Consider the following 43295-nt stretch of genomic DNA (forward strand, 5'->3'; position numbering starts at 1 on the left):
TCCCGGCCGAAGGCCGCAGCGGCGGGGCGCGCGGCGGCGAGGCAATGGGCAACAGCTCGGGGCCGAAGGCCGGGGCGAATACAGGGCCGCGCCCGAACCCCTCCCGGCCGAAGGCCGCAGCGGCGGGGCGCGCGGCGGCGAGGCAATGGGCAACAGCTCGGGGCCGAAGGCCGGGGCGAATACAGGGCCGCGCCCGGACGCCTCCCGGCCGAAGGCCCCCGCGGCGGCGGGCAACAGCTCGGGGCCCAAGGCCGGGGCGAATACAGGGCCGCGCCCGGACGCTTCCGGGCCGAAGGCCCCCGCGGCGGCGGGCAACAGCTCGGGGCCCAAGGCCGGGGGCGGGCCCGGGCCGGCTCGCTCCGAGCGGCGGCGGCATGGTGCGGAGCCGCGCGGTGGGGCTCAGGCAGGCAAGGTGACCAGGCGTAGCGGGATCTCGCCACAGGGGTGCACGTCCAGGCCGTCCAGGCTGCGGACGAGGTCTCCGGCGAGCCGGGTGGCGGTCGTGGAGGCGACCACGCGGCCGCGCGGGTTGACCAGGTAGGCGGGGCGCGCGAGCGCACGCAGCGCGGGGAGCGCCACGGCCTCGAAGTGCCGGAGGTAGACGTCCGCCGCCGCGACACCCGCGAACGTCCCGTCGGGGCTGTGAACCGGGGCGGCCAGCGTGAGGCTGTACTCGTCCGTACACAGGTAGTCGACGTAGGGACCGGAGATCTCCCGCCGCCCGGAGTGGCGCGGCAGCGCGTACCAGTCCCAGTGGGTGTAGTCGCTGTAGGCGGACGTCGCCGGGTCGAGGTCCAGCAACAGTGGCTGGACGCCACCGTCCGGGCGCAGCTGCCACCACTCCAGCCAGGCGGGCACGTCCGTCAACCGTCCGGGCGCCGCCACGAAGCCGAGGCCCACGACGAGACCGCCGAGCTCGGCCTGGAAGCCGCGCCGCAACCGAGCCAGGTCGGCGGTGACGGGCTCCGGTCGGGTCGCCAGCAGAGCCGTGACCGCGAGGCGGGCGCGTTCCACTGCGGCGAAGACCGTCTCCAGCAGACCTCCGACCGCCTGCGCGACCTCCAGTGCCTGCCCCGCGGCTTCCCCGGCCGGGCCGTCGTCCGGCCGCGTCACGGCGGGGGTGCCGACTCCGACTGCTGCTGCCATGACCCGTCCAGTCGACGCTCGATGAGGCGGCGCAGCCCGAAGTGGACGTGCTGCTCGGCGAGGTCGCGCGCCCGCGACGCGTCGCCGGACGCCACGGCGTCCACCAGCGCGCGGTGCTGGGCGTCCGCCTCGCGGTGGGCCTCGGGTTGGTTGAACGCGAGACAGAGTAGCGGGCCGATCTCCGTCTGGAAACGGATCTCCTCGCGGGTCAGCCGAGCGGACTGCGCGGCGGCCGCGATCTCGACGTGGAAGCGCCCGTCGAGGCGGCCGCGCGCCGCCGGATCCTCGGCGTCGGCGAACTCCCGCAGCGAACGCCGGGGGGCGTCGAGGTCGTGCGCGTCCGCGCGTTCCGCGGCCAGCCGCGCGGTGGCGCCGGCCAGTGCGGCCCAGTGGTCGGCCAGGTCGCGCAGCTCCTCGGTGGGGTGCGCGAGCAGGCGGGCCCGCAGGCGGTCGTCGAGGGTGTCCGCGGGTGCGCAGACGAAGGTGCCGCCGCCCCGCCCCCGACGCGTCGTCACCAGCCCTTGCTGGCGCAGCACGACGAGTGCCTCGCGCAACGTCACCGTGGCGACGCCGAGCCGCGCGGAGAGCTCGCTCTCGCCGGGCAGCTGCTCGCCGTCCCCGAGCAGGCCGAGGGTGATCGCGTCGCCGATCCGCCGGACCACGGCGTCCACGCGCGGTTCCGCCGCCAGCGACGAGAAGACCGCCCGGCGGACGGCGCTCGACAGCGGCGGGGAGGAGGACTTCACAGCGTCATCCCATCACACCTGATCACGAATCGAACGCGAAGCGGGGTTCACAGGTGGCCACCCATTGCCATATGAACTCTGGATTCATATGTTTCCACCACCCACAGCTCCCCCGAAAGGTTCCCGTCATGAGTGACACGTCGCTCACCGACGCGCAGGATGCCGCGGACGCCGCCCAGTTGGCGGCGCTCGGCTACAAGCCGCGGCTCACCCGGGCGCTCGGCCTCTGGTCCAACTTCGCTGTCGGCTTCACTTATCTCTCCCCGCTGGTCGGCGTCTACTCCGTCTTCGACTACGGCCTGGCCACCGGCGGGCCGGCGTTCTTCTGGACCATCCCGGTCGTCCTGCTCGGACAGGGTCTGGTGCTGCTCACCTTCGCCGAGGTGGCCTCGCAGTACCCGATCGCGGGCGGCATCTACCAGTGGGCCAAGCGCCTGGTCGGGCCGAAGTACGCCTGGCTCTCCGGCTGGATGTACACCTGGGCCCTGCTGGTGACCATCGCCTCGGTGGCCTACCCGATCGCCAACTACGCCGGACCGCTCTTCGGCTACCGGCCCACCCACTGGACCACGGTGATCACCTGTGTGGTCGTCATCCTGCTGTCGGCCGTGGTCAACCTGCTCGGCGTCAAGCGGCTCGCCTTCGTCGCCAACATCGGCGTCTTCGCCGAGGTGGCGGGCACCGTGGTGCTCGGGGGCTACCTGCTCCTCTTCCACCACAGGCAGCCGGTGAGCGTCGTCGTGCACACCTTCGGTGCGGGCGGCAGCGGCGGCTATCTGGGGGCCTTCCTGGCGTCCTGCCTCTTCGCAGTGTGGATCTTCTACGGCTTCGAGGCCTGCGGCGACATCGCCGAGGAGGTCAAGGACCCGTCCCGCAAGGTGCCGCGCGCGATGGGCATGACGCTGGGTGTCGGCGCCGTCGCCACCGTCGTGCTAACCCTCGGCCTGATCCTGGCCGTGCCGAACTTCGGCGCCGTGATCAGCGGCAAGTCCCCGACGCCGCTGGAGGACGTGCTGGCGGCCTCGCTCGGAGGCTTCGGCAGCAAGGTCGCCCTCGCGCTGATCGTCGTCGGCTACGTCTCCTGCACGCTCGCGATCCAGGCCGCGGCCACCCGGCTCGTCTACTCCTACGCCCGCGACGGCGTCATCGTCGGGGCGCGGTGGCTCGCCAAGCTGCACCCGACCTTCCACATGCCGCCCGCGGCGACGGCCGTCACGGCCGTGATCCCCGCCGCCTTCGCCTTCCTGCCCTCGGCGACGGTCACCCGGATCATCACCTTCTCGGTCGTCGGCATCTACATCGGCTTCCAGTCGGTGGTGCTGGCCTCGATCATCGGCCGTTCACGCGGCTGGAAGCCGGCCGGGTCGTTCACACTCGGCCGCTGGGGCTGGGCTGTGAACATCGCCGCCCTCGTCTACGGCGTGACCTCGATCGTCGTCCTGTCGATCAAGACCCCGCCGAACGGCACCGGCTTCTTCGACCGGTGGCTGGTCCCGATCTCGGTGGGCATCGTCGCCGCCCTCGGCGCGGTCTACCTGCTGGTGGCCCGCCCCAAGGAGCGGATCGCCGACGAGGACCGCGCCGAGACGCCCGGGACCGAAGCGGGCGCCCCGGCGCCCGTGCTCACGACGGACTGACCGCCCTGACCGCCGCGGCCAGGGCCTGTGCGCCCTGGTCCGGCGTCGGCAGCAGCGCCGGGACCGGAACCGTCACGCCGTTCTCCGCATAGGCGGCGATCCGCTCCCGGCAGTACTCCGGCGAGCCGTGGACCAGCAGCGCGTCCACCACCTCGTCGGGGATGGAGGCCGCGGCGGTCTTCCGGTCGCCCGCCGCCCAGTTCTTCCACAGCGGCTCCAGCGACTCCCCTCGCCCGAGCCAGCGGTGGAACTCCGCGTAGGCCGGAACGGTGAGGTAGGCCGCGATCAGTCGGCGGCCCAGCGCCCGGGCGTAGTCCAGGTCCTCGGTCGGGCAGACGAAGATCCGCGCCACGACGTCCTTGCCGTGGTCCGGCCCGGCCTCCGCGTCGAAGACCGCCCGGGCTGTCGGCACGTCCTCGGGCGCCAGCCAGTTGAGGATGGTGCCGTCCGCCTCACGGGCCGCCAGCTTCAGCATCCCCGGCCGCAGCGCGGCCAGCAGCACCGGCGGGGTGTGGGCCGGCACGCGGTCCAGCCGGAACCGGCGCACCGAGAAGGTCGAGAACTCCTCCGTCACCGGTTCACCGGTGAACGCCGCCCGCAGGAAGCGCAGCACGTCCCGGCTGCGCCGGAACGGCTCCTCGAACGGGATCGCGTTCCAGTCGCGAACGATGACCGGCGACGAGGAACCGATGCCGAGCTGGAAGCGACCCGGCGCGGCCTCCGCCAACGCCGCGGCCTGCATCGCGAGCAGCGCCGGACCGCGCGTGTACACCGGCACGATCGCGGTCCCCAGCCGCAGCTGCGGAGCCCAGACGGAAGCCAGGGCCAACGGGGTGAACGCGTCCGCACCCGCGGTCTCCATCGACCACAGGTCCGTGAAACCGAGATCCGGCAACGACTCCACCAAGGCGCGCTGCGCGGCCAGCGGGATGCCGTCGAGAGGGAAGGTGAGGCCCCAGCGGGCGGGGGCGGTGGGGGTGGAGGTCATGGGGCGATGCCACCATGGGCTCGACGCGGCGACAAGGGGGGCGCACTGTGACGAACACCCGACCGGGTGAGCTGGACACGGCCGGGGAGACGACACAGCGTCAACCGTCGGACGCCGCACCGCCTTCCCGTCGGGCGGCGGTCGGCGCGATCGCGCTGGCGCTGCTGTCCTTCGCGGTGGCCGCCACGGCGATCGTCGCCTGGCCGGGCGCCCGCGCCGCCTACGACTCCGGCCTGGCCGGGCATCCCGGCGCCTTCGTGGCCACCCGGTGCTGGGCCACCCCCGAGGGCAGGTCCGTCGAGCACCGCTGCACCGGGACCTTCACCGCCAGGCTCGGCGGCATCGTGCTGCATGACCAGACGCTGTGGAACACCCCTGCCCGGGCAGGGCACTCGCTCGACGTCACCCTGGAACCCGGGGGCGGCTACGCAGTCGAGCGGCCCTCCCACGTGATGTTCGACCTGGCCCTGTGCCTGCTCCTGCTCGGCATGGCGGTCGGCACGCTGATCCTGATCGGCGACGCACCGCGCAAACGGGCGGGCAGCAGGCGGCTCTACGGGCACCAGCCGTGGCTCGGCCTCGCCTGCACCGGCATGCTGGGGTTCCCGCTGCTGATGCTGCTGGCGGCCCTCACCGCGGTGGCGGCGGTGGTCACGGTCCTGTCGGGGAACTGACGGGCACACCCCGCGCCACGGACGCGCCCTGCGCCACGTCCCGGCACAGCCGGTCGGCCAGGCGGGTCGTCTCGGGGAGCCGGTAGCGCCGGGCGGCGCCCAGCACCACGGCAGTGGCGTCGTCGAGATCGATCAGGTGTCCGACCGAGACCGTCACCGGCTTCACCCCCGTCTGCGTCCGCACCACCCGGGCGACGATCTCCCCGCGGTCGTGGACGTCCGCCGTGGCACCGCGCCCGGGCCCCGGTTCGGTCCACTCCCCCAGCAGCGGGGTCTTCGCCACGCCGAGCGTCGGCACCCCGGTCAGCACGCCCAGATGGCAGGCGAGGCCGAAACGGCGCGGATGCGCCAGGCCCTGCCCGTCGCAGAGCAGCACGTCCGGGTCCACGGTCAGCCGCTCCAGCGCCCGCACCAGCACCGGGAGCTCACGGAACGCGAACAGCCCCGGCACATAGGGGAATCCTGCTGTTCCGACGGCCGTGGCCCGATCGACCGGCTCCAAGGTCGTCGCGTCCAGCACCACGACGGCCGCGGCGACGCGGTCCTCCGCCGCGCCGTGCGCGCCCACATAGGCCACGTCGAGTCCGGCGATCAACCGTGGCGGTCCTGCCAGCGGCACCGTCCGTACCAGCGGGCGCAGTTCCTCCTGGACGGCCAGCGCCTCGGCCTCCGTCCGCGGCCAGGGGTGCTCGCGCCGAAGCCGCATCAGCTCGCCCCCGTGCCGTTCTCGCCGCGCTCCTCGGCGGTCTCCGGCGCGGTCCCGGCCGCGGACTCGGCCCTGCGGATCGCGTCACGGTAGGCGCGGGCGGCCTCGCGCAGCGCCGCCTCCGGGTCCACCCCCGCGTCCTGGGCCTCGACGGCGATCCGCAGCAGCCGCGTGCCGAAGTCCTGTCCGGCACCGTCCGACGCCGCCTCCTCCTGCGGCAGCGCGACCCGCACCCCCGCCTTGCCCGCCCTGGAGTGCAGCTTCGCCGCCAGCGCCAGCGCGGGCTGCGCCATCGGCACGCCGTCGGTCGCGGACTCGCGCTGCTTCTCCGCGGCCTTCAGCTCCTCCCAGTTCGCCTCGACCTGCTCGGCCGTCCCGGCGTCCCGGCCGGCGAACACGTGGGGGTGACGGTAGATCAGCTTGTCGACGATGTCCCCCGCCACCTCGTCGACGGAGAACGGATCGGTGGGGTGCTCCTGGGCGATCCGGGCGTGGAAGAAGACCTGGAGCAGCACGTCGCCGAGCTCCTCCCGGAGCATGGCCCGGTCGCCCTCCTCGATCGCCTCGACGAGCTCGAAGCTCTCCTCCACCAGGTACTTCACCAGCGACTCGTGGGTCTGCCCGGCGTCCCAGGGGCAGCCACCGGGCGAGCGGAGCCGGTCCATCACACCGACCAGGTCCAGCAGCCGCGCGCCGGGCAGGTCGTAGGAGCCCGGCAGCAGCTCCAGCTCCGGCACGACCACGCCCGGGGTCTCCGCGCCCTCGACGGCGAACCGCGCCAGCGCGTCGGTGAGTCCCGGGTCGCCGTCGGGGCCGACCAGCCAGACGACCAGCGCGTCGGCCGCCGCCTCGGCGAGCGTCCGGGCGCGCGCGTACGACGGGACGTCCAGCACCTCCACCGTGACGTCGCTCCGCTCCAGCGGCCCGAGCAGCGGGTGCGCCGGATCCCCGGCCAGGACCCGGTCGGCCGCGTGCAGGACCTGCCAGGCCGGACCGGAGAGCAGCCCGGGGGCGACCCGGTGCGTCGTGCTCAGCAGGACAAGGCGCCCGGGGCCCGTCGTCGTGTTCGGCTGTGAATCGCTGTGGGAATCGCTGTGGGACACACCACGCAACCTACCCCGCGTTGTCCTGCGACACCTGCTTGATCCACGGCTGTGAACTGTTCCCGAGGCTCAGGTTGGTCGCGTCCCAGCTGCCGTAGCGCGGGTTGACCGAGATGCCGAGGCCCGAGGCCACCGGCTGAAGCAGCGCGTTCAGCTTGGCGGTGGCGTTCGAGTCGGTCGGGCTCACCCCGGCCTGACGCAGCAGCGCGAGCACGCCCGCGCGCCAGCGGAAGAAGGGCTCGAGGTCCTGCGGCGGCAGGCCGACCTGGTTCACGAACTGGGCGGTCAGCTTGGCCTGGCTGCCGGCCTGGCTCAGGAACGGGGCCTCGACACCGGACACGTCGATGGCGGAGACGCTCACGCCCTTCTGGTCCAGGGCCGTCTGCACCAGCTGCTCCTGGATCAGGAAGCCGAGCACGTTCGACGGCTCCCCCGCCGAGTCCTGGCCGTAGGTCCTGGACGCCCCGGTGCCGCTGCCCTGCGCGGGCGCGGCCTCGCGGAACGCGCTGACCTGGTCCTCGACGGTGGCGATGCTGATCCGTTGCCCACCCAGGACGGCGGCCGCGCCGGTGTGCACCGTGCCCCCACCGCTGCCGCCCGAACATGCGGCCAGCCCGGGTACGGCGACCGCGGCGAGCAACGCGAACAGGGCGGTACGGGTGCGCTTCACGGGGCCTCCTGCGACTGACGGTCCGTCCGATGCCTGTGCCGCAGATCACCGTCCCACGTGGGCGCCGCCCGCACCAGAGGGTGATCGGAAGACCACCGGGTTGCCGCAGTCGCGGGTGACGGTCAGTGCCGCTGACGCTCCCGCTCGGCCACGGCGGCCGCCCCCGGCGCTCCCGGCGCCGCCGGGATCTCCTGGCCGTCCGGCGTCTGCTCGGCGCCGTGTCCCTCCACCGGGGCGACCTCGCCGAACCGGGCCAGCGCGAGTGCACCGGCGACCGCGATCGCGAAGCCCAGCAGGGCCAGCCAGAGCAGCCCCGGACGGGTGCGGTCACCGAGCAGGATCACGCCCAGCAGCGCGGGCAGCGCTGTCTCGCCGAGCACCATGGCCGCCGTCGCGGTGGTCACCTTGCCGCCGCGGACGCCCTCGGTCATGAACACGAAGGCGACCGCGCCACCGCCGAGCAGCGCGTAGGTGGCCGGATCCTGGAGCAGCGGCACCAGATCCATGCCGTGCACGGACGGCACGAGCCGCACCGAGAGCCCGACGACGCCGAAGCCCAGACCGCACAGGGTGCCCATGGCGGCGGCCCGGACCGGCTCCTTCAGCCGCCAGGCCGCGGCCCCGGCGACGGCGATCACCGCGACGGCCACCAGCATGATCCAGTGCAGCGGCATGCCGGGCTGCTTGGTCCCCTCCTTGCCCGCGGTCGCCCCGAGCGTCGCGAGTCCCACGCAGACACCGGCGACCCCGGCCCATTCGGCCCGGCCGAGGCGCAGCTTCAGCACGGCCGCACCGAGCACGGCGGTGACCGCGAGCGCACCGGCGAGCGCGGCCTGCACGACGTACAAGGGCAGCGACCGCAGCGCGACCAGCTGGGCGGCGAAGCCGAACAGGTCCAGCACCAGCCCGCAGACGAACGGCACGTTCACCATCGCCCGGACGGTCCCCACGAGCCCGCCGCCGGCCCCGGACGGCGAGTGCGCCTGCGCTCCGAGGGCCTGGAGGACCATGGCCGAACCGAAACAGAGCGCGGCCAGCAGGGCCATGAGGAGTCCGAGCAACATACTTCGAGCCTATCTGTACGGCGACTGTGTACGGCGACGCGACCTGGGACGTCGTGTTCCGTGAACCACCGGCCCGGCGGGCCGGTAGGTGCGCCGCGTTCACAGGCGGGCGAGCGTCCCGCGGATCTCCTCTGTGAACGGATGGCCCCGGCCCTGGGCCCGTTCCGCGTCCGGCAGGAGGGCGGCGAGCGCGTGGCGAGCACCCGCACGGTCCCCGAGGGCGAGACGCATCTGGGCCTCGCGGCGGCGGATCTCCAGGCCCTGGCGCGGATCCACCCCCGTGTAGGGGTTCTCCGTATGGCCGAGCAGCGACCGGTACTCCGCGAGCGCCGCCGCGTACTCACCCAGCTGTTCCAGGCACTGTGCCGCCTCGTAGCGGTACTGCAGGGCCTGCGGGTCCGCCGGGCCCGCCTCCTGGGCGCGTTCCTGCGCCAGGCGCCGCAGCTCGGGCAGGGCGCGGGCGTACTCGCCGACGCCGAGCAGCGTCTGGGCGTACTGCTTCCGCAGCACCCGGGCGACCGGCGAGGCCTCGCCCTGCTCCGCCGTGACGGCCGGGAGGAGCCCCCCGAGCACGTCGACGGCCTGGGTGGCCCGGCCCGCGTCGAGCAGCCCCTTCACCCGCTCGACCGCCTCGGCCAGATCCACGCCCGGTCCGGGGGCCGGGGCGGACCACGGCTCCCTCGCGTCGCCCGGCCGGGCGTCCGGCCGGGCGTCCAGGGCGGCATCCAGGGAGGCATCCGGGGCGGTGTCCGGCCAGGGCGCGCACGGGCGCAGGAACGGACGCGTCGGATCGAACTGGGCGCGAGGTGTCGTGCCCGCGGTCCGCTGCGGGAGCAGGGCGACCAGCTCACCGTGCACCTGGGCCGCGCCGGAGGGCCGCTCGGCCTGGTCCTTGGCGAGCAGCCGCAGGACGAGGGCCTCCAGCTGCGGCGGCACCTCGGGGCGCAGCTGCCGCAGTGGCTGCGGCGGGTCGTAGAGGTGGCGGTGCAGCACGCCCACGTCCGTGGGCGCGGAGAAGGGGACGCTGCCGCTCAGCAGCTCGTGCAGCACGACGCCGAGGGCGTACAGGTCGGTGCGCGGGCCGACCCCGCCGCCGAGCGCCTGCTCGGGGGCCATGTAGGCGGGGCTGCCGACGGCGGCGCCGGTGCGGGTGAGCCGGGTGGTGTCGGAGTTGAGCACGGCGGCGATGCCGAGGTCGAGCACGGTGACGGCACCGTCGGGCCGGACGACGATGTTGCGCGGCTTGAGGTCGCGGTGCACGACAGGGACCGCGTGCACGGCCGCGAGGATCGCGCACAGCTGCGCGCCGACGGCGACGGCCCAGGGCCACGGGTACGGGTCGTGCTCGGCGAGGTGGTCGGCGAGGTCGGCGCCGTCCAGGTACTGCATGACGAGGTAGAGGTCCTCGCCGTCGCTGCCGAGGTCGTGGACGGTGACCAGGCCGGGGTGGTCCACCCGGGCGGTCACCTGCGCCTCGCGCAGGAAGCGGCGGCGCAGCTCCTCGGCTCCGTCGCCGTGGAGGCGGTCGGGGCGCAGCAGCTTGACCGCGACGGCGCGGCCGAGGCGTTCGTCGTAGGCCTTCCAGACCTGCCCCATGCCGCCCTGGCTGATCAGCGAGGCGATCGTGTAGCGCCCCGCGATGACCCGGCCGTTCAACGCCCCTGCTCTCTGCGGAGGTAGTCGCTCAGTTCGTCCAGCTCGGCCCGCACCTGCCCGAGCCGGTCGGGCTGCGGCGGCAGCGGCGCGAACGGGAGCGCGACCGTCGGCAGGACCGCCGTCGGGCCGATCGCGTCGCGCGGGCCGGTCGCGTCACGCGGGCCCATCGGACCGGTGGGGAGCGTCGGAGCCCCGGGCACCCAGTGCGCCGGCGGCCGCACGCCCGACGACACCTGCCGCTGCCGCAACCACCGCCGGTCGCAGCGGATGAACCAGGCCGTCGTCGCGACCCCCTGCCCGAGCATGGCGAACGCCAGAACGCCGTACCACCAGGGCTCGTGGGCCGAGTCCTGGTGCTGCGGGGAGACGGCGACCGCGACGACCATGAGGACGAACGACGCGAGGGCCAGCGCGGCGTTCCGCGCGGCCGTCCGCTGGTCGGCCCGGCTCCGCACGGCCAGGACCGTCAGCGGGATGAAGGCGAAGAACCCCACCCCGCCGATGAGCACCACACCGACGAGCACCCACAGCCCGTTCCGCGACGCGCTCGCCCGCCCGGCGGGCGGCACGGGACTCATGACGGGCGGCGGGCCGTACATGTGTGCTCCTGGTGACCGTGCTGTGTCGACGGTCAGAGCGTAGCGACCCGCACGGACAGCCGTGTTCGATTCGGATCAGTCGCCGGGTGCCCGGGGCGGCAACGCGCCGTCCGTGTAGGCGTCGTGCAGTCCGCGCACGAGCGCGTCACCGAGACGGCCCGCACGGCGCAGGGCCTCCTCGAACGCGGCCAGGTCGCGGAACGACGCCCCGTAGCGGTGCTGTTCGGACAGCGGGAGACGGGGCAGCTGCAGCCGTCGCACGTCCAGCCGCGCCGCCGTGGAGGCGTAACTGCTGGCCTGCCGGGCGTTGGCGCTGCCCCGCAGGAAGCCGGCCAGGAACCACGGGTCCAGCGCGGCTGGTTCGGCGCGCAGCAACTGCAGGTTGCGGCCGAGAGCCGCGCCCACGTCGTCGGGGCCGACGACCCGGGCGACGCTGCCGCCACCGAGCACCGGGACCACGACGTCCCCCTCGCGCAGCAGCACCGGCTCCTCCTCGGGATCGCCGGAGAGCAGTCCGGCGGCTCCGGTGGGGCTGGTGCCCGCCAGCACGTCCTGGTCGGTGAGGACCCGCACCTGCTCGGCGACCACCCCGACGCCGCCGGACCGCAGCACCAGCGCACCGGTGCGCGCGAGTTCGCCGACGGTCGTGGTGGTCCACCGGGGAGCGGGGACCGGGGCGGGCGACCGGGCGGGAGGCGCGGGGGGAGTCAGCTCCGAGGTGCGGACCAGGGTTTCGGACAGGCGGTGGTGGATCTCGCCCAGCTCCGCGAGCCCGCCGGGGGCCGCCGCCCCGGAGGGCAGGTGCCGGGCAGGGGTCAGATCCACGTCGTCGTCGAGCAGTTCCAGCACCGGAACGGCGCGGAGGACGCCCTCGTGGACGGTCGTCTCGGCGAGGCGACCGTGTTCGAACCTCTCCCACGCGTCCAGCACGGCGCCGCGCAGCAGTTGCCAGTCCACCCGGTCCCCCGAGCCGACAGCGGGCAGCGCGGACGCGTCCACCAGCAGCAGTTCCGGCCCGGCGCCGCCCGCTCCCGGGGCCTCGGCGCCCGGTCGGCGCAGCACCCACAGGTGCAGCGGCACGCTCTGCGGCGGGGCGACGCCGGACGGCAGGGCGACGACGGCCCGCAGCGCACCGCGTCGCAGCAACTCGGCGCGGACCCGGCGGCCCGAACGCCGGGAGGCGACGGCGGGCGGGAGCAGCAACACGGCGGTGCCGCCGTCACGCAGCCTGGACAGGGCGTACTGAACCCACGCGAGTTCGGACTCGACGCGCGGTGGCAGCCCGTACTCCCAGCGGGCGTCGTAGGAGAGCTCGTCGTAGCCCCAGTCGCGCTCGTTGAACGGCGGGTGACACAGCACGGCGTCGGCGCGCAGCTCCGGAAAGGGGTCGGTGCGCAGTGCGTCGGCCGCGGCCGCGCGGACCTCGGCCTCGGACTCCAGGGCGAGACGGAGTGCGGCGAGGGCGACCTGGCCCTGGTCGGTGTCGACGGCGTGCAGCGCGCCGGGCCGCGCCGGCGGGAAGCCCGCCGCCCGGAGCAGACCTCCGGTGCCGACAGCCGGGTCGAACACGGTCGCCGCGTGTGAACCCGCGCCGTGTGAACCCATGCCGTGTGAACCCACGCTGTGTGAACCGGCCACCTGTGAACCGAAGCCCAGGCCCGCCAGGCTCGTCATCAGCTCGGCCAGCGCGGGCGGGGTGAGTGTGAACAGGCGGGGGTTGGCGTCGAGGTAGCGGCCGAGCAGGAACTCGTAGGTCTGGCGGGCTCCGAGCTCGCCGGCGAGCTCGACGGCCGCCCGCAGGACGGGCAGCAACGGGAGCAGTTCACCCCCGACCGGCATGTGAACCGGCCGGTCACGGCCGAGCCGGTGGTCCAGCGCGTGGTCGAGCAGCCCCGGCAGCAGTTCCGCGAGCCGCTCGTCGGACTCCTCGGTCAGTCCGGCCCCCAGATCGGGGTGGTCCCGGACGAGCAGAAGGGCGGCACCGATCCCGGCCAGGGTCGGCACGACCCCCTCCGGCCGCGCGGACACCTGTTGCCAGAGCCGTTCACGCAGAGGAAGTTCGTTGAGTTTCCCCTGCCTGCGCAGCCACAGCTCGACCTCCGCGAGGGCGAAAGCGGGGCTGGTCTCCGTGCCGCCGACCGGCTTGGGGAAGTCGGCGTGCCGCCTGCGCCAGTTGCTCACGGCAGCCCGCCCGACACCCGCGAGTCGGGCGATCTCAGCGGCGTTGATCTGGTTCGACTGCTCGGTCATCGGTTGCTCCCCTTCCGGTGCCGGCCACCCGGGGCGCCACTGCGCTCGGGCCGTGAACAGGAGCATACCTGTGGCGTATGACATGTCGATTCACAGTGTGAACATCTGATTTTCGATGCCTTGTGTTGACTCGGTTCACAGCTTCATGCTTCTGTGTACTCATCAGCCCGGCGGCTCGCCGGACGGATCGACTCACAGGGGGTTCCGCCATGTCGCACACCACCAACCGCTCGCGTCGCGCCGCTCTCGCCGTCGCCGTTGGCGCGCTCCTCATCGCCGGCACCGCGGCCTGCAACCCGACGACCGGCAGCTCCGTCTCGACCGACGCGAAGCCCACGACCGCCTCCTCCGGCGCGAAGTCCACCTCCGGCGGCGGTCAGAGCTCCGCCTCGAAGGCGGCGAAGGTCGGCGACACCATCGCGCTCAAGGGAATGGACACCTCGGCGGACATCACCGTCGTGAAGATCGTCGACAACCCGGCCGGCGCGGACGACTACACGACGCCGGACGCCGGCAAGCGCTTCGTCGCGGTGCAGTTCCGGATCAAGGTCACCGGCGGCAAGGCCTACAGTGACTCCCCGTCCAACGGCGCCAAGCTGGTCGACAGCCAGGGCCAGTCCTACGACGCGGACATCGCCAGCGACACGAAGGCCGGAACCAGCTTCCCGGCCATCGAGAACCTCGCCCTCGGGGCGACGGGCCTGGGCTTCATCACCTTCCAGGTCCCGACCGGCGCGAAGATCACCCAGATCCAGTTCGGCCTGGACAGCGGCATGGCCGACCAGACCGGCCAGTGGTCCGTGAACTGACCTGTCGTTGCCCTGCCCAGGGGCGCGAGGCCCTGCTCAGTGAACTGCGTGCGCGACAAGCCACCGAAGTGGTGGGTCGCCGGACGAGCAGGGCCATCCGCACGCCGGTGGTTACTCGCGCACGCAGTCGACTGAGCAGGGCCTCGCACCCCTGGGGTTCCGCCTAGCTGAACATCGCCGACAGGAACTCCACGCACCAGCTCAGCAGTTCCCGCCCGACCACCGGCTTGCCGCCGATCCGCGCGGTCGCTGGCCGCGGGACCAGCACCAGCCTCGTCGCCGCCTTCACCTGGCTGCGCGGGTACAGCCGCGAGAGCCGCAGCTCCTGCGACTCCCTCAGCTCCATCGGGCCGAAGCGGATGAACTGCCCCTGCAAGGTGATGTCGGAGATCCCGCAGCGCCGCGCGTACAGCCGGAGCCCGGCGACCAGCAGCAGGTTCTCCACCGGCTCCGGCAGCTTGCCGTAACGGTCGGTCAGCTCGGCGCGGACGTGGGCGATGTCCTCCTCGGAGTTCACCGCCGCGATCGAACGGTAGGCCTGGAGGCGCAGTCGCTCGCCCGGCGCGTAGTCGTGCGGGACGTGCGCGTCGACCGGCAGCTCGATCTTGACCTCGAGCGGCGCCTCCTCCGGAGCGGCACCGCCGCTCTCCAGCATCTCGCGGAACTCCGCGACCGCCTCGCCGACCATGCGCATGTAGAGGTCGAAGCCGACGCCCGCGATGTGGCCGGACTGCTCGCCGCCGAGCAGGTTGCCCGCGCCGCGGATCTCCAGGTCCTTCATCGCCACGTACATACCGGCGCCCATCTCGGTGTGCTGCGCGATGGTCGCGAGCCGCTCGTGCGCGGTCTCGGTCAGCGGCTTCTCCGGGGGGTAGAGCATGTACGCGTAGCCGCGTTCCCGCCCACGGCCGACACGACCGCGCAGCTGGTGCAGCTGCGAGAGGCCGAAGGTGTCGCCACGCTCGACGATGAGTGTGTTGGCGTTGGAGATGTCGATGCCCGACTCCACGATCGTGGTGGAGACCAGGACGTCGAACTCCTTCTCCCAGAAGTCGACGACGACCTTCTCCAGCTGCTGCTCGCCCATCTGCCCGTGGGCGGTGGCGACCCGCGCCTCCGGAACGAGCTCCTTCAGCCTCGCCGCCGCCTTGTCGATCGACTCGACCCGGTTGTGGATGTAGAAGACCTGGCCCTCGCGCAACAGCTCGCGCCGGATCGCGGCGGCGATCTGCTTCTCCTCGTAGGGGCCGACGAAGGTCAGCACCGGGTGACGCTCCTCCGGCGGGGTGGTGATCGTCGACATCTCGCGGATGCCCGTCACCGCCATCTCCAGGGTGCGCGGGATCGGCGTGGCGGACATGGTCAGCACGTCCACGTTGGCGCGCAGCTTCTTCAGCTGCTCCTTGTGCTCGACGCCGAAGCGCTGCTCCTCGTCGACGATGACGAGCCCGAGGTCCTTGAACCTGGTCTCGCTGGAGAAGAGCCGGTGGGTGCCGATGACGACGTCGACGCCGCCCTCGCGCAGGCCCTCCAGCACCGCCTTGGCCTCGGAGTCGGTCTGGAACCGCGACAGCGGCTTCACGACGACGGGGAAGTTGGCGTAGCGCTCGGCGAAGGTGGAGAAGTGCTGCTGGACCAGCAGCGTCGTCGGCACCAGCACGGCGACCTGCTTGCCGTCCTGCACCGCCTTGAACGCGGCGCGCACCGCGATCTCGGTCTTGCCGTAGCCGACGTCGCCACAGATCAGACGGTCCATCGGGACCGTCTTCTCCATGTCCTCCTTGACCTCGGCGATGGTCGAGAGCTGGTCGGGCGTCTCCGCGTAGGGGAAGGCGTCCTCCAGCTCGCGCTGCCACGGGGTGTCCTGGCCGAAGGCGTGGCCGGGCGAGGCCATGCGGGCCGAGTAGAGCTTGATCAGGTCGGCGGCGATCTCCTTGACCGCCTTCTTGGCGCGCGCCTTGGTCTTGGTCCAGTCCGCGCCGCCGAGCCGGTGCAGGGTCGGGGCCTCGCCACCGACGTACTTGGTGACCTGCTCCAGCTGGTCGGTCGGCACGAAGAGGCGGTCGCCGGGCTGGCCGCGCTTGGCGGGCGCGTACTCCAGCACCAGGTACTCGCGCGTGGCGCCCTGGACGGTGCGCTGCACCATCTCGATGTAACGGCCGACACCGTGGGCCTCATGGACGACGAAGTCGCCGGCCTTGAGAGCGAGCGGGTCGATGGCGTTGCGGCGGCGCGAGGGCATCCGGCGCATGTCCTTGGTGGAGGACTTCTGACCGGACAGGTCGGTCTCGGTGATGACGCAGAGCTTGAGGCCCTCGTGCACCAGCCCGTTCTCGATCGCACCGCAGGCGACGTGGATGACGTCCGCGTCGGGCACGGTCGTCAGGTCCGGGGTGAGCCTGGCGCCGATGCCCTCGCTGCCGAACATCTCGGCGATGCGCGAGGCCGGGCCCTGCCCCTCCGTCACCAGCACGACACGCCAGCCTTCGGCGAGGCGGCCCTTGCAGTCGGCGATGGCGCGGGCGGTGTCGCCGCGGTAGGCCTCGACCGGGTGCATGCCCAGGTGCAGCACGTCAGGACCGGTCGCCTCCTCCTCGTCGGCGGCGAACGGGCTGACGGACCACCAGGGCAGGCTGATCTCGACGGCGTGCTCGCGGACGTCGGCCAGCGACCAGAGCGAGGCCGCGCCCACGTCCAGCGGCGCCTTGCCGCCCGAGGCGGCCGCGACCCAGGAGGCCTGGAGGAACTCGGCGCTGGTGGCGACCAGGTCGGCGGCGCGGGTGCGGACACGCTCCGGGTCGCAGACGACGGCGACGCTGCCCAGCGGCAGCACGTCCATCAGCAGTTCCATGTCGTCGACGAGGACCGGGGCCAGCGACTCCATGCCCTCGACGGCGATGCCCTGGGCGATCTTGTCCAGGATCTCGGCGAGCTCGGGGTGCTCCTGCGCCAGCTCGGCGGCACGGGCCCGCACCTCGTCGGTCAGCAGCAGCTCGCGGCAGGGCGGCGCCCACAGGCCGTGCGGCGCGATCTCCAGTGAACGCTGGTCGGCGACCTTGAAGTAGCGGATCTCCTCGACCTCGTCGCCCCAGAACTCCACGCGCAGCGGGTGTTCCTCGGTGGGCGGGAAGACGTCGAGGATGCCGCCGCGCACAGCGAACTCCCCACGCTTCTCCACCAGCTCGACGCGCTGGTAGGCGGCGGCGGCGAGGCGCTCGACGATGTCGTCGAGATCCACCTCCTGGCGTTGCCCAAGGCTCACCGGCTCCAGCTCGGCCAGGCCCTTGACCTGCGGCTGAAGCACGCTGCGCACCGGCGCGACGACCACCTGCAGCGGACCCGCCGCCGGGTCGTCGGCCAACGGGTGCGCGATGCGGCGCAGCACGGCGATGCGGCGGCCCACGGTGTCGGAGCGCGGCGAGAGCCGCTCGTGCGGGAGCGTCTCCCAGGCCGGGAACTCCGCGACGCTCTCGGGCGGCAGCAGGGACGCGAGCGCGGTGGCCAGATCCTCGGCCTCGCGGCCGGTGGCCGTGACCGCGAGGACAGGGCGACCGCGCTCCCCCTTCGCCTTCTGGGCGAGGGCGCGCGCGAGCGCGGCGATCGCGAACGGCCGGGCGGCCGGCGGACCCACCAGGTCCAGGTGCCGCCGATCCCCGGCGAGTGCGGCTTCCCCGGCCTCGGCGAGCGCCGGGTCGGAGGCGACGATGTCGAGCAGGCCGGTCAGGCTCATCTACTTCTCTCAGCCAGAGGCAACGCGAAACACCCGGACTGCGAGGCAACCCGGGGGTCTCCAGCGTACGCCGCGGGACGGCGAACCGCGCGGTCCCTCCACCGGCACGCGAGGCCGGCCGGACCGGTCGCACTCCCACGGGCGCGCGAGAAACCACCCTGTGCGGATGGCCCTGCGCCGCGAGGACCCTCTGCTCACCGGTGGCTCGTCACGCCCACGCAGGGGACACCTCGCGGCCGAGGCTGGGGAGGAGCACAGATCAGGAGAGCCCCGCGCCCCCTGGAGCGTGCGACTGACGGTCGGGATTGTTGTCCACAGGCTGGGGAAGAGTCGGGAGCTCCGAGGTCTTCGCCTCGCTGTCGATCTTGTTGTCGGCCTCGTCCTCCGGCTCGTCCGCGGCCTGCGACACCGTTTCCGTTTCCGTTTCCGTGTCCGTATCCGTGTCCGCGGACGGCAGCTCCGGCGCCGCCGACACCGAGCCGGTCAGCGCGGCGAGAGTCTCACGGATGTGTTCCAGCTGGGCCTGGACGTGCTCCCGCCGCTCCGCGGAGGTCCGCTGCTCGCGCGCGGACTGCTCCGCGATCCGCGTCGCCTCGCGCTGGGCGGCCTCCACACGGCGCTCCGCCTGGGTCGCCGCGTCCGCGTCGATCTCCTCGGACTTGGCCCGCATGGCCTTGAGATGCCGCTCGCTCTCGGAGAGCTTGCGCTCGCCGATCGCCATGACCTCCGCCTCCCAGGCCACCACCTTCGCGTCGTGCGCTGTGAACTCCTGTTCAGCCGTCCGCTGCTGACCGGTCAGCCACGCGTGCGCCTCCCGTGAAGCCTGTTCCGCCCGAGTGCGCACGTCCTCCGCGTACACACCCGCCTCCTCGCGGAGGGTGCGGCTCTCCCGATCGGCTTCGCCGCGCTGCGCCTCCGCCTGGTTCCGCGCACGGTCGAGTTCGCGGCGGTGGGTCTCGTCCGCCGCCGCGCGCAGTTGGTCGGCGTACTGACCGGCCGCGGTGCGCCCTCGGCGGGCCTGCGTGCGGGCCTCGTTGTCGATCCGGTTGGACTCCGCCGCCGCCTGCGTGCGAACCGCCTCGGCCTCGTCCTGGGCGGTCACCAGCAGCCCGGCGGCACGTCCGCTCAGCACCTCGAAGTCCGGCACAGTGGCCTCGGCCGCCGCCCGGGTCTCCTGGAGATCCATCAGCACGCGCTCGAGCCCGCGCATCTCGTCACCGAGGGCGGCCAGGCGCTGCCACGCCTCGTCCCGCTCGACGGTGAGCCGGGCCAGGGCCTGGTCGACCTGGTCGACCTCGTAGCCCTTGCGGGTGAGGGGAAAGTCCGCGGGATTGGGAGTGGTCGGGTCGCTCATCGTCTGCTGCCGCTCCTCCGCTTGCCGGACACGATTGATACTCGTCCTATTTTGAGCAGATTAGTGCTTCTTAGGACGGTACCGACACAGAAGGAGGGGACCGGCCCTCGGCCGGTCCCCTCCTTCTGTGTCCGCGCGGCGCGCTACAGCAGGCCGTCCCAGAACTGCTCCAGGATCACGGCCCACCAGTTCTCCGGGGACGCGAGCGCCGCCGGATCGATCGCGTTGAGCTCGTTCTGGAAGTCGGTGGTCCACCGACCGGCCTGTTCCTGGGTCAGCCCGAAACGGAACCGCCACAGTCGGCCCAGCACCGCGAGACACCGCACGAACTGCGGCAGCCCCGAGTTCACGAAGCGCGGCTGCGTCGCCTCCGGCCCGGCCGGCTGGCCCGGCGTCCCGAGGTCGACCGCGACGATGGCGTTCGTGCCGTACTGCACGCAGAGCTGTCGCCCGTAGTCGTTGCCGACCACGAGGTAGGTGCCCGCGTCCGGACCGGCGCCGAGGCCCCGCTCCGCGGCGAGCTCGGCCAGTGTCGGGATCGGCCGCCCGGGCTGGGCCTGCGCCCAGAAGAACGGTCCGAACTCGCGCGGCAGCCCCGCCCAGGTCAGCGTGGACTGGACCTCCGGCGGCACCCCCGCCCGCGAGACCGCCTGCGGGTCGAAGCGGAACAGGTTCTGGTCACCGAACGCCGCCTGCAGCTCTTGCGCGAGCGCCTGCGGCTGCGGCTGCGCCGCCGGTGCGGCGGCGGGCGCGAGCGGGGCCCGCGACGACGGGACCGGCGCCGGGCCGGCGGCGTGCGTGTGCAGCTCGCGCAGGTGCGCCAGCAGGTGGTCGGCGCCCCGCCGACGCGCGGCGGCCTCCCGGCCGTACGGCGCGGTGTGCGTGATCCGCACGTTCGGCCAGGCCTCCTTGACCATCCGCGCGCAGTAGCCGGCGGGCAGGTCGCAGCACTCCAGCTCGGTGTGCAGCTCCAGCACCTGCTCCGGCGGCACGTTCAGGCGGCGCACCTCCTGCAGGATCTGCCACTCCGGGTGCGGCAGGCCCAGCGCGGAACGCTGGATCACCTGTTGCTCGGACCCGTCCGGGCCGCGGTAGCGCAGCACGGCCATGTAACCCGGCCCGACGGTCGGCACACCGGTCCCGGCAGGGGCCGGGGCCCGGCTCGCGACGGGCGTCTGCGGCGGCACGGCACCGGACGGCCCACCCAGGGACGCCCCCGGCGGGGGCGGGGGCACACCCGGCCCGCCCAACGAACCGCCGGGCGGTGGCGGCACAGCGCCTCCACCCATCGGCCCGGGCGGGGGCGGCGGAACGGCGCCACCACCGAGCGGTCCCGGCGGCGGAGGCGGCGGCAGCCCCGGCCCACCCTGCGGCGCGGCAGGAGCGATCGGCCCACTGCCGGGACGCGCCAGCATCGTGGGCGCGTAGTCCATCCCCTCGGCCTGCGGCCCACCCAGAACCCCGGGCGGAGGCGGCGGAACCGGGCCGCCACCGAGCGCCCCCGGCGGCGGAGGCGGAACGGCCGGCCCCCCGATCGGCCCACCCATCGGCGCGGCCGGCGGAGGCGGGGGCACACCCGGCCCCCCGACCGGCGCCCCGGGCGGGGGCGGCGGAACGGCGCCGCCACCGAGCGGTCCCGGCGGCGGAGGCGGCGGCAGCCCAGGCCCGCCCTGCGGCGCGGCAGGCGGCATGGGAAAACTGCCCGGAGCGGCCATCACGGTCGGCGCGTAGTCCATCCCCTCGCCCTGCGGCCCACCCAGCGGGGCGCCGGGCGGCGGAGGCGGAACGGCGGGACCACCCATCGGCCCCGCCGGAGGCGGCGGAGGCGGAACGGCGGGACCACCCATCGGCCCCGCCGGAGGCGGCGGAGGCGGAACGGCAGGACCACCCGGGAACGACGGCATCCCCGGCGGCGGAGGCGGAGGGACCCCCGGACCACCCACCGGCGCACCCGCCGACGGAGCGACCCCAGGCCCGCCCTGGGCAACACCCGGCGGCGGAGGCGGAACGGCCGGACCGCCCGGACCCCCCACCGACCCACCCGCCGACGGAGGCGGGAAACCGTAACCGTCCGGGCCGCCGGGCACGGGGGCGCTCTGGGGCAGGCCCGGCTGCGGGTAGCCGTACCCGCCGCCCGCCTGCGCGGAGGCGGGACCCTGCGGGTAGCCGTATCCGTCCGCCGTGGCGGACGGAGCGGGGGCGACGGGCGCGGACGACGCGGCGGACACCTGCTCGGCCAGCGGGTCGTACGGGGTCCCGGGGATGCGGGAGATCCCGAAGTCCCTCCCGCCCCTCTCCGCCTGCACCGGAGCAGGCGCGGGCACCGGCGCAGGAGCAGGCGCGGGCACCGGCGCAGGCGCAGGGGCGGCCACCGGCGCAGGAGCAGGAACCGGCGTCGGCGGCGCCAGCATCGTCGGGACGTCGCCGGGCGGGCCCGGCTTGACCGGCGGGGCGACCTGGAGGCTCGCGGCCTCCTCCTCTCGGGCCTTCGCGGCCGCCTCCTCCAGCCACTGCGGGGGGCTGAGCAAGAAGGACGTCGCCTCGACCAGGTCGCGCTCGGCGGCCACCGGCATCGGCGCCTGGGGGGTCGCCCCGGCAGGACGCCCGTAGACCTCCTCGTAGCGCCGGACCACGTCGTTGATCGGCAGGGCGGGCCAGAGCGTGACCGCGCCCGTGTCACGGGCGATCACCATCCGCGCCGCGCCCCCGTCCGAGGACGGGCCGTCGGTGCGGTCGACCGCCCAGGCCACGAAACCCAGGTCGAACTCGCGCACCCGCACCTCGCGGCGCAGCCACGCGGGCACGCCGTCGTTGATCCACTCCTCGGCGCGCTGCTGCGCCTCCGCGTACGTCACCACGGCGACGACCCCCTCAACCCTTCACCGGGACGGCGCGCGCGAAGCCGCCGTCCACCATCAGTTCCGCCACCGTCTGCAGCTCCGGCGGGCTGCCGGCCAGCCGCAGCAGGAACGCGTCGAAGTCGTCGCCGCACGGCAGCAGCAGGCGCTCGCAGCGCTGCTGCGGCGTCAGGGACGGGTCGCCGTCGTCACGCGCGTCGTCGTACGGCATGAACCAGACCGTGCCGATCCGCTCGCCGCGGACCTTGATCGCCAGTAGCCCGCCCTGGGCGAAGCCGATGCCGAGGTAGTCCTTGGTGACGTGGTCGCGCAGGCACTTGTTGACGTAGGAGAGGTCCGTGATCGAGCGCTCCGCGGGCAGCCCGAAGAAGGGCTGGTCGACGAGGACGCCGAGCTCGGTGTCGAGCCCGAGGCCCTTCGGCGCGCGACCGCCCGCGGCCTTGAGAAAGGTCCGGTAGGGGCCCGGCAGGGTGTAGCCGAGCGCCTCCTCGACCGCCTGAAGCCGCTGCTCGGTCTCGGCGCAGCTGGGACGCGCGGCGTCCTCGCCGCTCCCGGCGCCCTCCGCGGCGCCGCCCTCGACCGGCCCGGACAGTGCGAAATGCACCGGGCGCCGCTCCTGCAGTGGGCGGGTGCCGCGCTTGGCGTGGTCCGCGCGGGAGCCGGCCAGGCCGGCGTGGTGCCGCAGCAGCGCCTTGACCTCGACGGGGACCAGCTCCAGCCGGCGGCTGCCGGGGGTGGCCGGCGCCACCGAGTGGTGCCAGGTCCAGCCGACGGGTGTGCCGACGGGGCTCTCCACGTCCGCCCAGAGCTCATGGCCCTGGGCACGCAGCGCCGCGTTGGCGGAGACGTAGTCGGTGAGCCGCAGCTCGTCGACGCCGAAACCCTCGGGCGGGTCCGCGACCTCGGCGGCGGCCCGGACGTACGGAGAGAAGTCGGGCCTGCCTTCCGCGTCGATCGTTACCCCCGAGGGGTATTGCTGCGCGCGCAGCGGATCGGGAAAGTGCACGACCTGCCCGGCGTAGGCCGCGTTGGGCCGACCTGTCGTCATGGAGTTTGCCCCCTGCTGGAACTGACTGCCGGTGCTCAGCCTAGGGGCTTCCCGGCCGCCGGGGATCTCCCCCGGCCCCGCTCGTACGGACATGAGCGGCACCGCCCGAGCAGTCCGTTATCGAACACACCCCCGACTTCAGTATCTCTGGGGGTATTTGGCAGTCTGATGCACAGCACGTTGACGGGGGTTGACGGGGGAAAGGAACTACCGTTCATGGAGACCACGCATCACCAGCGCAGACATGCGCCCGCTCCGCTGCTGCGCCACCGCAGGGACAGCCTGATGCCGATCGTCGCCGCGGCGTTGTCGGTGCGGGGTGATACCTATACGCACGTCAGTGAGAAGGGCGAGCCGCCGCAGCTCCACCCGCTCGTCGGCGACTTCCTGGCCGGGCTGCCGGTGGAGCACCGCGAGCGGTTCACCGGACGATGTCCGGAGGCGGTGCTGCTGTCGCAGTTCATCGACCAGACGGAGTCGGGACGCTCGGGCCGGGCCGCGCGGAAGTCGTTCGGGGAGGGCGACGCCCGCAAGGCGCTGCGCGGCGCGAAGATGACCACGGTCCGAATCCGCGAGGAGGGTGATCCGGCCCACGGCACCCACCAGCCGCCGTGCCGCAGTTGCGAGCCGCTCCTCGCGCACTTCGGCATCAGGACCATCTCGCTGCATCCGAAGAAGAAGTGACGAGGGGAGGTCGGACATCCATGGAGGCTCGATTCCCGGCGGACGTCGCGTCCGCCCTCGCCAAGGCGGGCTGGTTCCCGGACCGCAAACGCCTGCCGATGGCCGAGGCCTGGGCCGCGCGGCTCAACGCCCACGTCTCACCGGAGGGCCACCGGCACACGGTGTTCCCCGCCGCACTGGAGGCGTGGGCGGAGTTCGGCGAGATCGCCGTCGGGCTGGACGGCCCCGGCCTCGAGGTCGCCCGCACGCCCTTCGTGGTCGACCCGCTGCGGGGGTTGCACCAGCCACGCACGCTGGCCGACCTGGGCCGCTCCCTGGAACTTCCGGTGGCGCCGCTGGGTGAGGAGCGCGACGGCGCGGCGCTGCTCGCGATCGACGCGGCGGGCCGCGTGTACAGCCTCGACCACGCGGGCGAGTGGTTCCTCGGCCACTCGATGGACCAGGCGCTGACCACGCTCATCAACGGCATGCGCGCGGAACGCCTCCGGTTCCTGACGGACGCCATGTAGGCGCACCCTCGGGGGGACGGGTCTCTGCTCGATCAACCGCGTGCGCGAGAAACCACCGGCGTGCGGATGGCCCTGCGCGTTCGGGGCTCTGCCTGCGTGGGAGGGGGCACCTCCGGGGCACCTCCCGGCCGAAGCCTGGGGATTGTCGCGCACGCAGGTGATCGAGCAGAGCCTCGCGCCCCTGAGGTACGTGCGACTACCCGCCGTAGGTCTCGTGGAGGGCCGTCTCCACCAGGGCGCGCGCCTGGGTCTCGGGGAGGCCGAGCGCCTTCGCGCGGAGCGCGAAGGACGCCGCCGCGCGGGCGACCTCGGCGAGGGAGCGGTCGCCGGACGCGGCGACGACGGTCCCGGCGCGGCCGCGGGTCTCGACCACGCCCGCGGCCTCCAGCTCGCGGTAGGCCTTGGCCACCGTGTTCACCGCGAGGCCGAGCTCCTCGGCCAGCTTGCGGACGGTCGGCAGCTTCGTGCCGACCGGCGCCTCGCCGCTCGCCGCGGCTGCGGCGACCTGCGCGCGGATCTGCTCGAAGGGCGGGACGGGCGACGCGGGGTCGAGGGCGATCAGCACGGTGCGGTCTCCGACGCTCGGGACAACGGCAGCCTCCTACGGTAGTACTGACGCACGCCGGGCCTGGCGACCACGCCGTTTCAGCATGACCGGGCCACCCGTGACACCGGCCGCCCACGCCAGGAACAGCTCGCCCACCCAGTGCCCGCCGCCGACACCTCGCCACAGGCACAACGGCCGCACGAGCGTGACGACCGACCCGGAACGCTCCGGGTCAGCGAGCGTTCCAGCACACGGTCAGGACACCGTCAGCAGCCGGGCCTCGACCCGGTAGCCGCCCTCCGCCGTCGGGCCCGCGGCAAAGGTGCCGCCCAGCGCATTGACGCGTTCGCGCATGCCGACCAGACCGTTGCCGCCGCTGGGCAGCCCCCGGTCGGCCGCGGGGCCGAGGTCCGGGGCGGGGCAGGTGTTGGAGACCGCGAGGGCCACGCCGCCCGCGACATAGGCGACGACGACTTCCACGTCCGTGCCGGGAGCGTGCTTGAGCACGTTCGTCAGGGCCTCCTGGACCACCCGGTACGCGGTCTGCTCCGCCTGCGCGGGGAGGGAGCGCCGCATCCCGCCGAGCGTGTAGCGGACCCCGAGGCCCGCCGCCCGCGACTCGTCGACCAGCTTGGGCAGATCGGCCAGACCCAGGTCGGCGACGTCGTCGGAGCCTGCGCCCGCCGCGCCGCGCGGGCCCGCGCCCACACCCGTCGCCGCACCCGTCGGGGTCGTCGACGGCTCGTCCGGCTCGACCGTCCGCAGCACCCCGAGGATCTGCCGCAGTTCGTCCAGCGCCTGGCGCCCGATGTCGCCCATCAGCTTGGCGCTCTGCGCGGCCCGGTCCGGATCCTTGTGCACGACTCGCTCCAACGCGCCCGCGTGCACGACCAGCAGGCTCACCCGGTGGGCGACCACGTCGTGCATGTCGCGCGCGATGCGCGTGCGCTCCTCCATGCGGGCCCGGCGGGCGCGCTCCAGGGCCTGGTCGGCGAGGAGGCTGAGCTCGGTCTCCAGGCCCTCGGCACGCTCGGTGAGCGCCACCCAGAGCCGCCGCTTGGCGCCGATGTAGAGGCCGAGGATCGCCGGCGGCACGCTGATCGCCACCGCCACCAGCACGGACAGGATGATCAGGACGTACTCCGGCACACCCTGCCGCAACGCCTCCTGCTGCTGTGTGCCCAGCGTCAGCGTCGACACGAGCACCGTCTCGGCGATCGCCACCGCGCACAGCGCGCTCATGGCGCGCCGCTCCGCGAACCGGCTCGCGACACCCTCAGGGCGGTACGCGCCCAGGGTGTAGAGACCGATCATCAGCAGCGTGTAGCCCGCGTCGAGCGGGATCGTCGCGAGGGCGGCGGCGACCGGGATCAGCGGCCAGCGCCGCCGGACCAGCAGCGTCGACCCGGCGACCAGCCCGAAGACGGCGACGGCCGCAACCGCGGCGGTGCCGAGGCCCTGACGGAACGCGAAGACGGCGGCCGACCAGGCGCACTCGCCCGCCGCGACCACCGCGAGGCCGATGTCCAGCCACATGCTCCGTCGGCGCGTCCACGCTCCCACCCTCATGCGACAAGGGTAAAAGGAAGCCCAAGGGCGCTGTGGACGGCCACCCACCTGTCCGCATAGCGGCCATCCTCGTGGACGGTCACTCGCCGCAACCTATGCTGGACCGCGAGAGATCGACCGAATCTCGAGCACGACGCAGGTAACTGCTACTCGAGCGGACAGCGTGGTCCGCACACGCCCTTGTCCGTTCCCCCCACCCCGCAAGGGAGCACCAGCGTGAGCGACGACCGCGAGGCCACCGTCCCCGCCCCCGCCCCGGCCACCGACAACAGCGCCCTGCGCGCGGACATCCGACGGCTCGGAGACCTGCTCGGCGAGACCCTGGTCCGTCAGGAGGGCCAGGAGCTGCTCGACCTGGTCGAGCAGGTCCGCGCGCTGACCCGCAGCGACGGTGCGGCCGCCGCCCGGCTGCTGGAGGAGACCGACCTCGCCACCGCCGCCAAGCTGGTGCGCGCCTTCTCCACCTACTTCCACCTCGCGAACGTCGCCGAGCAGGTGCACCGCGGCCGTGAGCTGAACGCCAACCGCGACAACAACGGCTCCCTGTTGTCCCGCACGGTCGACAAGCTCGCCGAGGCGGAGCCGGCCCATCTGGCCGAGACGCTGCGGCACCTGAACGTCCGCCCGGTGTTCACCGCGCACCCGACCGAGGCCGCGCGCCGCAGCGTGCTGCAGAAGCTGCGCCGTATCGCCGAGCTGCTGGACACCATCGACACCCCCTCCCGCCCGACCGGGCGCCGCCAGGCGGACCGCCGTCTGGCCGAGGTCATCGACCTGCTCTGGCAGACCGACGAGCTGCGCATCGCCCGTCCGGAGCCCGCCGACGAGGCCCGCAACGCCATCTACTACCTGGACGAGCTCTACAAGCGCGCCGTCCCCGACGTGCTGGAGGAGCTCTACGAGGAGCTGGCCCGCGTCGGCGTCAAGCTGCCCGACGGCGTCCGCCCGCTGACCTTCGGCACCTGGATCGGCGGCGACCGCGACGGCAACCCCAACGTCACCCCCGAGGTGACCCTCGACGTGCTGGTCCTGCAGCACGAGTACGGGATCAACGACGCGCTCGACGTCATCGACGAGCTGCGCGGCGCGCTCTCCTCCTCGGTCCGGCTCTCCGGCGCGAGCGAGGAGCTGCTGCAGAGCCTCTCGGCCGACCTGGAGAACCTGCCGGAGATCTCCCCGCGCTACAAGCGGATGAACGCCGAGGAGCCCTACCGGCTCAAGGCCACCTGCATCCGGCAGAAGCTGCTGGGCACCAAGGAGCGCCTGGCCCACAACACCCCGCACGTGCCCGGCCGTGACTACCTCGGCACCGGCGAGCTGCTGGCGGACCTGGAGGTCATCCAGACCTCGCTGCGCGCGCACAAGGGCGGCCTGATCGCGGACGGCCGGATGAGCCGCGCCATCCGCACCATCGCGGCCTTCGGGCTCCAGCTGGCGACGATGGACGTGCGCGAGCACGCCGACGCCCACCACCACGCGCTCGGCCAGCTCTTCGACCGTCTCGGCGAGGAGGCCTGGCGCTACACCGACATGCCGCGCGAGTACCGGCAGCGGCTGCTGGCCAAGGAGCTCAAGTCCCGCCGCCCGCTGGCGGCGACCCCGGCGCCGCTGGACGCCGCCGGCACCAAGACCCTGGGCGTCTTCAGGACGGTGCGCGAGGCCTTCGAGCGGTTCGGCCCGGAGATCGTGGAGAGCTACATCATCTCCATGTGCCAGGGCGCCGACGACGTCTTCGCGGCGGCGGTGCTGGCGCGCGAGGCCGGTCTGATCGACCTGCACGGCGAGGTCGCCCGGATCGGCATCGTGCCGCTGCTGGAGACCACCGACGAGCTGCGCGCCGCCGACACCATTCTCGACGAGATGCTGCGCGACCCCTCCTACCGCCGCCTGGTGGCACTGCGCGGGGACGTGCAGGAGGTCATGCTCGGGTACTCGGACTCCTCGAAGTTCGGCGGCATCACCACCTCGCAGTGGGAGATCCACCGCGCCCAGCGCCGGCTGCGCGACGTGGCGCACCGCTACGGCGTGCGGCTGCGCCTCTTCCACGGGCGCGGCGGCACCGTCGGCCGTGGTGGCGGTCCCTCCCACGAGGCGATCCTGGCCCAGCCGTGGGGCACGCTGGAGGGCGAGATCAAGGTGACCGAGCAGGGCGAGGTGATCTCGGACAAGTACCTGATCCCGTCACTGGCCCGGGAGAACCTGGAGCTCACGGTCTCCGCGACGCTGGAGGCCTCGGCCATGCACACCTCCCCGCGCCAGTCGCCGGAGGCGCTGGCCCGCTGGGACGCGACCATGGACACCGTCTCCGACGGCGCGCACTCGGCCTACCGCCGCCTGGTCGAGGACCCGGACCTGCCGTCCTACTTCTTCGCCGCCACCCCGGTCGACCAGCTCGCCTCGCTGCACCTGGGCTCCCGCCCGTCCCGCCGCCCGGACTCCGGGGCGGGCCTGGACGGTCTGCGGGCGATCCCGTGGGTCTTCGGCTGGACGCAGACCCGCCAGATCGTCCCGGGCTGGTTCGGCGTCGGCTCCGGCCTCGCCTCCGCCCGCGAGGCCGGTCTCAGCGAGATCCTCGACGAGATGCACGGCAAGTGGCACTTCTTCCGCAACTTCCTCTCCAACGTCACCATGACGCTGGCCAAGACGGACCTGCGGATCGCCCGCCACTACGTCGAGCAGCTGGTCCCGAAGGAGCTGCGGCACGTCTTCGACACCATCGAGGCCGAGCACGAACTGACGGTCAAGGAGGTGCTGCGGGTCACCGGCGAGTCGGAACTCCTGGAGCACCAGCCGGTCCTGAAGCAGACGTTCGCGATCCGCGACGCCTACCTGGACCCGATCTCCTACCTCCAGGTCGCCCTGCTGCGCCGTCAGCGCGAGGACGCCGCCAACCACATCTCCGAGGACCCGCTGCGCTCGCGCGCGCTGCTCCTCACCGTCAACGGCGTGGCGGCGGGCCTGCGCAACACGGGCTGACACCAGGCCAGGTAACGATTCGTGCATCAACCGCGGTCGGTTTCCGGAGCATTCCGGACACCGGCCGCGGTTCGTTTTCGGCCACCGCACTAGGCTCACGCGCGCATCACTCATGTCCCGCACAACTGCGCCACATGAGACACGTATCGTTCAGGGGGATCTCGACGTGAGACTCCGTTCCACCGTTCCCGCCGTCGCAGCCACCGCGCTGCTGGCGGCGACGCTCGCAGTGCCGGCCCAGGCCATGGCCGACACCTCCCCGAGCCCGAGCCCGAGCCCGTCCGCTCCTGCGACCGGGCCGACCCAGGTCACCACCCCGACGCCGGGGCTGCCGTTCGCGCAGAGCCTCGCGCAGTACTCCAACACCGGCGTCCAGATCGGCGTCTGGGATGTCGACGCCGCCGGCACCTGGAGCGCCAAGGGCATCACCGGCGTCTCGCTGCACTTCCGCCTCCACGGCGACGCGGCCGACGCCCCCGACGACGCCGTGATCGGCGGCCTCGTCCAGGCCAGTCCCACCGTGCCGGTCTGGAGCGCGCCGAGCCCGGTGAAGCTTCCGCAGCTGGGCGTCTACGACGTGTCCGCGGAGGTCACCGACCAGGCCGGCAACGACGTGATCGTGCCGAACGTCGGGCAGTTCACCTACGCGGCGACCGTCGCCCTGTCGAACCTGCACGCCACGCCGTCGACGCTCGACTTCGACCACCGTACGGTGACCGTCACCGGCCAGGCCACGATCACCGACCCGCGGACCGGCGGCCCGATCGCGCCGGACCACCTCGAGGTCGGGCTGAGCTACACCGGCACCGTGGCCAACGGCATGGAGGCGACGGTCAACCCCGACGGCACCTTCACCGCCTCCGGCACCGTCACCTCCGGCCCCACGCTGACCTTCACGCCCTCCGGCGCGTGGGGCTTCGGCGCGACGCCGTACCGGTTCACCGCGACCTCGGCGACGAGCAACAGCGTCAGCATCGTCCAGGAGCCCACGCGCATCCGGCTGCTGGAGCCGGCCAACGTGTACGTCAAGACCGCCCCGGCCATGCTGAAGGGCGTGGTCGAGCGCGAGGTCGGCACGACCTGGGTGCCGGCGCCCGGCCTCCCGGTGGCCGGCGGCTCGACCTCGGCCATCACGGCGGCGGACGGTTCGTTCAGCTTGGCCATCACCTGGGGCGGTGTGTACACCGTGACCACGGCGGGCGACCCGGCCGCGACCGGCTCGTGGCAGAGCGGTGTGTACCTGACCGGCAGCACGTCCGCATGGGTGCACGTACACATCCCCGCCCCGACGTACTTCTCCTCCGAGTCGTACTCGGAGGACGCCACGGGCGAGGCCATGTTCACGCTCGACCTGTCGACGGGCTCGACGGCCCCGATCCCGGACAACACCGAGAGCGTGGCCGTCCAGTACTCGCCGGACAACCGCACCTGGCACTTCCTGGGCTGGACCAGGATCGGGCGTCCGGGTGTCGGTTCCGACACCGTGCAGTTCTATGCCAACGCCGGAGCCAACGCCAACGGCTACTGGCGTGCCTACTACCCGGGCGACGCCGACCGGGCCGCCGCGGTCAGCTCGGTGATGCACCTCTACCGGGTGCCGACGACCATCACCGGCGGCCACCCCAGCACCACGCACGCCTACTACGGTCAGACGGTCCGCTTCGGCGGCACCCTGTGGCAGCAGCACGGCGGCTGGGTGCGGATGAACAACTGCAAGGTCGCCCTGGTCTTCCGCCCGGCCGGGAGCAAGACCTGGTACTACGTCACCGGCGGCCGCACCAACGCCGCCGGGAACTTCTCGCTCGGCGCGCGCGACACCCGCTCCGGGACCTGGGCCGTGGTCTACATCGCGCCCGACCAGGCCCACCTGGACGCGGTCGGCCCGATGACCTACGTCAGCGCCTGATCCGACGTCCCGATCCGACGTCCCGGGCAAAAGGCGACGGCCGGCCCCGCATCCCGCGGGTCCGGCCGTTCGCGGTTCGGCCGGCTCAGTTGTTGTACGTCGACTGCGCCCGCTCCAGACCCTCCTGGATCAGCGCCTCCACCGCGTCTGCGCCGCGGTCCACGAACCACGGGAGCTCCTTGCGCTCGGAGGACGAGAAGTCGCGCAGGACGAAGTCGGCGACCTCCATGCGGCCCGGCGGGCGGCCGATGCCGGCCCGGACGCGGAGGTACTCCGGTCCGAGGGACTTGGTGATCGACTTGAGCCCGTTGTGGCCGTTGTCGCCGCCGCCGCGCTTGAGGCGCAGGGTGGCGTACTCGATGTCGAGCTCGTCGTGGATGACGATCAGCCGGTCGACGCCGGACTTGTAGAAGTCGCGCAGCGCGACGACAGGGCCGCCGGAGAGGTTCATGAAGGACATCGGCTTGGCCAGGACGACACGCTGGCCCGCCAGGCGGCCCTCCAGGACCTGGGCGCGGCTCTTGTGGGCCTTGAACTTGCCGCCGACGCGCTCGGCCAGCAGGTCGGCCACCATGAAGCCGATGTTGTGCCGGTTTCCCTCGTACTGGCCGCCGGGGTTGCCGAGGCCGACCACCAGCCAGGGGCCCTGCTGCTCGCTCATTTCCTGCGACTCCTGTCGTGAGGCTCGGGCTGACACGGGGGTGACGCGGCACTGCCCCGGACGTCACAGCGGACGGCCGGGGCAGTGCACAGGGTGTCACGAGGTGATCGTGAGGATCAGGCCTCGGCCTCGGCCTCGGCGGCCTCCTCGGACTCCTCGGCCGCAGCCTCGGCCTGGGCGCCGATGACCTGCAGGACGACCGCGTCCTCGTCGACGGCCAGGGTGGCGCCGGAGGGGAGGGTGATGTCCTTGGCGTGGATGGAGGCGCCGGCCTCCAGGCCCTCGATGGAGACCGTGACGGCCTCGGGCAGGTGGGTGGCCTCGGCCTCGATCGGCAGGGCGGCGAGGACGTGCTCCAGCAGGTTGCCGCCGGGGGCCAGCTCGCCCTCGGTGTGGACCGGAACCTCGACGGTGACCTTCTCGCCACGCTTGACCAGGATCAGGTCGACGTGCTCGATGGTGCGCTTGATGGCCTCACGCTGGACGGCCTTCGGCAGCACGAACTCCTGCTTGCCGTCGATCGGCAGGGAGATCAGCGCGTTCGGGGTCTTCAGCGCCAGCATCAGGTCGTGGCCCGGCAGGTTCAGGTGGACCGGGGCGTGACCGTGGCCGTAGACGACGGCGGGGACCAGGCCGGCACGACGGGCGCGACGGGCGGCACCCTTGCCGAACTCGTTGCGGGGCTCAGCGGAAAGGCGGATCTCGGACATGGAAGCGCTCCTTGTCTCGTCAATGAACGGGTGAGCGCCAGGCGGCCATCTCACACGTCTTGGAACAAGAAGCGCGTCGATAACGGAGCAAAAGAGAAGCTCCCTCGCCGGGCAGGTACCCAGAGTACCCAAGCCCGGCGAGGGAGCCAAAACGATCAATCAGGCGCGCTCGTCGAAGAGGCTGGTGACCGAGCCGTCGTCGAAGACCTCGCGGATCGCGCGGGCGATCAGCGGGGCGATGGAGAGCGTGGTGACCTTGTCGATCTCCTTCGACAGCTCGCCCGGGGTGGGCAGGGTGTCGGTGAAGACGAACTCGCTGGCCCGCGAGTTCTTGATCCGGTCCGCGGCCGGGCCGGAGAGCACGCCGTGCGTGGCGGCGACGATGACGTCCTCCGCGCCCTGCTCGAACAGCGCGTCCGCGGCCGCGACGATGGTGCCGCCGGTGTCGATCATGTCGTCGACCAGGACGCAGACGCGGCCCTTGACGTCACCGACGACCTCGGCGGACATGACCTTGTTGGCCACGTTCGGGTCACGGCGCTTGTGGATGATCGCCAGCGGCGCGCCGAGGCGGTCGGACCACTGGTCGGCCACGCGCACGCGGCCGGCGTCCGGGGAGACGACCGTGAGCTTGTCGCGGTCCACCCGGGAGCCGACGTAGTCGGCGAGGATCGGCAGCGCGAAGAGGTGGTCGACCGGACCGTCGAAGAAGCCCTGGATCTGCGCGGTGTGCAGGTCCACGGAGATCAGCCGGTCGGCGCCCGCCGTCTTCAGCAGGTCCGCTATCAGGCGGGCCGAGATGGGCTCGCGGCCCAGGTGCTTCTTGTCCTGACGGGCGTACCCGTAGAACGGCATGATCACGGTGATGGTCTTGACCGACGCGCGCTTGAGCGCGTCGATCATGATCAGCTGCTCCATGATCCACTGGTTGATCGGTGCCGTGTGGCTCTGCAGCACGAAGGCGTGCGCGCCACGGACCGACTCCTGGTAGCGGATGTAGATCTCACCGTTGGCGAAGTCCAGCGCCTTGGTGGGGACCAACTCGACACCCAGCTGCTCGGCCACCTCGTTCGCGAGCGCGGGGTGTGCACGGCCGGAGAAGAGCATCAACTTCCGCGAGCCGGACGACTTGATCCCGGTCACTGCAACCGTCTCCTTGTTGCTTTGTACACCCAGGTAGGTTGCGCATCCGCAGGCGGACACTGGCCTGGCGCGGCCCTGTGGTGTGTGGATGACCCCAGGTTACGCGTCCGCAGCACCTGCCGTCGCGCCCGGGTCGCCTCAAGGAGTGGTCGAAGCGGCCCCTTCGGCCTCTTCGGCCCCGTCCTGCGCAGCCGCCTTCGCGGCCGCCGCGGCCTGCGCCGACGCCGTTCCGGGCCGCTTGCGCTCGACCCAGCCCTCGATGTTGCGCTGCTGCGGACGTGTGACGCCCAACGCACCCGCGGGCACGTCCTGGTAGATCACCGAGCCGGCCGCGGTGTAGGCCCCGTCCCCGACCGTCACCGGGGCGACGAACATGTTGTCGGAGCCGGTACGGCAGTGCGCCCCGATGGTGGTGCGGTGCTTGTTGACGCCGTCGTAGTTGACGAAGACGGAGGCGGCACCGATGTTCGTGCCCTCGCCGATCGTCGCGTCGCCGACGTAGGACAGGTGCGGCACCTTGGCGCCGTCGCCGACCACGGCGTTCTTCATCTCGACGTAGGTGCCGGCCTTGGCCTTGGCGCCGAGGACCGTACCGGGGCGCAGGTAGGCGTACGGGCCGACGTTCGCGCCCGCGCCGATCACCGCGCGCTCGGCTGTGGCATTGATCACAACCGCGCCGGCGCCGATCCCGGTGTCCCGCAGTGTGCAGTTCGGACCGACCTCGGCGCCCTCGCCGACGCTGGTCGCGCCGTGCAGCTGGGTGTTCGGGTGGATCACCGCGTCGCGCTCGTAGGTGACCTGCACGTCGAGCCAGGTGGTCGCCGGGTCCACCACGGTGACCCCGGCCCGCATGGCGGCGTCCAGCAGGCGGTCGTTCATGATCCGGCGGGCCTCGGCGAGCTGCACCCGGTCGTTGATGCCGAGGATGTCGCGGTAGTCGTCGGCGACGACCGCGCCGACGCGGTGGCCGGCCTCGCGCAGGATGCCCAGGACGTCGGTGAGGTACTCCTCGCCCTGGCTGTTGTCGGTGCGCACCTCGGCCAGGCCCTGGGCCAGCAGCTTTCCGTCGAAGGCGAAGACGCCCGAGTTGATCTCGCGCACCGCGCGCTGCTCGTCGCTCGCGTCCTTGTGCTCGACGATCGCCTGCACGGCGCCGTCGGCGCCGCGGATGATCCGGCCGTAGCCGGTCGCGTCGGGCACCTCGGCGGTCAGCACGGTGACGGCGTTGCCGTCCTGGCCGTGCGCGGCGACGAGCGCCTGGAGCGTGGCACCGGTGAGCAGCGGGGTGTCACCGGTGGTGACCACGACCGTGCCGTCCAGCGCGACACCCTCGACGCCGAGCGCCTCCAGGGCGACGCGGACGGCGTTGCCGGTGCCGTTCTGGCGCTCCTGCACGACGGTGCGCACGCCCGGGTCGGCCTCGGCCAGGTGAGCGGTGACCTTCTCGCGCATGTGGCCGACGACGACCACCAGCTGCTCCGGCGTCAGTTCCCGCCCGGCCGCGACCGCATGCCCGACGAGCGTGCGCCCGCAGAGCGGGTGCAGCACCTTGGGCAGGACGGCCGACTTCATCCGGGTGCCCTCGCCGGCGGCGAGAACGATCACGGCGGTGGGAGTCATGGGACGCAGGCTCCTCGTGCAGGGGGCTGGAGGGTCCGCCGGGCCCGTCACACATCCCGCGAGGGAGCCGCACAGACGTACCCGAACACAGTGAGGATAGCCGTGGCTCAGGGCAGCGCCTGTTCGAGAGCTCCCGGAGAAGGAATCGAACCCTCATTCGGGGATCCAAAATCCCCTGTCCTGCCATTAGACGATCCGGGACGGATCGCCGCCCCCCGGAGGCTCCGGCGAACGTGCGCCCCTAACTATGCCGCAACAGCGCCCTTCCGTGCGACGACACAGAGATTCACCCAGTCGCCACGTCCGCGGAGCGTGGGCTTCCTCCGCCCTGGGCAGTGAACCTACGATGCCGTAGGTTACGGTTCCGTAGGTCGAGCCGAGAGGCACCCATGACCACCCTGCCGAGCACAGAGACCGGCCTGCGTCCGGTGCCGGACGCGCACCCGCCGATCGATCCGCCCACGGCCGTCCAGGACGGCACCCGGGGCGGAGAACGGGCGAGCCTGCTGCAACGCGTCGCGATCGGGATCTTCATCGTGGTGCCGTTCGCCGCGCTGGTCGCCGCCGTCCCACTGGCCTGGGGCCGGGGCATCGGCTGGCACGACATCGCGATCGCCACGGTGATGTACTTCCTCACCTGCCACGGGGTCACCGTCGGCTACCACCGGCTGTTCACCCACAGCTCCTTCAAGCCCAGGCGCCCGCTGCGGCTCGCGCTGGCAGTCGCCGGCAGCATGGCCGTCGAGGGACCGGTCGTGCGATGGGTCGCCGACCACCGCAAGCACCACAGGTTCTCCGACCGCGAGGGCGACCCGCACTCCCCCTGGCGCTACGGCGAGACCGTGCCCGCGCTGCTGCGCGGCCTGTGGTGGGCCCACATGGGCTGGCTCTTCGACGAGGACCAGACGCCGCAGCAGCAGTACGCGCCGGACCTGGTCAAGGACCGGGCGATCCACTGGATCTCGCGCCAGTTCTTCCTCTTCACCCTTCTCTCGCTGCTGCTGCCGCCGCTGGTGGGCGGCCTGTGGTCGTGGTCGTGGCAGGGCGCGCTGACCGCCTTCTTCTGGGGCTCGCTGGTGCGCGTCGCGCTGCTGCACCACGTGACCTGGTCCATCAACTCGATCTGTCACGCGGTCGGCTCCCGCCCGTTCCGCTCGCGCGACCGCAGCGGCAACGTCTGGTGGCTGGCGGTCCTGTCCTGCGGCGAGTCCTGGCACAACCTGCACCACGCGGACCCCACCTCCGCCCGCCACGGAGTGCTCCGTGGGCAGATCGACTCCTCGGCCCGCCTGATCCGCTGGTTCGAGCAGCTCGGCTGGGCCACGGACGTCCGCTGGCCGAGCGCCGAACGGCTCGACATGAAGCGGCGGCAGCCCGGGGGTAAGGCAGAGGTAAGTCGCGCGGCATGATGGACCTGTGAACGAGAGCAGCGGCGACAAAGACGCGGGAGGCGACGCGCCCTCGTCCAAGCGGGGGGCGTCGGCACGTCGGGGCACGCGCGTGCGGATGAGCGGCAAGGAACGCCGCGAGCAACTGCTGGACATCGGGCGGAGCCTGTTCGCCGAGCGCGGCTACGACGCGACCTCGGTCGAGGAGATCGCGGCCAAGGCCGGCGTCTCCAAGCCGGTCGTCTACGAGCACTTCGGCGGCAAGGAGGGCCTCTACGCCGTCGTCGTCGACCGCGAGATGCAGTTGCTGCTCGACATGGTCACCGGCTCGCTGACCGGCGGGCACCCGCGTGAGCTGTGCGAGGAGGCGGCGTTCGCCCTGCTCGACTACATCGAGACCTCGACCGACGGCTTCCGCATCCTCACCCGCGACTCGCCGGTGACCCAGTCGACCGGAACCTTCGCCTCGCTGATCGGCGACATCGCCAACCAGGTCGAGGACATTCTCGGCCTGGAGTTCAAGTCGCGCGGCTACGACCCGAAGCTCGCGCCGATGTACGCGCAGATGCTGGTCGGCATGGTCGCGCTGACCGGGCAGTGGTGGCTGGACGTGCGCAAGCCCAAGAAGGCCGAGGTGGTGGCGCACCTGGTGAACCTGGCCTGGCACGGCCTGGAGGGCATGGAGCGGCGGCCTCAGCTGGTGGGCCGCCGCAAGCAGTAGTCAGGAGCTCGAGGACTCCAGGCTGTGCGGCTCCGGGCTGTGCGGCTCCGGGCTGTGCGGCTCCAGGAACTCGATGCGGTTGCCGGACGGGTCGAACGAGTAGAAGCGGTCGTGGCCGGGGAGGTTGTCGTCCCAGACGACCTCCGCGCCCTTCGCCGCCAGCTGCTCGGCATAGGCGCGGATGCCCCGGATGCGCAGCGCCGGGTGCGCCTTCTTCGCGGGAGTGAACGGGTCCTCGATGCCGACGTGCACCTGCACCGCGCCGTCCGCCGTGGCGAACCAGCAGCCGCCGCGGGCCGCGAGCACCGGCGGCTTGGGGATCTCGGTCAGGCCGAGGACGTCGACGTAGTAGCCGCGCAGGGCGTCCTCGCTCCCGGCCGGGGCGGCGAGCTGGACGTGGTCGAGGGCGATGATCATGCGGATGCCTGCTCTCTCAGTTCTTGATCGCGACAACGAAGACGCGACGGTACGGCAGGACCGTCCCGAACGCGCGGCGCGGGTAGGCGCCGTCCAGCAGTGCCGCGTACGCGGTGAGGAAGTCAGCCCGCTCGTCCTGGTCCGGGAGCAGGTCGAGGGCGGGGCGCAGGCCGGTGCCCCGCATCCAGTCCAGCACCGGCTGCTCGCCCTGGAGCACCTGGTGGTAGGTGGTCTCCCACACGTCCACCGCGCAGCCGAGCGCGGCCAGCGTCTCCAGGTACGCCGTGGGCGTCGGCACCTCGGCCCGGTGCGGGCCGCCGAGCCGCGCGCGCCAGCGCGGGGAGTTGCGCAGCTCGGTCAGGAGCGTGTGCGAGGGCTCCGAGAAGTTCGCCGGCACCTGGAAGGCCAGCACACCGCCTGCGGGCAGCGCCTCGACCCAGCGCGGGAACAGGTCGAGGTGGCCGGGCACCCACTGCAGCGCCGCGTTGGAGAGGATCAGGTCGGGGGCGTCCGGTGCCGGGTCGTAGCTGCCGATGTCGCCGAGGCGGTACGCGACGCCCGTCGCCTCCTGCCGGGCCTGCTCGATCATCTCCGGCGAGCTGTCGAGCCCGAGGACGTGGGCGCCGGGCCAGCGGCCGAGCAGGGTCACGGTGGTGTTGCCGGGCCCGCAGCCGAGGTCGACCACCCGCCCGGGGCGGCCGGGCACCCGGTCGACGAGCTCGAAGAACGGACGGCTCCGCAGGTCGGCGTGGCGGAGGTACTGCTGCGGGTCCCACGAGACAGCGCCCATCACGGCCTCCAAGTATCTTGATGTCGAGACACTTCAGCATGGCGTCCGTAAATTCTTGATGTCAAGAGACTTCACGTCGATAGATATCCGACTACACTGATCAGCATGGAGGACGAGGTCGATCGGCTGGTCGCAGCGTGGCGCCGGGAGCGCCCCGACCTCGACGTGGAGCCCCTCGAGGTACTGAGCCGAGTCGGCCGGCTCTCCCGCCACCTCGACATCGCCCGCCGTGCCGCCTTCGCGGAGCACGCGCTGGAGCCGTGGGAGTTCGACGTGCTCACCGCCCTGCGGCGGGCCGGAGCGCCATACCAGCTCTCCCCGGGGCAGCTGCTGACACAGACGCTGGTCACCTCCGGCACCATGACCAACCGGATCGACCGGCTGGCCGCCAAGGGCCTGGTCCAGCGCCTGCCCGACCCCGACGACCGCCGTGGCGTCCTGGTCCGGCTGACCCAGGCGGGACAGGAACGCGCCGACGCGGCACTGGCCGGCCTGCTCGACCACGAGCGGGCGATCCTCGCCGAGCTCTCGGCCGCCCAGCGCGAGGACCTGGCCGCGCTGCTGCGCCAACTCGTGGCCCCGTTCGACAACCTGGCAGACTGAAACGCGCCCGACCGGGCGCCGTCACGCTCCGTTCCCCTGCTGCACACCTCTTGTCAGCGGTTACCGGCCGGTTGTCTACTCCCTTCCCGGGAGTCCGCGACGATGCGGGCTCCGGAAGGGGGAGACCACCCGATGACCGCACTGCCGCGGCTGGCACGCGTCCTGGCCGCAGCCGCCTGCTCCGCCCTGCTCGCCACCGGCCTGGCCGGACCGGCGTTCGCCGCCGGCCAGGCCAACGCCGGCGCCGTCGCCCAGCCGACCGCGTCCTCGCACCACGAGAGCCCCGAGTACTACGTCTCACTGGGCGACTCACTGGCCGCCGGCTACCAGCCGAACGTCGGCCACAACACCGACGTCTCCTATACGGACCAGCTCTACGCGCAGCTCAAGAAGCACGACCCGGACCTGGTCCACGTCAAGCTCGGCTGCTCCGGCGAGACGACGCAGACGATGATCAACGGAGGCATCTGCACCTACCCCGGGGCCACCTCCCAGCTCGACGCCGCGGTCAAGTTCCTGCGGGCCCACCGAGGCCACGTCAGCTACGTGACGCTGGACATCGGCGCCAACGACGTCGACGGCTGCCTGAAGGGCGGATCCGTCGACGTCGCCTGCGCACTCAAGGGCATCGCCACCGTCGCGACGCAGTTCCCGCAGATCACCGCGGCCCTGCACCGGGCCGGCGGCAGCCACCCGCGCTACGCGGCGATGAACTACTACGACCCCTTCCTGGCGGTCTGGCTCACCGGCTCCGCCGGCCAGCAGGCGGCGAAGGAGTCGGTGCAGCTGGGCGTGGCGCTGAACGGCGCCATCAAGCTGGGGCTGGAGGCCGGCGAGTTCCGGCTCGCCGACGTCTCCACGGCGTTCTCGACGTCGGACTTCACCGACCAGGTCACCCTGCCGGGCGTCGGGCAGGTTCCGCTGAACGTGGCCCGGATCTGCACCTGGACGTGGATGTGCACTCCGTACACGGACATCCACGCCAATCCGACGGGTCACGCGGTGATCGCCGGCGTGTTCCTGAAGCTGTTCCACCACCACCGCCGCTGAGCGATTGAATGTCCGTTCCATCCCGTTCTGGTGTGTAATCATGAAGATTGCCGCAGAACGGGATGGATACGCACGTGTCGACCGATAGTCCGGCCAGCAGTCGCGAGAAATGGCAACGTCGAGCCGCCTGGGCGGCCATCTGGTACCTCCGCCTCGCCGCCGCGCTCAACCTGCTCGGGGCCTTCTCCGCACCTTTTCGGCGTCAGGTCACCCGCCACAACACCGGCGAACTCTTCACTCCCTACCTGCTGACGGCCGGCTTCACCTCGGCCGCGCTGGCCTGGTTCCTGGCGATCATGATGCGGCGCCGCAAGCGGGCCGCGTGGATCTTCAACATCGTGCTCTCCGGCGCCTACCTGCTGCTCGTGCTCCTGGTCATGGCCGTCGCACCGGAGGTGCGGGAGCACACCTTCAACTGGATCTCCGCCGCGATCAGCGCCTTCTTCGTGGTCTCGCTGCTGGTCGGCCGCCGCGAGTTCCACGCCAAGGGCGACCGGTCCAACCCGATGCTGGCCCTGCTCACCCTGGTCGTCGGGGGCGCGGTCGGCATGCTGATCGGCACCGGACTGGTCACCGCCACCAACTCCGCCTCCGGCTCCACGCTCTGGGACCGGATGAACTACGCGCTGATGCGCGTGTACACACTCGCCCCGGCCGGGTCCGAGCACGTGGGTGTGCGGATCCCGCACTGGGTCGACATCGCGATCAACGTGCTCAGCGTGATCCTCTTCCTGCTGGTCCTCTACGCGCTGTTCCGGTCCCCGAAGGGCAAGGAGTACCTCTGCGACGAGGACGAGAAGCGCCTGCGGGAGCTGCTCGACCGCCACGGCGAACGCGACTCCCTCGGCTACTTCGCGCTGCGACGCGACAAGAGCGTGGTCTTCTCCGGCACCGGCAAGGCCGCCGTGGTCTACCGCGTGGTCGGCGGCGTCTCGCTCGCCTCCGGCGACCCGATCGGGGACATCGAGGCCTGGCCCGGCGCCATCGACCAGTGGATGGCCCAGGCACAGGTGCACGCGTGGACCCCCGCCGTGATGGGCGCGAGTGAGGAGGGCGGCACTGTGTACGCCCGTCACGGACTCAACGCGCTGGAACTCGGCGACGAGGCGATCGTCGAGGTCGACGAGTTCACACTCGACGGCCGCGCGATGCGCGGTGTCAGGCAGGCGCACAAGCGCGTCGGACGCGCCGGCTACACCGTCCGGATCCGGCGCCACGCCGAGATCCCCGAGGCCGAGATGGACGCGCTGCTCCAACTCGCCGACCACTGGCGCGACGGGCAGACCGAACGCGGCTTCTCCATGGCGCTGGGCCGCCTCGGTGACCCGGCCGACGGCCAGTGCGTGATGCTGGAGTGCCACGACGGCGAAGGCGAGCTGCGGGCCCTGCTGAGCTTCGTCCCCTGGGGCGTCGAGGGTCTCTCGCTGGACCTGATGCGCCGCGACCGCGACTCGGACAACGGCCTGATGGAGTTCATGGTCATCGAGCTGATCCGGCAGGCGGACACCGTCGGCGTGAAACGGATCTCGCTGAACTTCGCGATGTTCCGGGCCGTCTTCGAGCGCGGCGGCAGACTCGGCGCCGGCCCGGTCCTGCGGCTCTGGCGCGAGGTGCTGATCTTCTTCTCCCGCTGGTGGCAGATCGAATCCCTCTACCGGGCGAACGCGAAGTACCGGCCCATCTGGGAGCCCCGCTACCTGCTCTTCCAGCGCAGCAGCGACCTCCCGCGCATCGGTATCGCCTCGGCCCGGGCGGAGGGCTTCATCACCGCCCCGTCCCTGCCGGCACTCTTCAAGCGTCGCCACGTCCCCGCGGCGCCCACGACGCCCGCGGTGCCCACGACCCCCACGCCCCCCACGCCCCCCACGGCGGCAGCCACGGACTCGGCCGCACGTGGGGATGCCCCCGCCGAAGGTCCGGCCCGCACCGGGGCGGCTCCTCCCTCCGAATGACCGGCGATCACGCCCCATAGATCATGGCTTGCCCCTTTTTGCGGTTTACGGTGGAGGAGGACCAGAGATCCCGATGCCGAAGATCCTGGAGGAAGCGCACGCATGCAGAGGGACGGAGCGGGAACCGTCGACGGCGGCGGCATAGCCGGCAGCGGCACGGCCGCGGCCGCGCTCTCCGCCGTACGCACCGGCGCCGAACGGGAGTGGGGCGCGCTCGTCCGCGCTCTGCGCACCGGCCTGCGCGGGCGTGGCCTGGCCGCGATGCCGCTGACGATCTGCGCCACCCTCGCCATCCTGGCCTTCCAGGTGTGGCAGCAGTCACCCTCCGGCGCGGCGATCGTCGAGCAGCTGGGCGTCGTCCGCGCCTCGCTCCCGTTGCACGTCGCGCTCTCGCGAACGCCGCTGTCCCTCTTCGTCCCCGCGCCCGACCTGCCGGTCTGGGGTGCGGCGCTGCAGGTCTTCGTCGTCTTCGGCATCGCCGAGCTCACGCTCGGCCGGTTCCGCACGCTCGCGATCTCCTACGCGGCGACGCTCGCCGCGACCATGTATGCGCGGCAGGGCATCGCTATGGGTCCCGACCGCTTCTTCGGCCTCTCCTACAACGCCGAGTTCGTCCGCGACACCGGACCGTCGGTGGCCGTGGTCGCCCTCGCCGTCTGCATCGCCTGGCGGTACCGGGCCCGGATCACGGGGGCGGTGCTCGTCGCGGCGATGATCGCCGAGGCGCTCACCCTGCCGAACCTGGCCGGAGCCGAGCACCTGGTGGCCATCCTCACCGCGCTCACGCTGGCCGCGGGGGCGGAGCTGGTGCACCGCCGCACGCAGCGGACCAGCGCCGCCCTCAACGCGGTCATGCTGATCCACCGCCGCACCTGAGCCGGCACGCCGGGCCGGGGGGGGGCGGGGGGGGGGGGGCCCCCGCCCCCGGCGGCGGCCGGGCCCCCCCCCCCCCCGCGGGGGGGGCCCCCCCCGGGCGGGGGGGGGGGGGGCCCCCGCGGCGGGGCGGGCGGG

General features: G+C 72.6%; 35 protein-coding genes and 1 tRNA gene. 13 read left to right on the plus strand and 23 right to left on the minus strand.

Translation table 11 applies throughout. The features are described from left to right. Positions 1 to 399: 399 nt before the first annotated feature. Entirely contained in the window at positions 400 to 1146 is a 747-nt protein-coding gene (locus ABH931_RS37580; RefSeq protein ID WP_370124060.1) for a cache domain-containing protein, read from the minus strand. Then, positions 1110 to 1892: a FadR/GntR family transcriptional regulator gene (locus tag ABH931_RS37585; protein WP_370124062.1), complete on the minus strand. Its 783-nt coding sequence runs from the start codon at positions 1890 to 1892 to the stop codon at positions 1110 to 1112. The genes ABH931_RS37580 and ABH931_RS37585 overlap by 37 nt, the downstream gene beginning before the upstream one ends. A 128-nt stretch (positions 1893 to 2020) precedes the next feature. Here ABH931_RS37585 and ABH931_RS37590 point away from each other — a divergent pair, with 128 nt between their 5' ends. After that, positions 2021 to 3529, plus strand: coding sequence for an amino acid permease (locus tag ABH931_RS37590; protein WP_370124065.1), 1509 nt, complete (start codon positions 2021 to 2023; stop codon positions 3527 to 3529). Here the strand turns inward: ABH931_RS37590 and ABH931_RS37595 are convergent. Next, complete coding sequence (locus ABH931_RS37595) at positions 3516 to 4517, minus strand: LLM class F420-dependent oxidoreductase (RefSeq protein ID WP_370124068.1); 1002 nt, start codon at positions 4515 to 4517, stop codon at positions 3516 to 3518. The genes ABH931_RS37590 and ABH931_RS37595 overlap by 14 nt on opposite strands. Positions 4518 to 4564: 47 nt before the next feature. Between ABH931_RS37595 and ABH931_RS37600 the strand changes: the two genes are divergently transcribed. Beyond that, complete coding sequence (locus ABH931_RS37600) at positions 4565 to 5191, plus strand: hypothetical protein (protein ID WP_370124071.1); 627 nt, start codon at positions 4565 to 4567, stop codon at positions 5189 to 5191. Here ABH931_RS37600 and ABH931_RS37605 read toward each other — a convergent pair. From ABH931_RS37605 to ABH931_RS37635, 7 genes are all read right to left on the minus strand, one after another. Further along, positions 5169 to 5897 carry an endonuclease V gene (locus ABH931_RS37605; protein ID WP_370124072.1) on the minus strand — a complete coding sequence of 243 codons (729 nt, stop codon included), beginning with the start codon at positions 5895 to 5897 and terminating at the stop codon, positions 5169 to 5171. The genes ABH931_RS37600 and ABH931_RS37605 overlap by 23 nt on opposite strands. Next, positions 5897 to 7000 carry a MazG family protein gene (locus ABH931_RS37610; protein WP_370124075.1) on the minus strand — a complete coding sequence of 368 codons (1104 nt, stop codon included), beginning with the start codon at positions 6998 to 7000 and terminating at the stop codon, positions 5897 to 5899. The genes ABH931_RS37605 and ABH931_RS37610 overlap by 1 nt, the downstream gene beginning before the upstream one ends. A gap of 10 nt (positions 7001 to 7010) precedes the next feature. Beyond that, a complete protein-coding gene (locus ABH931_RS37615) occupies positions 7011 to 7670 on the minus strand; it encodes a hypothetical protein (RefSeq protein ID WP_370124078.1) in 660 nt (219 codons plus the stop codon). Between the two features lie 122 nt (positions 7671 to 7792). Continuing rightward, a complete protein-coding gene (locus ABH931_RS37620) occupies positions 7793 to 8734 on the minus strand; it encodes a hypothetical protein (RefSeq protein ID WP_370124081.1) in 942 nt (313 codons plus the stop codon). Between the two features lie 99 nt (positions 8735 to 8833). Further along, positions 8834 to 10390, minus strand: coding sequence for a protein kinase (locus ABH931_RS37625; RefSeq protein ID WP_370124084.1), 1557 nt, complete (start codon positions 10388 to 10390; stop codon positions 8834 to 8836). Beyond that, positions 10387 to 10989, minus strand: a complete 603-nt coding sequence (locus ABH931_RS37630; RefSeq protein ID WP_370124087.1) for a hypothetical protein — start codon at positions 10987 to 10989, stop codon at positions 10387 to 10389. The genes ABH931_RS37625 and ABH931_RS37630 overlap by 4 nt, the downstream gene beginning before the upstream one ends. A gap of 75 nt (positions 10990 to 11064) precedes the next feature. Further along, positions 11065 to 13239 (minus strand): N-6 DNA methylase, encoded by a 2175-nt coding sequence (locus ABH931_RS37635; RefSeq protein WP_370124090.1) that lies wholly within the window; start codon positions 13237 to 13239, stop codon positions 11065 to 11067. A gap of 209 nt (positions 13240 to 13448) precedes the next feature. On the opposite strand from ABH931_RS37635, the gene ABH931_RS37640 reads away from it, so the two are divergent. Then, on the plus strand, positions 13449 to 14048 hold the full coding sequence (locus ABH931_RS37640; RefSeq protein ID WP_370124093.1) for a DUF4352 domain-containing protein: 600 nt from the start codon (positions 13449 to 13451) through the stop codon (positions 14046 to 14048). 163 nt (positions 14049 to 14211) lie between these two features. Here the strand turns inward: ABH931_RS37640 and mfd are convergent, their stop codons facing one another. From mfd to ABH931_RS37660, 4 genes are all read right to left on the minus strand, one after another. Further along, positions 14212 to 17778: a transcription-repair coupling factor gene (gene mfd / locus ABH931_RS37645; protein WP_370124096.1), complete on the minus strand. Its 3567-nt coding sequence runs from the start codon at positions 17776 to 17778 to the stop codon at positions 14212 to 14214. Between the two features lie 259 nt (positions 17779 to 18037). Beyond that, positions 18038 to 19132: a hypothetical protein gene (locus ABH931_RS37650; RefSeq protein ID WP_370124099.1), complete on the minus strand. Its 1095-nt coding sequence runs from the start codon at positions 19130 to 19132 to the stop codon at positions 18038 to 18040. A 143-nt stretch (positions 19133 to 19275) separates the two neighbouring features. Continuing rightward, positions 19276 to 21990 (minus strand): SUKH-4 family immunity protein, encoded by a 2715-nt coding sequence (locus ABH931_RS37655; RefSeq protein WP_370124102.1) that lies wholly within the window; start codon positions 21988 to 21990, stop codon positions 19276 to 19278. A 13-nt stretch (positions 21991 to 22003) separates the two neighbouring features. Continuing rightward, positions 22004 to 23038 (minus strand): SMI1/KNR4 family protein, encoded by a 1035-nt coding sequence (locus ABH931_RS37660; protein WP_370124105.1) that lies wholly within the window; start codon positions 23036 to 23038, stop codon positions 22004 to 22006. A 216-nt stretch (positions 23039 to 23254) separates the two neighbouring features. On the opposite strand from ABH931_RS37660, the gene ABH931_RS37665 reads away from it, so the two are divergent. Beyond that, positions 23255 to 23722, plus strand: coding sequence for a YwqJ-related putative deaminase (locus ABH931_RS37665; RefSeq protein WP_370124108.1), 468 nt, complete (start codon positions 23255 to 23257; stop codon positions 23720 to 23722). A 20-nt stretch (positions 23723 to 23742) separates the two neighbouring features. Then, positions 23743 to 24231, plus strand: coding sequence for an SUKH-3 domain-containing protein (locus ABH931_RS37670; protein ID WP_370124111.1), 489 nt, complete (start codon positions 23743 to 23745; stop codon positions 24229 to 24231). 196 nt (positions 24232 to 24427) lie between these two features. Here ABH931_RS37670 and ABH931_RS37675 read toward each other — a convergent pair whose 3' ends face one another. Beyond that, on the minus strand, positions 24428 to 24796 hold the full coding sequence (locus ABH931_RS37675) for a GntR family transcriptional regulator (protein WP_370124114.1): 369 nt from the start codon (positions 24794 to 24796) through the stop codon (positions 24428 to 24430). 237 nt (positions 24797 to 25033) lie between these two features. Beyond that, positions 25034 to 26347, minus strand: a complete 1314-nt coding sequence (locus ABH931_RS37680; RefSeq protein ID WP_370124116.1) for a sensor histidine kinase — start codon at positions 26345 to 26347, stop codon at positions 25034 to 25036. Positions 26348 to 26563: 216 nt separating this feature from the next. Here ABH931_RS37680 and ppc point away from each other — a divergent pair, with 216 nt between their 5' ends. Together ppc and ABH931_RS37690 are read left to right on the plus strand one after the other, a co-directional pair. Beyond that, positions 26564 to 29323, plus strand: coding sequence for a phosphoenolpyruvate carboxylase (gene ppc, locus ABH931_RS37685; protein ID WP_370124118.1), 2760 nt, complete (start codon positions 26564 to 26566; stop codon positions 29321 to 29323). A gap of 166 nt (positions 29324 to 29489) precedes the next feature. Further along, positions 29490 to 31229 carry a hypothetical protein gene (locus ABH931_RS37690; protein ID WP_370124120.1) on the plus strand — a complete coding sequence of 580 codons (1740 nt, stop codon included), beginning with the start codon at positions 29490 to 29492 and terminating at the stop codon, positions 31227 to 31229. A gap of 85 nt (positions 31230 to 31314) precedes the next feature. On the opposite strand, the gene pth is transcribed toward ABH931_RS37690, so the two are convergent. From pth to ABH931_RS37715, 5 genes are all read right to left on the minus strand, one after another. Beyond that, complete coding sequence (gene pth / locus ABH931_RS37695) at positions 31315 to 31890, minus strand: aminoacyl-tRNA hydrolase (protein ID WP_370124122.1); 576 nt, start codon at positions 31888 to 31890, stop codon at positions 31315 to 31317. A gap of 116 nt (positions 31891 to 32006) precedes the next feature. Further along, a complete protein-coding gene (locus ABH931_RS37700) occupies positions 32007 to 32600 on the minus strand; it encodes a 50S ribosomal protein L25/general stress protein Ctc (RefSeq protein ID WP_370124124.1) in 594 nt (197 codons plus the stop codon). A gap of 159 nt (positions 32601 to 32759) precedes the next feature. Next, a complete protein-coding gene (locus ABH931_RS37705; RefSeq protein WP_370124126.1) occupies positions 32760 to 33743 on the minus strand; it encodes a ribose-phosphate diphosphokinase in 984 nt (327 codons plus the stop codon). A gap of 138 nt (positions 33744 to 33881) precedes the next feature. Next, entirely contained in the window at positions 33882 to 35363 is a 1482-nt protein-coding gene (gene glmU / locus ABH931_RS37710; RefSeq protein ID WP_370124128.1) for a bifunctional UDP-N-acetylglucosamine diphosphorylase/glucosamine-1-phosphate N-acetyltransferase GlmU, read from the minus strand. Between the two features lie 130 nt (positions 35364 to 35493). Beyond that, a tRNA-Gln gene (locus tag ABH931_RS37715) sits at positions 35494 to 35564 on the minus strand. A gap of 188 nt (positions 35565 to 35752) precedes the next feature. Here ABH931_RS37715 and ABH931_RS37720 point away from each other — a divergent pair. Further along, a complete protein-coding gene (locus tag ABH931_RS37720) occupies positions 35753 to 36772 on the plus strand; it encodes an acyl-CoA desaturase (RefSeq protein ID WP_370124130.1) in 1020 nt (339 codons plus the stop codon). 97 nt (positions 36773 to 36869) lie between these two features. Beyond that, positions 36870 to 37472, plus strand: a complete 603-nt coding sequence (locus ABH931_RS37725; RefSeq protein ID WP_370124132.1) for a TetR family transcriptional regulator — start codon at positions 36870 to 36872, stop codon at positions 37470 to 37472. On the opposite strand, the gene ABH931_RS37730 is transcribed toward ABH931_RS37725, so the two are convergent. Next, positions 37473 to 37889, minus strand: coding sequence for a glyoxalase (locus tag ABH931_RS37730; protein ID WP_370124134.1), 417 nt, complete (start codon positions 37887 to 37889; stop codon positions 37473 to 37475). It lies immediately after the preceding gene. A gap of 16 nt (positions 37890 to 37905) precedes the next feature. Beyond that, on the minus strand, positions 37906 to 38679 hold the full coding sequence (locus tag ABH931_RS37735) for a methyltransferase domain-containing protein (protein ID WP_370124135.1): 774 nt from the start codon (positions 38677 to 38679) through the stop codon (positions 37906 to 37908). A 105-nt stretch (positions 38680 to 38784) separates the two neighbouring features. Here ABH931_RS37735 and ABH931_RS37740 point away from each other — a divergent pair, with 105 nt between their 5' ends. From ABH931_RS37740 to ABH931_RS37755, 4 genes are all read left to right on the plus strand, one after another. Further along, the gene (locus tag ABH931_RS37740) at positions 38785 to 39282 is read left to right on the plus strand and encodes a MarR family winged helix-turn-helix transcriptional regulator (RefSeq protein ID WP_370124137.1); all 498 of its coding nucleotides are present in this window, start codon (positions 38785 to 38787) and stop codon (positions 39280 to 39282) included. Positions 39283 to 39414: 132 nt separating this feature from the next. Then, the gene (locus tag ABH931_RS37745; protein ID WP_370124139.1) at positions 39415 to 40332 is read left to right on the plus strand and encodes an SGNH/GDSL hydrolase family protein; all 918 of its coding nucleotides are present in this window, start codon (positions 39415 to 39417) and stop codon (positions 40330 to 40332) included. Positions 40333 to 40394: 62 nt separating this feature from the next. Further along, the gene (locus ABH931_RS37750; RefSeq protein ID WP_370124141.1) at positions 40395 to 42284 is read left to right on the plus strand and encodes a phosphatidylglycerol lysyltransferase domain-containing protein; all 1890 of its coding nucleotides are present in this window, start codon (positions 40395 to 40397) and stop codon (positions 42282 to 42284) included. A gap of 102 nt (positions 42285 to 42386) precedes the next feature. After that, positions 42387 to 43160, plus strand: coding sequence for a hypothetical protein (locus ABH931_RS37755; RefSeq protein WP_370124143.1), 774 nt, complete (start codon positions 42387 to 42389; stop codon positions 43158 to 43160). Positions 43161 to 43295: the final 135 nt, after the last annotated feature.

Source organism: Streptacidiphilus sp. MAP12-33 (assembly GCF_041261265.1).
In the GTDB taxonomy this organism is placed as follows: domain Bacteria; phylum Actinomycetota; class Actinomycetes; order Streptomycetales; family Streptomycetaceae; genus Streptacidiphilus.

Excerpts from the sequence above, each read along its gene's own strand:
- ABH931_RS37605 (WP_370124072.1), bottom strand. The coding sequence starts at position 5,897 with ATGCGGCTTCGGCGCGAGCACCCCTGGCCGCGGACGGAGGCCGAGGCG.
- ABH931_RS37595 (WP_370124068.1), bottom strand. The coding sequence starts at position 4,517 with ATGACCTCCACCCCCACCGCCCCCGCCCGCTGGGGCCTCACCTTCCCT.
- ABH931_RS37680 (WP_370124116.1), bottom strand. The coding sequence starts at position 26,347 with ATGAGGGTGGGAGCGTGGACGCGCCGACGGAGCATGTGGCTGGACATC.
- glmU (WP_370124128.1), bottom strand. The coding sequence starts at position 35,363 with ATGACTCCCACCGCCGTGATCGTTCTCGCCGCCGGCGAGGGCACCCGG.
- ABH931_RS37630 (WP_370124087.1), bottom strand. The coding sequence starts at position 10,989 with ATGTACGGCCCGCCGCCCGTCATGAGTCCCGTGCCGCCCGCCGGGCGG.
- ABH931_RS37660 (WP_370124105.1), bottom strand. The coding sequence starts at position 23,038 with ATGACGACAGGTCGGCCCAACGCGGCCTACGCCGGGCAGGTCGTGCAC.
- ABH931_RS37670 (WP_370124111.1), top strand. The coding sequence starts at position 23,743 with ATGGAGGCTCGATTCCCGGCGGACGTCGCGTCCGCCCTCGCCAAGGCG.
- ABH931_RS37755 (WP_370124143.1), top strand. The coding sequence starts at position 42,387 with ATGCAGAGGGACGGAGCGGGAACCGTCGACGGCGGCGGCATAGCCGGC.
- pth (WP_370124122.1), bottom strand. The coding sequence starts at position 31,890 with ATGAGCGAGCAGCAGGGCCCCTGGCTGGTGGTCGGCCTCGGCAACCCC.
- ABH931_RS37735 (WP_370124135.1), bottom strand. The coding sequence starts at position 38,679 with ATGGGCGCTGTCTCGTGGGACCCGCAGCAGTACCTCCGCCACGCCGAC.
- mfd (WP_370124096.1), bottom strand. The coding sequence starts at position 17,778 with ATGAGCCTGACCGGCCTGCTCGACATCGTCGCCTCCGACCCGGCGCTC.
- ABH931_RS37665 (WP_370124108.1), top strand. The coding sequence starts at position 23,255 with ATGGAGACCACGCATCACCAGCGCAGACATGCGCCCGCTCCGCTGCTG.
- ABH931_RS37650 (WP_370124099.1), bottom strand. The coding sequence starts at position 19,132 with ATGAGCGACCCGACCACTCCCAATCCCGCGGACTTTCCCCTCACCCGC.
- ABH931_RS37730 (WP_370124134.1), bottom strand. The coding sequence starts at position 37,889 with ATGATCATCGCCCTCGACCACGTCCAGCTCGCCGCCCCGGCCGGGAGC.
- ABH931_RS37620 (WP_370124081.1), bottom strand. The coding sequence starts at position 8,734 with ATGTTGCTCGGACTCCTCATGGCCCTGCTGGCCGCGCTCTGTTTCGGT.
- ABH931_RS37745 (WP_370124139.1), top strand. The coding sequence starts at position 39,415 with ATGACCGCACTGCCGCGGCTGGCACGCGTCCTGGCCGCAGCCGCCTGC.
- ABH931_RS37640 (WP_370124093.1), top strand. The coding sequence starts at position 13,449 with ATGTCGCACACCACCAACCGCTCGCGTCGCGCCGCTCTCGCCGTCGCC.
- ABH931_RS37720 (WP_370124130.1), top strand. The coding sequence starts at position 35,753 with ATGACCACCCTGCCGAGCACAGAGACCGGCCTGCGTCCGGTGCCGGAC.
- ABH931_RS37725 (WP_370124132.1), top strand. The coding sequence starts at position 36,870 with ATGAGCGGCAAGGAACGCCGCGAGCAACTGCTGGACATCGGGCGGAGC.
- ABH931_RS37590 (WP_370124065.1), top strand. The coding sequence starts at position 2,021 with ATGAGTGACACGTCGCTCACCGACGCGCAGGATGCCGCGGACGCCGCC.
- ABH931_RS37740 (WP_370124137.1), top strand. The coding sequence starts at position 38,785 with ATGGAGGACGAGGTCGATCGGCTGGTCGCAGCGTGGCGCCGGGAGCGC.
- ABH931_RS37750 (WP_370124141.1), top strand. The coding sequence starts at position 40,395 with ATGGATACGCACGTGTCGACCGATAGTCCGGCCAGCAGTCGCGAGAAA.
- ABH931_RS37700 (WP_370124124.1), bottom strand. The coding sequence starts at position 32,600 with ATGTCCGAGATCCGCCTTTCCGCTGAGCCCCGCAACGAGTTCGGCAAG.
- ABH931_RS37580 (WP_370124060.1), bottom strand. The coding sequence starts at position 1,146 with ATGGCAGCAGCAGTCGGAGTCGGCACCCCCGCCGTGACGCGGCCGGAC.
- ABH931_RS37635 (WP_370124090.1), bottom strand. The coding sequence starts at position 13,239 with ATGACCGAGCAGTCGAACCAGATCAACGCCGCTGAGATCGCCCGACTC.